We start from the raw sequence: 56489 nt of genomic DNA, 5'->3' as shown, positions 1-56489 counted from the left end.
CGCGGGTGCGTTCCCGATCAGCATCGACACCGCGCACATCAGCGATCTCGCCGCGCGCGCGGTCGGCAAGGCCAGCGTCAAGCGCCTGACCGCGAGTCTGTCCGGACGCGCGCTCGCCATCGGCGTGGACCGGCTGGATTATTCGAAGGGACTACCCGAACGGTTCCGCGCGTTCGAGCGCTACCTGCAGCTCTATCCCGAGCAGCGCGGGCGCATGACCTACCTGCAGATCGCCCCGGTTTCCCGCGGTGAAGTGCCCGAGTACCGCACGCTGCGGCAACAACTGGAAGGACTCGCCGGCCACATCAACGGCAAGCACGCCGACGCCGACTGGACGCCGGTGCGCTACGTCAACCGCAACTACCCGCACGCCTCGCTCACCGGCTTCTTCCGGCTGGCGCGCGTCGCGCTGGTGACGCCCTTGCGCGACGGCATGAACCTGGTGGCGAAGGAATTCGTTGCCGCGCAGGACGGCGAGGATCCGGGCGTGCTGGTGCTGTCGAGTTTCGCAGGCGCCGCGCGCGAACTGCAGCAGGCGCTGCTGGTGAATCCCTACGACCTCGACGGCGTCGCCGACGCCATCGCCACCGCCGCCGCGATGCCGCTGGAGGAACGGCGCGAGCGCTGGCAGGCGATGATGCAACGGCTGCGCCACCACGACATCACCGCATGGCGGCAGCACTTCCTGGCGACGTTGCGCGCGGCGTGAGCGGGTAACTCCGGAGAATCCGTGAAACAGCGGATCGCCAGTCGGACTCGGAAGCAGATGATCAGACGAGGAACCGCTCCTCGTGGCCCGGCTGCACCAGCACGCAGGCCTCGTGCCGTCCGAACCAGCGATAGCGGTTGCGCGCCAGCCGGCGGTACGCGCGGTCGCGCCACGGCCGCGGGATGAGCGTTAGCAGGCGGACCAGGCGCCAGGGCCCTCCGAGCCCCGCCACGACGCGGAAAATCGCATCCGTATCGCTCCAGGCACGGCCTTCATCGACGAGCAGGAACGACACCGGATCGTCCGGATCCAGACCGTGGAGCAGGAGCAGGTCGCGACCACGCCCGGTCTGCATCGCCGCGAAGCGATAGCGTGCGTCGCGGTCACGGCGCAGCAGGAACCGCACCCAGCCGCTGCACAGCACGCACACACCGTCGAAGACCACGATCGCACGCGAATCGGCATCAATCGACATGCAGCCATCCCCGGTAACGGACCAGCAGCCCCGCCCATGGCAACGCGGCGGCGACGTCGAAACAGTAGCGATCCTCCTGCCCGAACTCGCGTGCGCTCACGCCCGCGAACCACGCTGCCGGCAGCGGCACGCCAAGCGCGCTGACCTGCACCACACGCCACACGATCGCGTCGTTCTCGACCTTCAGGCGGAAGCCGAACGTGACCAGCCCGAGGCGCTCGCGCAGCAGGCCACCGTCCGCCCACAACCGCGAGCGCATCGCATGGCCGGCGATGCGGCGAGTCCAGCGTTCACCCGCTGCATTCGCGACGATTTCCACCTCGATCGGACCGCGCCCGGCGGGCGGCAACCGCGTCGCCCGGGCGCACAGGCGCGACAGCCAACCCGGGCCGCGCACGACTTCGACCTCGCCATGCAGGTGCTGCGTGCCAACGCGCCGATGCAATGCCTGCACCTGCGCCGGCAAGGCATGGAATCGCTCGCCGAGCAGCGTCGGAAACAGGTGCGTGATCGCGGCGTCGTTCAACGCGCCGGATCCATCCACACCAGCGAGGCCATGCGGCCGGTGCGCTGGTCGCGACGGTGCGAAAAGAACGATTGCGGATCGCCGATCGTGCACAGCGCGCCACCGTGGATGTCGGCGCTGCGCAGGCCGGCCTTTTCAAGGCGGCGTCGCGCCAGTGCGTAGAGATCGACGTTCCAGTGCTGTGGGCGCGTGCTGGTGAAGGCGCGCGCGGCGCCCCAGTCCTGTGCGACGAAGGCGTCGTACACCTCGGGGCCGATTTCGTAGTGCTGCGGTCCCGCTGCGGGTCCGAGCCACGCCATGAGGTGATCGGGCGACGTGTGCAGCGCGCCGACGGTCTTTTCCAGGATGCCAGCGGACAGGCCGCGCCAGCCCGCATGCGCGGCGCCGACTTCGCTGCCGTCCTTCGCGGCGAACAGCACCGGCAGGCAATCGGCCGTGAGGATCGCCAGGACGATGCCGGGGGTCGACGTCACCGCGGCATCCGCTTCCGGTTCGTCCATGGCCAGGGCACCGTCGATGCGCACGACATCGGCGCCATGCACCTGACGCAGCCACCGCGGCGCGGACGGCAATCCGGCGAGTTCGGCGAGCTGGCGCCGGTTGCCGAGCACGACCGCCTCCTCGTCGCCCGAACGCAGGCCCAGGTTGAAACTGTCGAACGGCGCGCGCGAGGTGCCCGCGCCGTGGCGCAACGTGGTGAAGCCGTGCACCCGGCGACCATCGGCGCGCTTGGGTGCGGGCCAGGCGGCCGGCAGGAATGCGGCGTGCATGCGCTCAGCGACCGTCGCGCTTCGCCGCCAGCGCGTCGTCGTGCAAGGCCCGCACCAGCGCGCGCATGTCGTCGGGCACCGGGGCGCTGCAACGCACCGGGTCGCCGGTGACCGGATGCGCGAATTCCAGCACTTCGGCATGCAGCGCCTGACGCTTGAAGCCGCGCAGCGCCTCGACGAGTTCCGGCGTCGCGCCCTTGGGCAATTTCAGTGAACCGCCATACAGCGGGTCGCCCACGATCGGATGCTTGAGATGCGCCATGTGCACGCGGATCTGGTGCGTGCGGCCGGTTTCCAGGCGGCATTCCAGCAAGGTGTGGGCGCGGAAGCGTTCGCGCAGGCGGAAATGCGTCACCGCGTCCTTGCCGTCCTCGCGCACGGCCATGCGGATGCGGTCGCGCGGGTGGCGTTCGATCGGCGCGTTGGCGGTGCCGCCCGACACCAGCGCGCCGACGACGACGGCCAGGTACTGGCGATGCACCTCGCGCGAGGACAGCTGCTCGATCAGCGCCGTGTGCGCGGGCAGCGTTCGCGCCACGACCATCACGCCCGAGGTGTCCTTGTCGAGGCGGTGGACGATGCCCGCACGCGGCAGGGCATTGAGCGCCGGGTCGCGGTGCAGCAGCGCGTTGACCAGCGTGCCGGCGGGGTTGCCCGCACCGGGATGCACCACCAGGCCGGCGGGCTTGTTGATGACGAAGACGTGCTCGTCCTCGTGCAGTACGTCCAGCGCGATGTCCTCGGGCTCGGAGTGCGTCTGCACCTCCAGCACGACCGACAGCGTCACCGTCTCGCCGCCGCGCACCGGATCGCGCGGACGCACCTCCCGGCCGTCGAGACGGGCATCGCCCGACTTGATCCAGGCGGCCAGGCGCGAGCGCGAGTAGTCCGGGAAAAGTTCCGCGAGCACGGCGTCGAAGCGACGCCCGGCGCTGCTGTCGGGAACGATGGCGGAGTGTGTGGAAGCGGAGCCGCTCATGCAGGGCTTCTGGTTCAGGGGGCGGATCGCCGGGCTGCTATTATCCGGGTTTCGTGCCTCCGGCGTCCCGTCCAAGCCTTGCCCCATGAGCCCCATGCCGTCGTACAGCCGCCGTAACCGCATCGCCCCGAGTGCCCTGCTCGTCCTGCTGCTGATCGCCGTCCTGGCCGGCTCGGGCTGCGCCCGGGTCAAGGGCATGTTCAAGGACGAAAACGCCAACGAAGGACAGCCGGTCGAAGAGCTCTACGCCAAGGCGCACAAGCTGATGACGCACGGCAACTGGGCCGGCGCCGAAGTGGTGTTCCGTCGCCTGATCGCGCAGTACCCCTATGGGCCGTACACCGAGCAGGCGCTGGTCGAGACCGCGTACGCGCAGTACAAGGCCGGCAAGCAGGACGATGCGGTCAACAGCATCGACCGCTTCATCCGCACCTACCCGACCCATCGCAACACCTCGTACATGTATTACCTGCGCGGCCTGGCCGATTCCAGCCGCGATACCGTCTTCCTGCAGAAGGTGTGGCGCCTGGATCCGAGCCGCCGCGACCTGGCGACACCGCAGCAGGCCTACAACGATTTCCAGATCGTCACCGAGCGCTATCCGAACAGCCGCTACGCCGAGGACGCGCGCAAGCGCATGGCCGAGCTGCGCAACGTGTTCGCCCGCCACGACCTCGACGTCGCCCTGTACTACCTGCGCCGCACCGCCTACGTGGCCGCGGCCGATCGCGCCAAGCGCGTGCTCGAAACCTACCCGCAGAGCAAGTACCAGAACGATGCGGTGGCGACGCTGGCCGCGGCCTACACCGGCCTGGGCAACAAGACCCTCGCGGACGATGCGAAGCGCGTGCTGCAGCAGAACGACCCCAATCATCCCTACCTGCGCGGCGAGTGGCCGGATTACCCGAGCAACCTGCGCAAGCTCAATCCCTTCGCGGGCGAGAAGTCGGCGCTGGACAACGAGAAGCACTGAGCGCGCGCCTCGCGCCCGCGCAAACGCCGCCTCCGGGCGGCGTTTTGCTTTTGGGCGCCGGGAATCCGGGCCTGCGCGCGCAACACTGTGTGCATGCGGCGTTCGCCCGCGCACGGGCTGGCAGGCCACACTGGCACGCCCTTCCTTCGAACCCAGGGCCATGAGCGATCTCCACATCCTCCGCTATGCCGCGTTCACCGACAGGCCGGACGGCGGCAATCCCGCCGGGGTCGTGCTGGATGCGCGTGGACTCGACGCCGCGCGCATGCTGGCGATCGCGGCCGAGGTCGGCTACTCCGAAACGGCGTTCCTGTTCCCGCGCGCGGACGGCATCTATGACGTGCGCTATTACTCGCCGGAGCGGGAAATCAGTTTCTGCGGCCACGCCACCATCGCGGCGGCAGTCGCACTCGCCGAACGCGGCGCACCGGCGGCCCTGACGCTGCATGCGCCCGTGGGCGAAGTCGACGTACGCACGCATCGCGATGGCGCCCGCATCACCGCCACGCTGACCAGTGTCGAGCCGCATGTCGAGGTCGCGCCGGACGCGCTGCTGCAGGGCACGCTCGCGGCCCTGCGCTGGCAGGAGGACGAACTCGATCCGGCATTGCCGGTGCGGATCGGCTTCGCCGGCGCGCGTCATCTCATCCTTGCGGCGCAGACGCGTACGCGCCTGCGCGCGCTCGCGTACGACTACGATGCGCTGCGACAGCTGATGCTGGCGCATGACCTCACTACGGTCGCGCTGGTGTGGCGCGAGTCACCGGGCCTGTTCCACGCGCGCAATCCGTTTCCGCCCGGCGGCGTGGTCGAGGATCCCGCCACGGGCGCGGCCGCCGCGGCGTTCGGCGCCTATCTGCGCGCGTTGGGCGTCGTCACCGCACCGGCTACGGTGGTGATCCGCCAGGGCGACGACATGGGACGACCGAGCCTGCTGACGGTCGATATTCCCGAACAGGGTGGCATTCGTGTCATCGGGCAGGCGGTGGCAATTTCCGCGTGAGCCTGCCCTGAGCGGGCAACCGATGACGTTGCTTCGCTTCGCTCTTCATCCCCGGCTTCTTCGCCCGTCATCCCCGCGAACGCGCGGATCCAGCGACTTTGCCTCCCGAAGCGTGGCCGCGGGCTAGCGTCCGTTCGAATACCCGTTGGTGATCGGATACCGCCGCTCGCGCCCGAAGGCACGACGCGACACCTTCGGCCCCGGCGCCGCCTGGTGCCGCTTCCACTCGCTGATGCGCACGAGCCGCAGGACCCGCTGCACCGTCGCCGCATCGAAACCGGCGGCGGCGATCTCCGCGCCCGACTGCTCCAGGTCCACGTGGCGATACAGGATCGCGTCGAGCACGTCGTACGGCGGCAACGAATCCTGGTCCTTCTGGTTCTCGCGCAGCTCCGCCGACGGCGGACGGTCGATCACGCCCTGCGGGATCACGATGTCGCCCACCGTGTTGCGCCAGCGCGCGAGCGCGAACACTTCGGTCTTGTACAGGTCCTTCAGCGGCGCGTAGCCGCCGCACATGTCGCCGTAGATCGTGGCGTAGCCCACCGCGTACTCGCTCTTGTTGCCGGTGGTCAGCAGCAGGCCGCCGAACTTGTTGCTCAGCGCCATCATGATCGCGCCGCGGCTGCGCGACTGCAGGTTCTCCTCGGTGACGTCGACGGGCTTGCCTTCGAACTGTTCCGACAGCGCATCGAGGAACCCCTGGAACGGCTTCTCGATCGGCACGGTGATCATGCGCACGCCCTGCGTGCGGCACTGTTCCTCGGCCAGGTCGTTGGACAGTCCGGCGGTGTAGCGCGAAGGCATGCGCACGGCGGTGACGTGGTCCGCGCCGAGCGCGTCCACCGCGATCGCCAGCACCAGCGACGAGTCGATGCCGCCGGACAGGCCGATCCACGCATGGGTGAAGCCGTTCTTGCTGAAGTAGTCGCGCGTGCCGCGCACCACCGCGCGCCAGGCCAGTGCATCGCGGCTCTCGTCGCCGTCATCCATCCACTGCACCGGCGTGAAGCGGCGCGACTGCTCGTCGAGCTCGACCACCAGCCACTGGTCGGTGAACGCCGCAGCCGCCGGATGCACGGTGCCATCGCCGTCGGCGACCACCGAGGCGCCGTCGAACACCAGCGCGTCCTGGCCGCCGACGACGTTGAGATAGGCGATGGCCGCGCCCGTCTCGCGCGCACGCTGTTCCAGCAACTGGTCGCGCTGCACGTGCTTGTCGCGTTCGAACGGCGAGGCGTTCGGCACCAGCACCACCTGCGCGCCGGCGTCCACGGTCTGCGCGATCGGTTCGGGGAACCACAGGTCTTCGCAGATGATCAGCCCGACCTGCGTGCCGTTTACCTCGAACACGCAGTTGTCGCGGTCGGGATCGACGTCGAAATAGCGGCGTTCGTCGAATACCGCGTAGTTGGGCAGTTCGCGCTTGCGGTAGGTCTGGGCGATGGCGCCGTCACGCAGCACGCTGGCGGCGTTGTAGACGATCGCGCCGGCCGCCTGCGGCCAGCCGACCACGGCGACGATGCCGGTGGTGGCCTGCGCGATCCGGGCGATCGCCGCCTCGCAGTCGGCGAGGAAGGAAGGCCGCAGCAGCAGGTCTTCCGGCGGGTAGCCGCAGAGGACCAGTTCGGGGAAGAGCACGACATCCGCGCCGTGTTCCTCACGCGCGACTTCGATCATCTCGATGATGCGGTCGGCGTTCTTCGCCACCGCACCCACCGGGAAATCGAACTGCGCCATCGCGATCCGCAACGTCATGCCCTGCTCCAGCCTGCGTGTGCGCGCATTCTACTGCGGCGTGGCGGGTCCCCTGCCCTGGGCGTGGGCCGGGTAAGGCCGCAGGCCGCACCCGGATTTGCGTGACGTGCCGAAGCTCCCGGGTGCGCTGCGCTTACCCGGGCTACGGATGCGTTACGTCGTTACGTCGTTGCGGCCGGCGACGGCACCGCGGCCGGCCGCCCGTTGGCATCCAGCGCAATCATCACGAAGCGGCCGCGCGTGCACAGGTGGCGTGTGCCCGCGTGCGCGTCCTCGGTATGCAGTTCGACCTCGACCTGCATCGAGCTGCGTCCGACATCGACCACGCGCGCCACCAGTTCCACCAATTGTCCCTGGCGCACCGGCACGTGGAAATCGACCTGCTCCGAACGTGCCGTCACCACCGTATGCCGCGCGTAGCGGGTGGCGGCGATGAAGGCCGCCTTGTCCATCCACGCCAGCGCGCGGCCGCCGAACAGCGTGCCAAGGTGGTTGGCGTCGTCGGGAAACACGATTTCCCACAACCGCGCTTCCCGCGGCGGTGCGTCGTGCATGTTCAGAACGCCTCCTCGAACGCCACCGCGCCGCTGATCCCCACCTGGTAGGCGGACACGCGCCGCTCGAAGAAGTTGGTCAGCTCCTGCACGTCCTGCAGGTCCATGAACGGGAACGGATTCTTCGCGCCGAATTCCGGCGCGAGACCGAGCGCCGACAGGCGCAGATCGGCGACGTATTCGAGGTACTGGCGCATCTCGCGCGGCGACAGGCCATTGACACCGCCAGAGAGGACGTCGGCGGCGAAGCCGGCTTCCACCTCGATCGCTTCGCGCAGCATCGCGCGCACATCGCGCTCCATACCGGCGTCGAACAGGTCCGGATCCTCGCTGCGCACGGTATGGATGACTTCGAACGCGAACGCCATGTGGCCCGATTCGTCGCGGAATACCCAGTTCGTCCCCGCCGCCAATCCCGGCAGCAGCCCGCGCGAACGCAGGAACCACACGTAGGCGAACGCGGCGAAGAAGAACAGCCCTTCGATGCAGCAGGCGAAGCAGATGAGATTCAGCAGGAAGGCGCGGCGCTGTTCGCGCGTCTCCAGCCGGTGCAGCGACTGGATCGAATCCATCCACTTGAAGCAGAACTCGGCCTTGGCCTTGATCGAGGGAATGTTCTCGATCGCGTCGAAGGCTTCGGCGCGGCGCGCCGGATCGGGAATGTAGGCGTCGAGCAGCGTGAGGTAGAACTGCACATGCAACGCTTCCTCGTACAGCTGGCGCGACAGGTACATGCGCGCTTCGGGTGCATTGATGTGCTGGTAGAGATTCAGAACCAGATTGTTCGCGACGATGGAATCGCCGGTGGCGAAGAACGCGACCAGGCGTTCGATCAGGTGACGATCGGCCGGCGTCAGCTTGTGGCGCAGATCGTTGAGGTCGATGCCGAAGTCGATTTCCTCGACGGTCCAGGTGTTCTTGATCGCGTCCTTGTACATCTCGTAGAACGCGGGGTAACGCATCGGTCGCAGGGTGAGCGCGAAGCCGGGGTCGAGGAGGCGAGGAGTGAGTGACGAGGAGTGAGAAACGAGAGATGCTTCGGGCTGGGACATGGAGGCCTCGGGATGCATTATCGGAAGACTGTGCTTTGGCATAGGGCGATGGAAGTCGCCCAGGGGGTTTACGGATTGGTTCAACGCCTTCCGCGCGAGGAGGCGTTTGGCGTGAGGTCCCAGATCACGCGTGCTTCGGTTTCTGTTGCATGCAACGTCGCCGAAGGGTGGACGCGGGAGTCCCGGAAGGAGAAGGCGCAGTTCCTGGCCATAGCACAGGGATCCGCCGCCGAACTCGAAACCCTGATCACCCTGTGCGAGCGCCTGGGCTGGTTTCCGGAGTCCGCAACCCAGGAAGTCAGATCCAGGCTGGACGAGGTCAGCCGCATGCTGACCTCGCTGCGCAGAGCTACCAGAAAGGCGTGAATCCCTCTCTTTTCTCACTCCTCTCCCCTGACTCCTGCCCTATTGGCAGGCCTCGCAGGCCTCCGGGTTCTCCAGCGAACAGGCGAGCGCCTGCTGCGTCGTGTACGCCGGCGCGGCGACGGTCGCCTTGGCTATGCGCGTCGCCGGACGCGAGCGCAGGTAATAGGTCGTCTTCAGCTTCGACTTCCAGGCGTACATGTACATGGACGAGAGCCGGCCGATGCTCGGGCTCTCCATGAACAGATTCAGCGACTGCGACTGGTCGATGTACGCGCCGCGCGCGGCGGCCAGGTCGATCAGCGCCTTCTGCGGCAGTTCCCACGCGGTGCGGTACACGGCCTTGAGTGCGTCGGGGATGCCCGGCACGTTCTGGATCGAACCTTCGGCGAGCTTGATCGCATCGCGGGTCGCCTCCGTCCACAGGCCCAGCTTCTTCAGCTCGTCGACCAGGTAGCGGTTGATCTGCAGGAAGTCGCCCGACAGCGTCTCGCGCTTGAACAGGTTGGACACCTGCGGCTCGATGCACTCGTAGCAACCGGCGATCGAGGCGATCGTTGCGGTCGGCGCAATGGCAATCAGCAGCGAGTTGCGCAGCCCGTGCCGGGCGATGCGCTGCTTCAAGGCCTCCCACGCAGCAGTTTCGGTAGGCGTCACGCCCCACAGGTCGAACTGCAGAGCGCCCGACACGGCGCGCGTCTCCGCGAACGAGGGATGCGTGCCGTACTTCTCCGCCAGCTCGCAGGAGGCCTCCAGCGCATGCAGGTAGATGCGCTCGGCGATCCGCGTCGACAGCTGCAGCGCCTCCGCCGAATCGAACGGCAGCCGCAGCTTGAAGAACACGTCCTGCAGGCCCATCACCCCCAGCCCGACCGGACGCCAGCGCAGGTTGGAACGGCGCGCCGATTCGATCGGATAGAAGTTGAGGTCGATCACCCGGTCGAGCTGGCGCACGGCGACGCGCACGGTTTCGGCGAGTTTGTCGAAGTCGAACGCCGCCCTGCCCTCCTCGTTGTACGCCACGTGCTGCGCGAGGTTGACCGATCCCAGGTTGCACACCGCGGTCTCGTCGGCGGAGGTGACTTCGAGGATCTCCGTGCACAGGTTGGACAGGTGCACGGTGCGGCCGGGGCCGACCTGGTTGCAGGTGCGGTTGGACGCGTCCTTGAACGTCATCCAGCCGTTACCGGTTTCGCCCAGCACCTTCATCATCCGCGCGTACAGCTCGCGCGCCTTGATCGTTCGCACCGCCAGGCCCTGCTGCTCGGCCTGCACGTAGGCGCGCTCGAAGGCCTCGCCCCACAGGTCGACGAGTTCGGGCACCGCGTATGGATCGAACAGCGACCAGTCGCCGTCGGCTTCCACGCGCTGCATGAACAGGTCCGGGACCCAGTTGGCGAGGTTGAGGTTGTGGGTGCGGCGCGCCTCGTCGCCAGTGTTGTCGCGCAGCTCGAGGAATTCCTCGATGTCGGCATGCCAGGTCTCGAGGTAGATGCACGCGGCGCCCTTGCGCTTGCCGCCCTGGTTCACCGCCGCGACCGACGCGTCCAGCGTCTTCAGCCACGGCACGATGCCGTTGCTGCGGCCGTTGGTGGAACGGATCAGCGAGCCGCGCGAACGGATCCGCGAATACGCCTGGCCGATGCCGCCGCTGAACTTCGACAGCTGCGCGACGTCGCCGTAGCGCGCGTAGATGTCGGTGAGCGAATCCTGCGGCGAATCCAGCAGGAAGCAGGACGACAGCTGCTCGTGGCGCGTGCCGGAATTGAACAGCGTCGGCGAGCTGGGGATGTAATCGAGCGACGACATCAACCGGTACAGCTCCAGCGCGGAGCCGGGCGATTCGGTCAGCGCGACCGCGATGCGCATGAAGAACTGCTGCGGCGTCTCGATCACGCTGCGGCGCTGCGGATGCCGCAGCAGGTAGCGGTCGTACAGCGTGCGCAGGCCGAAGTACTCGAAGCGCTGGGTCTGCGCCGCGTCGATCGCGTCGTTGAACTTGCGCGCGTGGGCTTCGACGGTGTCGCGCACGCGGTCGTTGATCAGGCCCAGTTCGTGGCCGAGCACGATCGACTGCGAGAACGAATGCACGCCCAGCCCCGCGACTTCCTTGTCGATGTAGCCCGCGAGCAGGCGCGCGGCGAGGCGGGCGTACTGCGGCTCCTCGGCGGTGAACGCGGCGGCGGTGCGGATCGACAGTTCGTCCAGCTCGCGCGTGGTCGCGCCGTCGTAGATGCCGGCGATGGTCTTGAGCGCGACACGCATGGGATCTATTTCCGCCAATTCGTCGCAGCAGCGCATCACCGCGCGCACGATCTTGTTGACGTCGACCGGTTCGCGGCGGCCGTCGCGCTTGGTGATGCTCATCGTCGCCGGCGCGTGCGGCGGGGTCAGGGCGAAGCTGCCCTGCGATTGCGCGGTGGAAGACGGCGAAGCGGCTTCGCGCGCCGGTGCGGCGGGCTCGGCTTCGGCAAGGGTTTCGGTATGCATGGCTGTCCTCTCCGTTGAAGGTGGAGAAGAAGCGAAAGCGGTCGCACGCGTTGCGATCGGCAGAACCGGTCGCGACGACGCACGGACAGCCCCCGCCCCCTCGGGCGGGCCGGCTTCGACGCGGGATGGATCGCGGACGGTGCGACGGTGCGGGCGCGCACGCCCGGCATGGTCGACCGTCGCTCCCCGCGGAGACGCCTGGCCAGGCGGAAGGCGAGGAGTGAGTGGAGAGGAGTGAGTGGTTAGAGAAAGCCGGATCGCGGCCTCTCATTTCTCACTCCTGTCCAGTCACTCCTGGCTCTTCCGGTCGCGGCAGGTTTTCGGGCTTCCGGTCGTGCGGCGGATCGGGTCCGCCGTGTTCCTACTGCGCGTCGCTTCCCAGCCTCACCCTTGCGGGATCGCACCAGTGCCATTGACGCGGGTCGTTACCGGTTACCGCTGCGGGGCAGCTCCGGAATCGGTCGTTGCGACGACCTCACCGGATTCCCTTTAAGCCTTCCCCCGGCGGGGTCGGCACCATCGACGGACCACAAGATAGTGTGGCCGCCGGGATCGGTCAACACGAAATGTTGAGGCGCTGCGCAAACCAGCCTGGGCAGCTGCTGTCGGGCCTGCCGGCACACCGGCGCCGATCAACGCATCCGCGCAGGCATCTCCCGCATGCGACGTGCGTTTCATCGGGAACTGCCGGAATGCGCTTCGCTTGTCCGGGCCACGGTCCTACCACCCCGTTCGTCCTGAGCGTAGCGCCGCAGGCGCGGAGTCGAAGGACGCCCGGGATGATGCCGGCGCCGCGCGCCTGCGCCTCCTTCGTTACCGACGACCGCTGCCCCGTCGCTCGCGGCGCAGGAACCGCAGCAGGGTCTGCTCCCACTGCCGCGCGCCGCGCACGTCGCGGGTGAACGCGTGCAGGCGTCCGGCCTCCCACGCGTCCGGCACCACCGGATCGATGTACGACCTGCGGCAGACCGCGGGCGTGTTGCGCAGCTGCCTGGCGACTTCGGCGATCACCGCGTTGCGCGTGGCGGCGATCGCGCGCGGCGATGGCGGTTCGTCCGCATCGACCGGCGAAGGCTGGGCCGCGAACAGGCGCATTGCCGCCAGCGTGCCGCCCCAGGTGCGGAAGTCCTTGGCGGTGAAGTCGGCGCCCATCGCATCGCGCAGGTAGTCGTTGACGAGTCCGGAATCCACCGGGCACGCCACACCGTCGTCGTCTTCGTACTGGAACAACTGCTGCCCGGGCAATTGCTGGCAGCGCTGCACGAGTTTCGCCAGGCGTTTGTCGTCGAGCACCACGTCGTGCTCCAGCCCGCCCTTGCCGCGGAAGCGCAACCGCGCGCGGCCGCCGCGCAGGAATTCGACGTGGCGATTGCGCAGCGTCGTCAAACCGAAGGCCTTGTTGCCCCGCGCGTATTCCTCGTTGCCGATGCGCACCAGGGTGTCGGCCATGATCGCGACGACGACGGCGAGCACCTTGTCGCGCGGCAGGCCCGGTTGCGCAAGGTCGCGCCGCAGCCGGCGGCGCAGGTGCGGCAATGCGGCGCCGAAGGCGACGATGCGGTCGAATTTCTCCGCGTCGCGTACCTGCCGCCAGCGCGGGTGGTAGCGGTACTGCTTGCGTCCGCGTGCGTCGCGGCCGGTGGCCTGCAGGTGGCCGTTCGGCTTCGCGCAGATCCACACGTCGCGATACGCGGGCGGGATGGCGAGCGCGCGGATGCGGTCGAGGGTGGCGCGATCGCGTACGGCCCGGCCTCGCGCATCCAGGATGCGGAAGCCTTTTCCCGCGCGGCGGCGACGCAGGCCGGGCTCCGCATCGCGGACGTAGACGAGGCCGCCCTGTGCGGCGGATTCGGCCGCGGCTTCGATGGCGCCGTTGTTCGCGGCGGGCTTGCGGGAAGACATCGACGCAGCATCCGTGCCCGGGCGTCAACGCGACGAAATTAGCCGGGCGCGAAGACCGCGCCGGCTTCGCCGGCGCCCCTCATCCGCCCTTCGGGCACCTTCTCCCCGCTGTTGCGGGGAGAAGGATTCCTTTCTCCCCCGCCCCGCTGTTGCGGGGAGAAGGATTCCTTTCTCCCCCGCCCCGCTGTTGCGGGGAGAAGGATTCCTTTCTCCCTCGCCCCGCTGTTGCGGGAAAGGATTCCTTTCTCCCTCGCCCCGCTGTTGCGGGAAAGGATTCCTTTCTCCCTCGCCCCGCTTGCGGGGAGAGGGACCGCGTTGCGAAGCAACGCAGGGTGAGGGGACGTGCTGGCTTCCACAAACAGGAAAGCCGCCCGAAGGCGGCTTCCATTTGCACTCGCGAACCCCGCTTACCTGCCCAGGCGCTTGGCGATCGCCGCACCCAGGTCGCCCGGCGACTTCACCGTGGTGACGCCGGCGGCTTCCATCGCCGCGAACTTGCCTTCCGCCGTGCCCGAGCCGCCCGAAGCGATCGCACCGGCGTGGCCCATGCGCTTGCCCTTCGGCGCGGAGGCACCGGCGATGAAGCCGACCACCGGCTTGGTCACGTACTTGCTGATGAACTCGGCCGCTTCTTCCTCGGCCGAACCGCCGATCTCGCCGACCATGATGATGCCTTCGGTCTGCGGGTCGTCCTGGAACCACTTCAGCGCGTCGATGAAGTTGGTGCCGTTGATCGGATCGCCGCCGATGCCGATGCAGGTCGACTGGCCGAGGCCGACGTCGGTGGTCTGCTTCACGGCTTCGTAGGTCAGCGTGCCCGAGCGCGACACGATGCCGACCACGCCCGGCTTGTGGATGTGGCCCGGCATGATGCCGATCTTGCATTCGCCTGGGGTGATCACGCCGGGGCAGTTCGGACCGACCAGCACGACGTCGTCGTAGCCGTTGAGCGTGTTCTTCACGCGCAGCATGTCGAGGACCGGGATGCCCTCGGTGATGCACACGATGACCTTGATGCCGGCATCGGCGGCTTCCAGGATCGCGTCAGCCGCGAACGGCGGCGGGACGTAGATGACGGAGGCATCGGCGCCGGTTTCGGCGACGGCTTCGGCCACGGTGTTGAAGACCGGCAGGCCCAGATGCTGGGTGCCGCCCTTGCCCGGGGTCACGCCGCCGACGACCTTGGTGCCGTAGTCGAGCATCTGCTCGGCGTGGAAGGTGCCCTGCGAGCCGGTGAAGCCCTGCACGATCACCTTGGTGTTCTTGTTGATCAAAACGGACATGGTGTCGTTGTTCCTTACTTGCCGGCGACGGCCGCAACCGCCTTCTTCGCGCCGTCGTTGATGTCGTCGGCCGGGGTGATGGCCAGGCCGGAGTTCTTCAGCAGCTCCTTGCCGGCTTCCACGTTGGTGCCTTCGAGGCGGACGATCACGGGGACCTTGACGTCGACTTCCTTCACCGCGGCGATGATGCCCTCGGCGATCATGTCGCAGCGGACGATGCCGCCGAAGATGTTGACGAAGATCGCCTTCACCTTGTCGCTCGACAGGATCAGCTTGAAGGCTTCGGTCACGCGTTCCTTGGTGGCGCCGCCGCCGACGTCGAGGAAGTTCGCCGGCGAACCGCCGTTGAGCGAGATCACGTCCATCGTCGCCATCGCGAGGCCGGCGCCGTTGACCATGCAGCCGATGTTGCCGTCCATGGTGACGTAGTTGAGGTCGTGCTGGCTGGCCTTGACCTCGGTCTCGTCTTCCTGGCGGATGTCGCGCATCGCGGCCAGTTCCGGATGACGGAAGGTCGCGTTGTCGTCGGAGTTGATCTTGCCGTCGAGCACGGCGAGGTCGCCGCTGGTCATGATCGCGAGCGGGTTGAGCTCGACCAGGGCCAGGTCCTTCTCGTGGAACAGCTTGAACAGGCCCAGCATGATCTTGGTCAGCTGGTTGACCTGCTTCGCGTTGAGGCCCATGGCGAAGCCGAGGTCGCGGCACTGGTAGGGCTGCAGGCCCTGCACGTAGTTCACGTGCAGCGTGCGGATGGCTTCCGGCTTCTCGTGCGCGACCTGCTCGATGTCCATGCCGCCTTCGGCGGAGGCGATGAAGGTGACCGACTTGCTCGAACGGTCGACAAGCACCGACAGGTACAGCTCCTTGGCGATGTCCGTGGCCTGGGTGACCAGCACGCTGTCGACGGGCAGTTCCACGCCGGCGGTCTGGTAGGTGGCCATCTTCGTGCCGAGCATGCCCTTGGCGTACTCGCGGACCTCATCGAGGGTCTTGGCGAGCTTCACGCCGCCGGCCTTGCCGCGACCGCCCGCGTGGATCTGGGCCTTGACCACCCAGAAGTCGCCACCGATGGCCTTGGCTGCGTCCACAGCCTCTTCCGGCGTGCGCGCAACGCGCCCGGCCGGCACCGCAATGCCGTAATCGGCAAAGAGCTGCTTTGCCTGGTATTCGTGGAAATTCATGCGTCACCGAGGGGAATTGGAGAACCCGCGCCTGGAAAACCGCGGCCGTGGGCCGCCGCGCGAGGGGGCGCATTGTCGCCGATCGGGGCGGTCGGGGCAAAAAGCCAGGACCGCCGGTCCCGCCCGGGCGCGCAACCGCCAGCTTGCGCACTGCCTATACTCGGTCCGCGCACACTCCCGGGATTCCTGCTTGGCCACTCGCCCCGCCGTCGCCGCCGAAGCCGATAGCGCGCTCCGTCGCGAGTTGCATTTCTTCACCCTGTACCGGCTGCTGGAAGCGGCGCTGCTGACCTTCCTGTTGTTCAGCCCGATCCGCGAGTACATCTCCGAGCCGCGCGACGAAGGCGTGGCCAAGGCGACGGCGGTCAGTTCGCTGTTCGTCGCCCTGGTCCTGTTCGTGATCCGGCGGCGTGGCGAACTGCAGTTGCAGGCGCTGGTCGGGGTCGCCTTCGACCTGTTCTTCGGCATCCTCGCCGTGTATGCGATGCCCGGTACGCGCGCGGGCATCGTGCTGATGCTGATGTTCAACGTCGGCGCCGCGGCTCTGCTGCTGCCCACGCGGCTGGGGGTGGGCATCGCCGGGATCGCGGCGTGCGGCCTGCTGGTCGAATACTTCCTGAGCATCGACGGCAATCCCGACGTCCATGGCATCGGCGAACCGCTGATGTTCGCCACCGGCTATCTCGCGGTGGCCACGCTGACCAACATCCTGGGCCGGCAGATGCGCGAGAGCGTCGACCTGGCCGAGCAACGCGGGGCGGATGCGGCCTCGCTGGCCGAAGTCAACGAACTGATCATCCGCCGGCTGCGCACCGGCGTGCTGCTGGTCGACGGCCGCAACCACCTGCGCCTGGCCAACGAAGCGGCGATGCTGCTGCTGAGCGACACCGGCAGCCACCCCGGCGAGGGTCGCGACCTGCTGCTGGCGGCGCCCGCGCTGGCCAGACGCCTGGCCGCTTGGCGCGAAACCGGTCGCGCCGACGACAGCCCGCTGCAGCTGGCCATGGATCTGCCCGAAGTCGTGCCGCGCTTCACCCGGCTGCGTGCGGGCAGCGAGCAGGTGCTGATCTTCCTCGACGACACCAGCATCGTCTCGCGCCAGGCCGAATCCATGACCCTGGCGACGCTGGGCCGCTTCTCCGCGAGCCTGGCGCACGAGATTCGCAATCCGCTCGCGGCGATCAACTACGCCGTGCAACTGCTGGAGGAATCCAAGGATCTGCCGACGGCCGACCAGCGCCTGCTCGAGATCGTCCGGGAACAGGGCAAGCGCATGAACGGCATCGTCGACAACGTGCTGGGGCTGGCGCGCCGGGATTCGGCCAAGCCCGAGCACGTCGAGCTGATGTCGTTCACCCGGCGCTTCGTCGAGGAATACGCCGCCAGCCATCCGCTCGAACAGGACACGGTGCGGGTGGCGGGCACGCCGACGGCGGTCAACACGCTGATCGATCCGCGGCAGCTGCATCAGGTCCTGACCGCGCTGGTCTACAACGCGCTCACCTACGGGCGCATGCCCGGGCAGCCCGCCCAGGTCACCGTGCGGGTCTCGGTGGACGACAGCGGCGCGCCGATCATCGACGTGCGCGACCGCGGCCCCGGCGTCCCCGAGTCCGTGGTCAGCCAGTTGTTCCGCCCCTTCTTCACCACCTCCGGGCACGGCACCGGGCTGGGGCTCTACATCGCGCGCGAGCTGTGCCGCGCCAACCAGGCCAGCCTGGAGTACGTCGCGATGCCCGGCGGCGGCGCCTGTTTCCGCATCGGCCTGCCCACGCCGAGCCCGCTGATGGGCGGACACGCGTGAGCCGGGCCACAACCATTCAGCAAAACCGCGACGCGCGCCGCTTGGCCCCCGCGGCCTCGTTCCGCTATCGTGTCGGCGCGCGGAGGGGCGGATGACCGATACACGCAGTGCATTGATAGTCGACGACGAGCGCGATATCCGCGAACTGCTCGTCATGACGCTGGGCCGCATGGGCCTGCGATGCGACACCGCCGCCACCCTGGGCGATGCGCGCGCGCAGCTCGCGCGCAACGTCTACGACCTGTGCCTCACCGACATGCGCCTGCCCGACGGCTCGGGCATGGATCTGGTCGCCGAGATCAGCCAGAAGCACGCCAACACGCCGGTGGCCATGATCACCGCCTTCGGCAACGTCGAAGCCGCGGTGGAAGCGCTGAAGGCCGGCGCCTTCGATTTCGTCGCCAAGCCGGTGGACCTCCCCGTGCTGCGCGACCTGGTCCGCCATGCGCTGGACCTGCGCGAGAAGCGCCGCACCCCCGCCGCCAACGATCTGGTGGCCACCCGCTTCTACGGCGACTCGCCCGCCATCGCCACCCTGCGCCAGACCATCGCCAAGGTCGCGCGCAGCCAGGCGCCGGTTTACATCGCAGGCGAATCCGGCGTCGGCAAGGAACTCACCGCCCGCACCATCCACGAGCAGGGCCCGCGCGCCAGCGGTCCGTTCGTGCCGGTCAACTGCGGCGCGATCCCGGCCGAACTGATGGAAAGCGAGTTCTTCGGCCACAAGAAGGGCAGCTTCACCGGCGCGCACGCCGACAAGCCGGGCCTGTTCCAGGCGGCCGACGGCGGCACGCTGTTCCTCGACGAGGTCGCCGAGCTCCCGCTCGCCATGCAGGTCAAGCTGCTGCGCGCGATCCAGGAAAAGTCGATCCGCCCGGTCGGCGCCAACAGCGAAGTCAACGTGGACGTCCGGATCCTCTCGGCGACCCACAAGAACCTCGCCGCGCTGACCGAGGACGGCCGCTTCCGCCACGACCTCTACTACCGCATCAACGTCATCGAGCTGCGCGTGCCGCCGCTGCGCGAGCGCCTCGAGGACTTGCCCGGCCTGGCCGAGCGCGTGCTGACCCGCCTGGCCGGCGCCCAGGGCCGGCCCATCCCGACCCTGTCGCCCGCCGCCCTGGACGCCCTGCGCGGACATCCGTTCCCGGGCAACGTGCGCGAACTGGAAAACATCCTCGAACGCGCCCTCGCCCTCGCCGACGGCGACGTGATCGAGGCCGAAGACCTGCGCCTGCCCCAGCCGCAACCGGCCACCGCTGCCGCCATCGCGGCCGGACACTCGGCCGTGTTCGGCGCACCGCCCAGCGGTCTCGTCTCCCATGCCGCAGCGGCCGCGAACCACGGCACCGCCGGCACCCCGGCGATCGATCCCCGCGCCCTCAACCCCCGCGACACCGCCAGCAGCCGCCTGCCCGAATACATCGAGGCCATGGAGCGCCAGGCAATCGAGCAGGCGCTGCAGGAAAACCGCTTCAACAAGACCCGCACCGCCGCGGCCCTGGGTATCACCTTCCGGGCGCTGCGGTACAAGTTGAAGAAGCTCGGGATCGATTGATTCCCGGGCGCGGCGCCGCCTGAAAAAAAGGACGCGATTCCATCGCGTCCTTTTTTGTTTATTTTTTAGCACCCCCACTCCGGCCGCTGCTGCGGCAACTTTCCCAACCCAACTTTCTCAACCTGTTTACCGCCATGAACCGTTGGAAAGCCTCCGCCATCCACCTCACCCTGAGCGTTCTCGTCCTTACCGTCATCGCCACCGTGCTCGTCTGGTGCTGGTACCCGCCGGGTCTGTTCCAGATGGCAAATGCCGACAAGCTCCTGCTGATCATCGCCGGTGTCGACGTGACCATGGGGCCGCTGATGACCCTGATCATCTACAAACGAGGCAAGAAGGGCCTGAAATTCGACCTGACCGTCATCGCGCTCCTGCAGGTCGTTGCGATGGGTTACGGCCTGAGTACGGTCTGGCAGTCCCGGCCGGTCTACATGGTCGCCCTGGTCGACCGGTTCCGAATGGTGTTCGCCAATGAGCTCGAGCCGGCGGATCTGGCCAAAGGGCCGCGGCAATACCGCAGTCTGCCGTGGCTCAACGTGGAGACGATTGCGGCCGTGTTGCCCCGCGACCAAAAGAAGCGCGAGGACCTCCTGTTCCTGACCCTGGACACCGGCAAGGACCTGCACCTGATGCCCGAGTACTACGCTCCGTTCTCCGCCGGCGCGTCGGAATTGCTCTCCCACTCCGTACCGGCGGCCAGCTTCGCCCGCCACCTGCATGGCACGGATGCTGCGCAGTTCGCCTCGGCAATGCAGGACACCGCCCGCGTTCCCGGACGACTGCGCGTGGTACCCATCAGCTCCAATCGCGGCGAAGCGACGATGCTGGTCGACTCGAGAACGGCGGCGCCCCTCAAGCCCTTGGCAATCGACCCCTGGCCCGTCCTCCTGGAGCTACGGAAGAGCGACGGAAAGGCAAAAAGCCAGGAACAACCTCAATGATGTGACGATATTCGTCCGTTAATGACAAAAAACGGCACTGGCATTGCTGTCGCCGGGCGAAGCCGCCGCAAAGGACGTGACGGTCCACCCACTTTGATAAACGAACGTCGGGAAGGTGGTATTGGCACGCGCCGTGCGTATACATTTCCTGCACGTGCAGCACTGCACGGCTGCCCAACGGACCGATACGCCGGACCGTGCGGCACGTGAATCAACCACTCCTAGGGGAAACACCATGAAGAAGCAGCAGGGCTTTACGCTGATCGAACTGATGATCGTCGTCGCGATCATCGCCATCCTGGCCGCCATCGCGCTGCCGGCCTACCAGGACTACCTGGTCCGCTCGCGCGTTTCGGAAGTTCTGACCGCCGCCTCGGGCGCCCGTACCACGGTTGCCGAAGCCGCCGCCGCTGACCCGGCCGCTGGCATGCCGGCGACCGCCAACGTCGAAACGCAGGCTTCGAAGTACGTTGCTTCGGTGGCCTATGCGAACGGCGTGATCACCGCCACCGGCACCAACAACCTCGGCGGCACCGCCAACGGCGGCACGATCACCCTGACCGGCACCAAGGCTGCCAATGGCCAGGTTGACTGGGTCTGCGCCGGCACCATCCCGGCCAAGTACCGTCCGAGCACCTGCCAGGGCGCTGCTGCGGCTGCTGCTGCCGCTGCTGGTGGTTAATACGTAGATACGATCGGAGTCTGATTATCCGGTCTGCCTGAGGGAGGGAGCCTTTGTGCTCCCTCTTTCTTTTTGATATCCGATATGGGCGACACCAGCTTGAACGGCAAACCAGAAACCGCTGTGCCGGGGAGAGTGAGCCTGGCCGGCGCAACCGGCGCACTCGCTGCCTGGCTGATGATCCTGGTCTTCAGGCCATCGCCCATACTGGGCACCGTGTTATTCCTGATGGCTTGCGCTCTCCCCATGTGGTGGATGGAGTTGCGCCGGTTCCCGCGCCCCGCGCGAAGGGCGAATACCCTGCGGAGCGCGCTGACTCCAGGCACGCACAATTGGCGGTTTCGCCTGCGCTTGTTGGGGTTGATGGGATTTCTGTTCGCGCTATCGCTGACCTTCCACGCGTTCCGACAATTCTCCGCCGATTACATCTCCGGCCTCATGCAGCTGTTGCCGGTCGCCGCGCCTCTGGCTGCAGGCTGGGCCTTGTGGATATTGCTGCGGGCTCCTCGCGGGCTTGGTCGAGACTCACTTGAATCGCTGGGGCTGGCTCTCACGCACGCAACCCGTCGCAGGTTCTCGACCAATGACCGCCAAGCTGTCCTGGGCTGGATGGTCAAGGCCTTCTACCTGCCCATCATGATCAGCAGCGTGTATGCATTCCTGCATAACGCATTCGATCCGGACCCGGGAAAACACGGATGGTGGAAAGTCTACGCAATGGTCTATCAGTCGCTCTTCGCTGTGGACACGGCGTTTGCAACGATCGGCTACTGCTCCACTTCGCGCAGAATAGGCGCACACATCCGTTCCACTGAACCTACCGTGTTGGGCTGGGCAGCAGCCCTGGTCTGCTATCCACCTCTCAATGTGTTGATCCTGCATCGTTGGCTTTCCTACGATGACGGGTACGACTGGATCTCCTGGCTGCACGGGTATCCGGTACTGACAGCCTTGTGGGCCGTCGCGATCCTGTCGGCGACCGGACTCTATGCGTGGGCGACCGTTGCTTTCGGGCCTCGATTCTCGAATCTGACCAATCGAGGCATCATTACCTCCGGGCCCTATAGCTGGTTCAAGCACCCGTCCTACCTCGGGAAGAACCTGGCTTGGTGGCTAATTTCGATCCCCTTTATCTCGACGTCCGGCCCAGTTGCTGCGCTCGCCAATTGTGCGGCACTGCTCGCCCTTGGAATCATTTACGTGGTGCGCGCAAAGACCGAGGAGCGGCACCTGATGAGCGACCCGACGTACCAAAGCTATTGCAATTGGATTGAGCAACACGGATTTCTGCCGCGTATCAAAAGAAAGTTCTTGCCCGCCCCACTGCGTGAAGCATGATGCGCCTGTCTCCAAAGATCGAGCTTCTGATCCGCCTACTGCCGGCAATCGGTCTCGCGTATTTCGTCCACCGCGTCGCCTTGGCGTTCACCGCGCACCCGTCGCTGAACCTCGCGTTGCTGGCCGCAGCCGAAACGCTGACGGTCGCCATCTACCTGTTCGCGCGCCCCAGCAAGAGCACTTCGTTCGATGGCTTGTCCCTTCTCAGCACCTTCCTGGCCACCTATTACTTCGCCTTCATTTACCTAGATGAAGGCCCGCACCTTGTACCTGTCCACGTGGCAGCCGTGGTCCAAGCCTCAGGAATCCTTCTGCAGCTGTATTCCAAGATCCACCTCGGCCGGTCGTTCGGTTTACTTCCCGCAAACCACGGCATTGTGACCAGCGGACCCTACCGGTGGATTCGGCATCCCATCTACCTCGGATACTTCATCGGTCACATGGGCTTCTTGCTGGGCAACTGGTCCCTTCGCAATGCCCTGCTTTTCGCCACCCTCTATTTCTTCCAGGCGATAAGGATCGCGAGGGAGGAACGATTGCTTTCCGCGGACCCGGAGTACGCCGCCTATCTCCTGACGACCAGGTACCGGGTCATCCCCGGGATCCTCTAGACAGACGGAATCTTCTTCGGGTTGCCTGTGAGCGCCGGCGCTGGCGCCGTTTGTCAATTTAGTCACAAACTGCTAAATGCAAGGCTCCCGAGCGCCTCCCATTCGTCAAGAGGCGGCTAACGGCGGTTGTATCCGGCCCATTTTTGCGCCACTTTACGTTGAGTTGTGCGAGCGCGCCTTGGGGAAGGCAAAAATGAGCGTCGTTACCAGTTCGGCCAACTTGGTTGGAATTACGGGTATCGCCCGGCGACTGGTGCTGGACGGCGCTCTGGAGGAACAGCCCGCCCGCGAGGCCATGGCTGCAGCAACGGCCGAGCGCAAGCCGCTCGCGACCTATCTCAGCGAAAAGCGCCTGGTATCGATGGCCCAGCTGGCCGCGGCGAACTCGCACGAGTTCGGCGTGCCGCTGTTCGATGTGCTCGCGCTGGATCCCAACCAGTCGGCCATCAAGCTCGTCGACGAGGAACTGGTCCGCCGGCACAGCGTGCTGCCGCTGTTCAAGCGCGGCAACAAGCTGTACATCGGCATCTCCGACCCGACCAACACCCAGGCCCTGGACGAGATCAAGTTCCAGAGCAACATGGCGGTCGAGGCCATCCTCGTCGATGCCGACAAGATCCATCGGACCATCGAGCAATGGCTGGCCACCGCCGACGCCCTCAACGAGGCGATGGGCGAGTCCGAAGACTTCGAGAAGCTCGAGGTCAGCGGCGGCGAGGAGGACCTGGGCGAAAGCGGCGTCGACGCCAAGGGCGACGACACCCCGGTCGTCAAGTTCGTCAACAAGGTCCTGGTGGATGCGATCCGCCGCGGCGCGTCGGACATCCACTTCGAGCCCTACGAAACCGAATACCGCGTGCGCCTGCGCATCGACGGCCTGCTCAAGCAGGTGGCGAAGGTGCCGGTCAAGCTGTCGCAGCGCATCGCCGCGCGCCTGAAGGTCATGGCGCAGCTGGATATCGCCGAGAAGCGCGTGCCGCAGGACGGCCGCATCAAGCTCAACCTGAGCAAGACCAAGCAGATCGACTTCCGCGTCAGCACGCTGCCCACGCTGTTCGGCGAGAAGATCGTGCTGCGTATCCTCGATGCCGGCGCGGCCAAGCTGGGCATCGACAAGCTCGGTTACGAGGATGACCAGAAGCGCCTGTTTCTCGATGCCATCCAGAAGCCGTACGGGATGGTGCTGGTCACCGGCCCGACCGGCTCCGGCAAGACCGTCTCGCTGTATACCGCGCTGAACATCCTCAACGACGAGCAGCGCAACATCTCCACGGTCGAGGATCCGGTCGAAATTCGTGTACCGGGCATCAACCAGGTGCAGATGAACGTCAAGCGCGGCATGACCTTCGCCGCGGCGCTGCGCAGCTTCCTGCGCCAGGACCCGGACGTGATCATGGTCGGCGAAATCCGCGACCTCGAGACCGCCGAGATTGCCGTCAAGGCGGCGCAGACCGGCCACATGGTGCTGTCGACGCTGCACACCAACGACGCGCCGCAGACCATCGCCCGCCTCATGAACATGGGCGTGGCGCCCTTCAACATCACCTCGTCGGTGACGCTGGTGATCGCGCAGCGCCTCGCCCGGCGCCTGCACGACTGCAAGCGCGAAGTGCACGTTCCCGAGCATGCGCTGCTCGCAGAAGGCTTCACCCACGAGGAAATTGCCGCCGGCCTCAAGGTTTACGAGGCCGTTGGGTGCCCCGACTGTACCGAGGGCTTCAAGGGCCGCACCGGCATCTACCAGGTGATGCCGATGAGCGAGGAGATCCAGGCCATCGTCCTGGAAGGCGGCAACGCGATGAAAATCGGCGAAGCGGCCCAGAAGGCAGGCATCCGCGACCTGCGCCAGTCCGCCCTCCTCAAGGTCAAGAACGGCATCACCAGCCTCGCCGAAATCAACCGAGTCACCAAGGACTAAACCATGTCCGCATCCCGTACCGCTGCCAAGGCCACCGTCCGCCTCGACTCCCTTCAGACTTTCGTCTGGGAGGGCACCGACAAACGCGGCATCAAGATGAAGGGCGAGCAGTCCGCCAAGACGGCGAACATGGTTCGTGCCGAATTGCGTCGCCAAGGCATCACCCCTCAGGTGGTCAAGGTCAAGGGCAAACCGCTATTCGGGGGCGCCGGCAAGACGATTACTCCTGGCGACATTGCTGTTTTCAGTCGTCAGATCGCGACCATGATCAAGTCCGGCGTGCCCATCGTGCAGGCCCTGGAGATCATCGCTGGGGGTCAGAAGAACCCAAGGATGAAGAACCTCGTGAACGCCATCCGCGAGGACATCCAGGGCGGCTCTTCGCTCTACGAGGCACTGGGGAGGCATCCGGTGCAGTTCGACCAACTCTTCCGCAACCTCGTCAAGGCGGGCGAAGCAGCGGGCGTGCTGGAGACCGTGCTGGACACGGTCGCGACTTACAAGGAAAACATCGAAGCGCTGAAAGGCAAGATCAAGAAGGCGCTGTTCTATCCCGCCATGGTGGTTGCGGTCGCGATCATCGTCAGCGCGATCCTCCTGATCTTCGTGGTCCCGACCTTCGAGGACGTGTTCAAGAACTTCGGCGCCGACCTGCCGGCCCTGACTCAAGTGGTCGTCAGCATGAGCCGGTTCATGGTCAGCTGGTGGTGGCTGATGCTGATCGTCGCCGTGGGTACCGGCGTCGGCCTGATCATGCTCAAGAAGCGGTCGCAGGCATTCGCCGACTTCCTCGACCGGGCGGTGCTCAAGATCCCGGTCATCGGCCAGATCCTGCACAATTCCGCCATCGCCCGCTTCGCGCGCACGCTGGCGGTGACCTTCAAGGCCGGCGTGCCGCTGGTGGAAGCGCTCGACTCCGTCGCCGGCGCTACCGGCAGCAAGATCTACGAAAAGGCCATCTATCGGATTCGCGACGACGTGTCGGTCGGGTATCAGCTCAACATGGCGATGAAGCAGGTCAACCTCTTCCCGCACATGGTCATCCAGATGGCGGCCATCGGCGAAGAAGCAGGTGCGCTGGACACCATGCTGTTCAAGGTCGCCGAGTTCTACGAGCAGGAAGTCAACAACGCGGTCGACGCACTCTCGAGCCTCATCGAGCCCATGATCATGGTGTTCCTGGGCACGGTCGTGGGCGGCATGGTCATCGCCATGTACCTGCCGATCTTCAAGCTCGGCGCGGTCGTGGGCTGATAACGGGGACTCTCCTACAAAATGGCATTCCTCGACCAGAACCCCGCCATCGGCTATCCGCTGGTGGCGGGCTTCGGGCTGCTGGTGGGCAGCTTCCTGAACGTGGTGATCCTGCGCCTGCCCAAGCGGCTGGAGTGGGAGTGGAAGCGCGACGCGCGCGACGTGCTGGAACAGCCGGAGGTCTACGATCCGCCGCCGCCCGGGATCGTCGTCGAGCGCTCGCACTGCCCGCACTGCAAGCACCAGCTGAGCTGGTACGAAAACATTCCGGTGTTCAGCTGGTTGGCGCTGCGCGGCAAGTGCCGCAACTGCAAGGCCCCGATTTCCATCCAGTACCCGCTGGTGGAACTGCTCACGATGCTGCTGTTCGTGGCGGCCGTGTGGCGCTTCGGATTCGGCTGGCAGGGGTTCGGCGCGATCGTCTTCAGCGGATTCCTGATCTCGATGTCCGGCATCGACCTGCGCACGCAGTTGTTGCCGGACAGCCTGACGCTCCCGCTCATGTGGCTGGGCCTGATCGCGGCGTCCGACAATCTGTACATGCCGGTGAAGCCGGCCCTGCTAGGCGCCGTCGCGGGCTACGTGAGCCTCTGGTCGGTGTGGTGGGTGTTCAAGCAGCTCACCGGCAAGGAAGGCATGGGCCACGGCGACTTCAAGTTGCTGGCGGCGATCGGCGCCTGGACGGGGCTCAAGGGCGTGCTGCCGACCATCCTGCTGTCGTCCCTGGTGGGCGCCATCGTCGGGTCGATCTGGCTGGCGGCGAAGGGGCGCGATCGCTCGGTGCCGATTCCGTTCGGGCCTTATCTCGCTGTCGCCGGCTGGGTCGTGTTCTTCTGGGGCCAGGACCTGGTCGACGCGTACCTGCGCTTCTCGGGCATCCGGTAGGAGCGCCCCCACGGGCGCGACCCGCGTTGTCGCCTCGTTCGCAGCGTGTGCGGCTCCTGCACCGAAGGGGCGATGCGATGCACGTGCTGCGCTACTCCGATTTCCGAAGGAACGACGTGGGCGCGACCGCCTCGCCGCGACGCATTCGCGGCCAAGGGCCGCTCCTACGATAATCGCGGCATGAGCGACTACATCATCGGCGTGACTGGCGGCGTCGCTTCGGGCAAGAGCGAGGTGACGCGGCGCTTCGAGGCGCTGGGCATCGTCGTGGCCGATGCCGATCTGGCGGCCCGTGCGGCCGTGGCCCCGGGTTCCGAAGGACTCGCGGCCGTCGTGGAAGTCTTCGGGGCATCGGTGCTGGGCCCCGACGGCAGCCTGGACCGCGCGGCGATGCGGCAACGCGTGTTCGGCGACGAGGCCGCGCGACGGCAGCTGGAAGCGATCGTGCATCCGCTCGTGCGCGCGCAACTCCATCGCGAATGCGAGCAGGCGCGCGGTCCTTACGCGATCGCCGCCATCCCCTTGCTGGCCGAAGGTGGTGGTCGTGCGGCCTACCCCTGGCTGCAGCGCATCCTGGTGGTGGACGTCGCGGCCGATGTGCAGCGCGCCCGGCTCGTGCAGCGCGACGGCATCGACCCGGCGCTCGCCGGGCGGATGATTGCGGCACAGGCGACGCGGGCGCAACGGCTCGCGATCGCGGACGACGTGCTCGTCAACGACGGCACGCTGGAGTCATTGGACGCGCACGTGCGCGCCCTGGATCGACGCTATCGCGAGCTGGCGACGTCGCAGTCCGGGGCTTGACGCTTAAGCGGCCGGCCACAGGCCGCGGATGGCGGCGACGCCCTGCGCGCCATGGCGGCGCGCTTCGGCGATATCGTCCGGCGTCAGGCCGCCGATGGCGTAGATCGGCAACGCAACCGACTCGCGCATTGCCGCGAATGTCGCCCACCCCAGCGGCATCGCGTCCGGGTGGCTGGCCGTCGGTTTGATGGCACCGACGACTGCCCAGCCACAGCCCAGCGCCTGCGCGAGGCGAAGTTCTTCCAGCGTGTGACACGACGCGGCGACCGGCAGGTCGCGCGGGAGCGGACGCTCCGCCAGCGTGCGCAGCTGCGAAGCCCGCAGGTGCAGGCCGGTTCCGAGCGCCTGCGCCAGCTCCGCATCCGCATTGACCAGCACCTGGGCCCCCGCTTCCCGGCAGACCGCGACCGCCTGGCCCGCCAGCGTCCGCCAGCGTCCGCGCTCGCAGGCCGGTGCCCGCAAATGCACGCGGCGGATACCCGCGGCGAGCGCCCGCTCCAGCGAGGCCAGCCAGGTAGCGTCTTCTTCGCCCCCGGGTTCGGGCGTAACGAGATAGCAATCGGGCTGGGTCAATGCCGCCACGACCGGAACATCCGCGGGCGGCATCGGGTAGTCGGCCAGCTTGTGCGGCGGGACCCAGGCGAGCGCCTGGCCTTCCAGGCCGCGAACGGTCCCGGTCCAGGCGCGGATGTCGTAGACGTCCAGGCACAGGCGCTTGTGCGGGTAGGCCTGCGGGACGCGGATGACGCGGTCGCCGGGCTCCACGGCGATGCCGAGTTCCTCGCGCAGCTCCCGCTTCAACGCGGCTTCCGCGGTTTCGCCGGCCTCGTGCTTGCCGCCGGGGAATTCCCACAGGCCGGCCAGGTCGCGGCCTTCGGTGCGGCGGGCCAGGAGGATGCGGCCGCGTCGGTCGCGGATGACGCCGGCGACGACTTCGATCACGCGGGGCGCGCCGGCGGGAGCCGTCGCGGCCGGAATCGTCTCTTGCTTGGCGGTTGGCATGGACAGGGTGTGGGCGCCTCGCCCCTCATCCGCCCCTTCGGGGCACCTTCTCCCGCGTGCGGGGAGAAGGAGATCGGTTAATGGCCGGTTAGCTCGGGAATCGCCGGGCTCAGGCGAGCTGGCCGTGGCAATGCTTGTACTTCTTGCCGCTGCCGCAGGGGCACGGATCGTTGCGGCCGATGTTGGCGAATGCGGCGTTGGCGGTCTCGGACTGCACGCGCGCGGCTTCCTCGTCGGCACCGAGGCCGCCCATGTCCGGATGCTGGAACTGCATCTGGCGCGCCTGTGCCTCGGCGGCGGCGCGCTCCTGCGCTTCCATCGCCGCAATCTCTTCCTCGCTGCGGATGCGCACGCGCGCCAGCAGCGTGACGACTTCGCGCTTGACCTTTTCCAGCATGTCGCTGAACAGCTCGAAGGCTTCCTTCTTGTACTCCTGCTTCGGCTGCTTCTGTGCGTAGCCGCGCAGGTGGATGCCCTGGCGCAGGTAGTCCATGCGCGCGAGGTGCTCCTTCCAGTTCTGGTCGAGCACGTTGAGCATGATGTGCTTCTCGAGCAGGCGCATGGTCTCCGGACCCAGCTGCTGCTCGCGATCGCTGAAATGCTTCGCCACCACGTCCTGCACGCGGCGGGCAATGGTCTCGGCGTCGATTTCCTTCGCCGCGTTCACTTCATCCACCAGCGCGATGGAGACGCCGAACTCCTGCTCGATCGCCGCCTGCAGGCCGGGGATGTCCCACTGCTCGTCGATCGATTCGGCCGGGACGAAGCGCGTGACGATGTCGTTGACCACGTCCTCGCGGATGCCGTCGATGTTCTCCTGCACGCTCTCGGCTTCGAGCAGCTCGTCGCGCTGACCGTAGATCACCTTGCGCTGGTCGTTGTTGACGTCGTCGAAGTCGAGCAGGTTCTTGCGGATGTCGAAGTTGTGGGCCTCGACCTTGCGCTGCGCGCCGGCGATCTGCTTGGTGACCAGGCCCGACTCGATGACGTCGTCCTCCTTCAGGCCCATGCGCGCCATCGCCTTCTGCACCCAGTCGGCGGCGAAGATGCGCATCAGGTTGTCTTCGAGCGACAGATAGAAGCGCGAGGAACCCGGGTCGCCCTGGCGACCGGAGCGGCCGCGCAGCTGGTTGTCGATGCGGCGGCTTTCGTGGCGTTCGGTGCCGATGATGTGCAGGCCGCCGGCAGCCTTGACCGCGTCGTGGCGGGCCTGCCATTCGGACTTGAGACGCTGCTTCGTCACCTCATCGATCTCGCCGCCGTTGGCGGCTTCGTGCGTGGCGATCTCGGCTTCGAGCGAACCGCCCAGCACGATGTCGGTACCGCGGCCGGCCATGTTGGTGGCAATGGTGACCGCGCCCGGGCGACCGGCCTGGGCGACGATGTGCGCCTCGCGTTCGTGCTGCTTGGCGTTGAGCACTTCGTGCGGAATGCCGGCAGCGCGCAGCTGCTCGCTCAGCATTTCCGACACTTCGATCGAGGTCGTGCCGACCAGCACCGGCTGCTGGCGCTTGTTGGCCTCGCGGATCTCGTTGATCACCGCGCGGAACTTGCCGTTGCGGTTGAGGAACACGGCATCCGGATGGTCCTTGCGGATCATCGGGCGGTGGGTCGGGATCACGATCACTTCCAGGCCGTAGATGCTCTGGAATTCGTAGGCTTCCGTGTCCGCCGTACCGGTCATGCCGGACAGCTTCCTGTACATGCGGAACAGGTTCTGGAAGGTGATCGAGGCGAGCGTCTGGTTCTCGCGCTGGACCGGCACGCCTTCCTTCGCTTCGACAGCCTGGTGCAGGCCGTCGGACCAGCGACGGCCGGCGAGCGTGCGGCCGGTGAATTCGTCGACGATGATCACTTCGCCGTCGCGCACGATGTAGTCGACGTCGCGCTGGTAGATCGCATGCGCGCGCAGTGCGGCGTTGAGGTGGTGGACGACGCTGAGGTTCTGCGCGGCGTACAGGCTGTCTTCTTCGGCGAGGATGCCGGCCTTGCGCAGCAGTTCCTCGGCGTGTTCCTGGCCGGCTTCGGACAGGTGGACCTGCTTGCCCTTCTCGTCGACCCAGTAATCGCCCTCGCCTTCCTCGGTCGCCTGCCGGGTGAGCGAGGGGACGATGCGGTTGACCTTGATGTACAGCTCCGGCGATTCGTCGGCCGGGCCGGAAATGATCAGCGGCGTGCGCGCCTCGTCGATCAGGATCGAGTCGACTTCGTCGACGATCGCGTAGTGCAGGCCGCGCTGGAAGCGGTCTTCCTTCGACAGCGCCATGTTGTCGCGCAGGTAGTCGAAGCCGAATTCGTTGTTGGTGCCGTAGGTGATGTCGGCCGCGTAGGCGGCGTGCTTGTCCTGATGCGGCATGCCCGGGTAGACGACGCCGACGCTCAGGCCGAGCCAGTTGTACAGCTTGCCCATCCACGCCGAGTCGCGGCGGGCCAGGTAGTCGTTGACGGTGACGACGTGGACGCCCTTGCCTTCCAGCGCGTTGAGGTAGGTCGGCAGGGTCGCGACCAGGGTCTTGCCTTCGCCGGTGCGCATTTCGGCGATCTTGCCCAGGTGCAGGACCATGCCGCCGATCAGCTGGACGTCGTAATGGCGCATGCCGAGCACGCGCCTGGCGGCTTCGCGGCAGACGGCGAAGGCTTCGGGCAGGAGCTTGTCGGTGGTTTCGCCGTTGGCGATGCGCTGCTGGAACTCGGGCGTCTTGGCCTGCAGTTCGGCGTCGGACAGCTTCTGCATCTCCGCCTCGAGGGCGTTGATCCTGTTGACCGATCGTTGCAGCTGGCGGAGCAGGCGTTCGTTGCGGCTACCGAAGACGCGGGTAAGCAGGCTGTTGAGCATGATTGGGGCCGAAATGTTTTTCTTGGGTCGGGTTCGATGCGGCGTCGCGCCGTTCGTTCCCGCAAAAAGGAAAAAGGGCGCCGGGCGCCCTTTCTGGCACGTCGATTGTAGCTGGTGGCGCCCCCCCGCGGTTGCAAGGGTGCCGCCATCACCAATTTGAACGGGCGGCCTGAGCAAACAAAAACGGCGCGATCCGGGGATCGCGCCGTTTTCGAGTGTCCTGCGGCCCTCAGCCGTTGACCAGCGGCGAATGCTGGCTGAGGAACTTGCGCGGATTCACCGCCTGCCCGTTCTTCCACACTTCCAGGTGCACGTGGGCACCGGTGGAACGGCCAGTGGAGCCCGCCTTGGCGACTTCCTGCCCGGCGCGGACCAGTTCGCCGACGCGGCGTTCCAGACGCGAGTTGTGGGCATAGCGCGTGACATAGCCGTTGCCGTGGTCGATCTCGATCACGTTGCCGTAGCCCGAACGCACGCCGGAATAGCTGACCACCCCGTCGGCCACCGCGAGCACGGGATCGCCCACGTCGGCTTCGAAATCGATGCCCTTGTGGAACTGGCTGCCGCCGACGATCGGGTCGACGCGGCGGCCGAAGCCGGAGGTGATGTAGCTGTCGGCGATCGGCTCGCGCGACGGCACGGAGTTCATGTCGAGCTGGCGGTTGAAGAGCATGGATTCCAGGACCGACAGCTGCTCACCGCTGTAAGCGAACTGCCGGTTGAGTGTGTCCAGGCCTTCGCGCAGCTCCGGCTCGGAGATGTCGCGGATCGGGCCGGTACCGCCGACGCCGACCGGCTTGTCGAAGTTGAATTCGCCGTCCTGCAGCTGGCCGATGCGGGTCAGGCGCTCGCCCAGCGCATTGAGGCGGTTGGCTTCGGCCTGCAGTTCGCCCAGGCGCGCGGCCAGGGCATTGATTTCGCGCTGCGATTCGCGGTGGGCAGCGGCGAGTTGCGCCTGCTGGTTGCCCAGCTGCATGCGCAGGCTGGCGGTACCGGCGAACCCGGCGGCCCCGCCCGCCAGGAAGCCCACGCCCAGCAGCATGCCGATGACCAGTGCGGGCCGGCGAGCGCCGAGTCCGCTGATCGAATCGATGAAACGCGCCAGGGGCTTCTTGCGGAATTTGTTTACGATGAGTGGATGGGTCATTTCTACGATGTCGGTTCTTGACGTGTCCAAGCCTTCCGTACCGCGTCGTCCATCGGGTCCGCAGGCGGCGCTCGAAGCGCTGCTTGCCGATCCGTCCGGCGACCCGATCCGAAGAGCACTCTGGCTCGACGGGCTGGACCGTCAGTTGCGTCCCCTCCTGCCACCGGCGCTGGCCCCGCATGCGCGGCTGGCCAACTTCGAACGCGGCAGGCTCGTTTTCGTCGTCGATGCGCCGGTCTGGCGGGCCAAACTTCGGCTCGCCGCTCCCGGGCTACTCGACGCAGCCCAATCCATCGGACTTGAAGCAACCGAACTCGTGGTCAAATCGACCGTGAGTCCGCCGGCGGGAGCGGCTTCGCCACCCCTGGCGAATGTCCGTTCCCGACCGATGTCGAAGGCGGCGCACGAAGCCCTGCAGGCCGCGCTCGCATCGCTCCACAAACCCGACCCTTCGGATTCCGGCGACGCCTCTTGACCGCTTCCCGACCCGTTCTCCGTTTTACTGTCGAACCGGCCAAAACTTCGGACCGGCGCATGCTAACGGCCTAATCCCCTGATTTTGTTAAGAATTGGGAAGCCAGTTGGCAGAATTGCGTTAGCAATTCGTTAAAGGTCAACGAACTGTTCACGTCTGTGACCGGGGTCGCGCTGGGGGATTTCCCCTATGCCTCCCCTTCGCCGCCCCGCGCCCGTCGAAACCGGCCAAGCCCGCTGACGGGCGCGCACGATGCTGCATCGCGCCACGCGTGGGCGCGAAGCCAGTGTTGGATCGAGTGCCCCCGAACGGGGCAGCTCTCAGACCGTGAGCGGCGATCCGTAGGCGACGGGAGCCGGATGGGCTTCGTCCACGAACGTCACTTCCTCCCAGGCCGAGCGTTCGGCCAGGAGTGCGCGGACGAGCTTGTTGTTGAGCGCATGCCCGGACTTGTAGCCCTCGTAGGCGCCGATGATCGGGTGGCCGGCCAGGTACAGGTCGCCCACGGCATCGAGGATCTTGTGGCGCACGAATTCGTCGGCGTAACGCAGGCCGTCGTCGTTGAGGACGCGGAATTCGTCCAGCACGATCGCGTTGTCCATCGAGCCCCCCAGGCCCAGGTTGCGTTCGCGCATGTATTCGAGGTCGCGCATGAAGCCGAAGGTGCGGGCGCGGCTGACTTCCTTGACGTAGGACGCCGTCGAGAACTCCACCTCGGCCCGCGACTGCGACGCCGGGATCGCCGGATGGTCGAAGACCACGGTGAAGCCGATGCGGAAACCGTCATGCGGCTCGAAACGGGCGACCTTGTCGCCGTCGCGGACTTCGACCGGGTGCTTGATGCGGATGAAGCGCTTGGGCGCTTCCTGTTCCTTGATCCCCGCCGACTGCAGCAGGAACACGAACGGACCGGCGGACCCGTCCATGATCGGCACTTCCGGCGCGGACAGGTCGATATAGCAGTTGTCGATGCCCAGGCCCGCCAGCGCGGACAGCAGGTGTTCGACGGTCAGGACCTTGCCGGCACCGCAGCTCAGGCCGGTGCACAGCACGGTTTCGGTCACGAGCTCCGCGCGCGCGGGGACTTCGACCACGGGGTCGAGGTCGATCCGGCGGAACACGATGCCGGCATCGACGGGAGCCGGACGCAGCGTGAGAAAGACCTTCTCGCCGCTGTGCAGGCCCACGCCGGTGGCGCGGATCACGTTCTTGAGTGTTCGCTGGCGGAGCATGGATTCGGTGTCAGCCCTTGGATCGGAGGATCGGGACTTTTCTTGTCGGAAGCACGGGCGCAGGGGCGCTCGGGCGGGCCGCAAGGTTAACACGCAGGTCGCTGAACCTTAACGGAAATGACATTCCCACGGAATGAGTTTCCCGGCGACTGTCACGCTTTCCGGGTGACCCGATCGGGGGGCCGGACGGAAAAAGCCGGTCGACCAGGTCGACCGGCGCAAGATCCCCGGGCGCAGGCGCCCGGAGCCTAGGGTTCATCGGCCGGGGACGAGTCCGGCCGGTGAGGCGACGCGGGTCCGTAGGGCGGGTCTTGACCCGCCTTGCGGATGTCGGCGGGTCGAGGACCCGCCTACGACAGCATCAATCCGCCTGGCGGCGCAGGAACGCCGGGATGTCCAGGTAGCTGTCGCTGCCGCCGAAATCGGCAACCGCCGGGCTCGACTCGCTCACCCGGCTGCCGCCGCGCAGGCTGCCCGCGAAGGACGGCGGCCCCTGGTACCCGTCGGACACCGCGTCGACCGGCAGGCCGGTCGTGCCATCGCGCTTGACCTGGGTACGAACCAGCTCGACCTGGGGACGACGCGAGGGCAGCTCGTCGAAGCTCGCCCGGTCCATGCCGGTGCGGATCGGCTGGCGTGCGACCGCGCGGTTGAGGCCGGTGGCGACCACGGTGACCTTGACCTCGTCCTGCATGTCCGGATCGAGCACGGTGCCGATGACGACGGTGGCGTCTTCGGAAGCGAAGTTCTCGATGGTGCGGCCGACCTCGTCGAACTCGGCCATGGTGAAGTCCGGACCGGCGGTGATGTTGACCAGGATGCCGTTGGCGCCAGACAGGTTGACGTCGTCGAGCAGCGGGTTCTGGATCGCGGATTCCGCCGCGGCCTGCGCGCGGTCGTCGCCGCGGGCGGAACCGGTGCCCATCATCGCCAGGCCCATCTCGCTCATCACGGTGCGCACGTCGGCGAAGTCGACGTTGATCAGGCCCGGGCGCACGATCAGGTCGGCGATGCCCTGCACCGCGCCGAGCAGTACGTCGTTGGCGGCGCGGAACGCCTGGATCATGGTCGCGTTGCGGCCGAGCACGGTGATCAGCTTCTCGTTCGGGATCGTGATCAGCGAGTCGCAATGGTGCGACAGCTCCTCGATGCCCTTCAGCGCGACCTGCATGCGGCGGCGACCTTCGAACGGGAACGGCTTGGTGACGACGGCGACGGTCAGGATGCCCATCTCCTTCGCCAGCTGCGCCACGACAGGCGCCGCGCCGGTGCCGGTACCGCCGCCCATGCCCGCGGTGATGAACACCATGTCGGCGCCCTGCAGCGCATCCATGATGCGTTCGCGGTCTTCCAGCGCGGCCTGGCGGCCGACTTCCGGATTCGCGCCCGCGCCCAGGCCCTTGGTGACATTGCTGCCGAGCTGCAGCTGCAGCTTCGCGCCGCAGTTCTTGATCGCCTGCGCGTCGGTGTTGGCGGTGATGAATTCCACGCCATCGACGCTGCCGTTGACCATGTGCGCCACGGCGTTGCCGCCGCCACCGCCCACGCCGACGACCTTGATCACCGCGTTGGGGGCCATCTTTTCCATCAATTCGAAATGTGCCATGTCCTCGTCCTCTTCTTATGTGTTGCTGTGATTGATCGGGGATGCCAGTTGTTGCCCGTTCGCCCTTCCGCCTGCCACCATGCGCCGCGCCGTCGCGGCGTCACGCAAATCAGAATTCGCCGCGATACCAGCTCTTGAGCCGATTGAAGAAGCTGCCCGCGCGGCCCGTTGAAATCGTCGGCCGGCGCGGGTTCTCGATCTGGCTGCCCATGAGCAGCAGGCCGACGCCGGTGGCGTGCACCGGGTTGCCGACCACTTCGCCCAGGCCGGTGACGTGCTGTGGAATGCCCACGCGCACCGGCATCTGCAGCATCTCTTCGGCCAGTTCGACCACGCCTTCCATCTTCGCGGCGCCGCCGGTAAGCACCATGCCGGCGCGCACGTGCTGCTCGAAGCCGCTGCGGCGCAGCTCGGCCTGGATCATTTCGAAGATCTCCTCGTAGCGCGCCTGCACCGCCTGCGCGAGCGACGCGCGCGGCATGCGGCGCGGCGGGCGATCGCCGACGCTGGGGACCTGGATCGACTCCTCCGCCGTCGCCATCTGCGCCAGCGCGCAGGCGTAGCGCACCTTGATCTGCTCGGCTTCCGGCGTCGGCGTGCGCAGCATGTGCGCGATGTCCTCGGTGACCTTGTCGCCGGCGATCGGCAGGCTCGCGCTGTGCGCGATCGCGCCCTGCACGAACACCGCGATGTCGGTGGTGCCGGCGCCGATGTCGACCAGCACCACGCCGAGTTCGCGCTCGTCGCTGGTCAGCACCGCGGTGCTCGACGCGAGCACGCTCAGCACCAGGTCGTCCACCTGCAGACCGCAGCGCTGCACGCACTTGCTGATGTTCGCGGCCGCCGACTGCGCGCACACCACGAGGTGCGCGTGCACTTCCAGGCGCACGCCGGTCATGCCGACCGGATTGCGGATGCCTTCCTGCGAGTCATCGAGCACGTAGTCGCGCGGGATCGCGTGCAGGATCTTCTGGTCGGCGGGGATCGCGACGGCCTTGGCCGCCTCGAGCACGCGATCGAGGTCGGCGTAGGTCACCTCGCCGTCGCGGATCGGCGCGATGCCCTGCGAGTTGCGGCACTGGATATGGCTGCCGGAAATCGACGCGTATACCGAGCGGATCTCGCAGCCCGCCATCAGCTCGGCCTCCTCGATCGCGCGCTGGATCGACTGCACCGTCGACTCGATGTCGACGACCACGCCGCGCTTGAGGCCGCGCGATTCGTGCGAGCCGATGCCGATCACCTCGATGGGTGCGCCGGGCGAATACTCGCCCACCAGCGCCACCACCTTGGAGGTGCCGATGTCGAGGCCCACGATCAGCGATTTGTCGCCCTTGCGATTCATGTATTTCCCTGCACTTGCGGCGCATCGATGGAAGCAGCGGGCGGAGCCGGCTTCCACGTCAGCGCGAAACCATTGGTGTAACGAAGATCGGCGCGCGCCAGCTGCTGCGTGTTCTGGGTCAGCAACTGCGGCAGCAGGCGCACGAAACGGTCGAGTCGCGCCCGTGCCTCGGTGCGGCCGACCACGACCACGGCGTCGTTGGCGAGACCCAGCGACCAGCTGCCGCGCGGATCCAGCGTGACTTCGCGTACGCCGACGCCCACCTTGGCGAACAGCTCGCGCGACGTGTTGTAAAGCTCGACCACGTCGCGCGTGCGCGCATCGGGGCCGTCGAACTGCGGCAACCCCTTCGGTATCTCGATGCCCTTGGCCGGGAACAGGCGGCCGTGCTCGGACAGCACGCGATCCGCGCCCCAGCGCGCGAACGGCTTGTGTTCGACGACGCGCACTTCCAGCACGTCCGGCCAGCGCTTGCGCACTTCCGCGCTCTCGACCCACGGCAGTTTCGCGACGGCTTCCTGCGCGGCCTTCAGGTCGACCGCGAAGAACCCGCGCTGTGCATACGGCAGCAGGGTCTGGCGCAGCAACGCACCGTCGACGCGGTGGAATTCACCGGTCGCCTGCAGGCGGGTCAGCGGCCAGTGGTTCGCGCCGACCCAGCCGTTGAGCACGGCGGCGACCGGCAGCACGACCAGTGCGACCGCGAGGACCCAACCGACGATGCGCAGCAGCGCGTTCATTCCGGCGCCACCTCCACGGTCTGCTCGAGAATGCGCCAGCACAGTTCCTCGAAGCCGATACCGACCTGGCGCGCGGCCTTGGGCACCAGCGAATGGCTGGTCATGCCCGGCGCGGTGTTCACCTCGAGCAGGTAGAAGGCACCGGTGGCGCGGTCGCGCATGACATCGACGCGACCCCAGCCGGTGCAACCGGCGGCGAGGAACGCGGCCAGCGCGATCCGGCGGATTTCCGCCTCAGCGTCGCCTTCCAGGCCGGGACACAGGTACTGCGTGTCCTCGGCAATGTACTTTGCGTTGTAGTCGTACCACTCGCCCTTGGGCACGATGCGGACCGATGGCAGAGCCTGGTGCGTGACGCCGTCGCCGAGCACGGCCACGGTGAGTTCGTCGCCGACCACCATCTGTTCCATCAGCAGCTCGCCCGGGTAGCGCGCGGCGAGTTCCACGGCCGATTCCAGATCGGCATCGTTGAACACGCGCGACACGCCGACGCTGGAACCTTCCGACGACGGCTTCACGATCACCGGCAAGCCGATGGCGCGCGCCGCGGCGTGCACGTCCGCCCCCTTGGGCAGGCGCGCGTAGCGCGGAGTGGGCAGGCCGAGCGACAGCCACACCTGCTTGGTGCGGATCTTGTCCATCGCCAGCGCCGAGCCCAGCACGTTCGAGCCGGTGTACGGCACGCCCAGCGCTTCGAGTAGCCCCTGCAGCGTGCCGTCTTCGCCGCCGCCCTTGTTGCCGTGCAGGATGTTGAACACGCGATCGACCGCGCCGCGCCGGATCTCCTCGATCAGCGCCGGAATGCCGTCCACCGCGAACGCATCGACGCCGCGCGCGCGCAGCGCTTCGAGCACGTTGCGGCCGGAGTCGAGCGACACCTCGCGCTCCGCGCTGGTGCCGCCCATCAGCACGGCGACGCGACCGAACACGGCCGGGTCGCCGATCCGCGGTGCGGCGAAGTTCTGGGAAGCCGGCACGTTCACTTCGCTTCTCCGAAACCGTGGGCCGCGATCTGCTGCGCGGCGTGGCCAATATCGCCCGCGCCCATCATCAGCAGCAGGTCGCCGTCGTTGAGTACGTCGGGGAGCACCGCGGCGAGATCGGCCGCGGCGTTCACCACGATCGGATCGACGCGGCCGCGCGTGCGGATCGCGCGCGCGAGCGACTTGGCGTCGGCGCCGGCGATGGGCGCTTCGCCTGCCGGGTACACCTCGGTCAGCACGAGCGTGTCGACCGTCGACAGCACGGCGGCGAATTCGTCGAACAGATCGCGCGTGCGGCTGTAGCGGTGCGGCTGGAAGGCAACGACCAGCCGGCGGTCCGGCCAGCCGCCGCGCGCGGCGGCGAAGACCGCTTCGAGTTCCTTCGGATGGTGGCCGTAGTCGTCGACCAGCTGCACCGTCGCACCCTTCGCGGTGGTGGGCTGCGCGAGCAGGTTGAAGCGGCGGCCGATGCCGGCGAACTTCTGCAGCGCGCGGCCGATAGCATCGCTCTCCACGCCGAGCTGCCAGCCGACGGCCGCGGCGGCCAGCGAGTTCTGCACGTTGTGGCGACCCGGCAGCGCCAGTTCCACCGGCGTGCGCGAACCGTCCGGCAGGCACAGCGTGAAGCGCATGGCTCCGCCGTGCTGGGAGACGTCTTCGGCGCGCACGTCGGCGTTGTCGGCGAAGCCGTACGTCATGACGTGACGCGTGGTGTTGGCGGCGAGTGCGGCGACTTCGGGATCGTCGATGCACAGCACCGCCAGACCATAGAACGGCAGGTGGTGCAGGAATTCGTCGAACGCCTGCTTCACCTTGGCGAAGTCGCCGCCGTAGTTCTCCAGGTGATCGGCATCGATGTTGGTGACGATGGCGATCTGCGGATTCAGGCGCAGGAAGCTGCCGTCGCTTTCGTCGGCCTCGGCCACCAGCCAGTCGCCCTTGCCCAGGCGCGCGTTGGCGCCGGCCGCGAGCAGCTGGCCGCCGATCACGAAGGTGGGATCGTTGCCGCCTTCGGCCAGCACGCTGGCGGTGAGCGAGGTCGTCGTGGTCTTGCCGTGGGTGCCGGCGATGGCGATGCCGCGCTTGAAGCGCATCAGCTCGGCCAGCATTTCCGCGCGCGGCACGATCGGAATGCGCTGCGCCCGGGCCTCCATCAATTCGGGGTTGTCGCGCCGGATCGCGGACGACACGACGATGCAGTCGGCGCCGAGCACGTTCGGCGCCGCGTGACCGCGCATCACGTTGATGCCGAGCGAGGACAGGCGCCGCGTCACTGCGTTGTCGGCCATGTCCGAACCCGACACCTTGTAGCCCAGCGTGCACAGCACTTCGGCGATGCCGCTCATGCCGACGCCGCCGATGCCGACGAAATGCACGCGCGCGCCGGCGCCGCCACTGGCGATCAGGTCGCCGGCGTGCTGCTTGCGATGGCGTGGCTGCGGGCTCATGAATGTTCCTTGTTCGATTGTTCGGGCACTGCTTCGCTCAATACGACGGCGGCGACGCGCTCGGCGGCATCCGGTTTGGCCAGCGCGCGCGCCGCCTTCGCCATCGGCAGCAGTAGGTCGCGCTCGCCGAGGATTTCCAGCGTCGCGGACAGACGCTGCGCCAGCTCGTTGACATCGCTGCCCTGCGGCAGCAGTTGCGCTGCATTGCGATCGACCAGGAACTGCGCGTTCTTGGTCTGGTGGTCGTCCACTGCCTGCGGGAACGGCACCAGCACGCTGCCGACACCGACCGCGCACAGTTCGGCGAGCGTGAGCGCGCCGGCGCGGCAGATCACGATGTCCGCCCAGGCGTACGCGGCGCCCATGTCGGCGATGAAGGGCTCGATCGACGCCGCGACGCCGGCCTGGCCGTACGCCTGCTCGGCGTCGGCGCGCAGCTTCTCGCCACACTGGTGGCGGATCTCGAAACGGAGCGCGGCCGGCAGTGCAGCGATGGCCTTCGGCACCGCGGCGTTCAGCGCACGCGCGCCCTGGCTGCCGCCGAGCACGAGCAGGCGCAGCGGGCCTTCGCGACCGGCAAAACGCTGCTCCGGCGGCGGCAGCGCGGCGATTTCCGCGCGCACGGGATTACCGACGACTTCTTCCGTTGCAAAGGTCTGCGGGAAACCGGTCAGCACGCGGCGCGCGAATTTCGCCAGCACGCGATTGGTCATGCCCGGCGCGCGGTTCTGCTCGTGCACGATCAGCGGAATGCCGGCGAGCTTCGCCGCCAGCCCACCCGGACCCGCGGCGAAACCGCCGAAGCTGACGACCGCGCGCGGCTGACGCTGGCGCAGCGTCCGACGTGCGGCATTGACCGCAGCCAGCAGCTTGAACGGCGCAGCGAACAGCGTCGCGACGCCCTTGCCGCGCACGCCGCGCACCGCGATGGTGTCGATGGCGATGTCGTGCTGCGGCACCAGCCGCGTTTCCATGCCGCCTTCGCTCCCGAGCCACAGCACCGGCACGTCGTGCGCGCGCAATGCCTTGGCCACGGCCAGGCCGGGAAAGATGTGACCGCCGGTGCCGCCGGCGAGAATCATGACGGGGCGCGAACCGGCGGCTGGCATCGTCGTGCTCATGCCGTCCTCCCGAACGCCTTGTCGAACACCGGTTCGACCCGTTGGCGCAGGCGGCTGGTGCCGCGGGCCTCGGCAGTCACGACCGGCAACGGTTGCGTGGTGGCGGGCATGGCGGCCGCGGGCATCGCCGCTTCACCGCGCAGGCGCGCCACCTGGCGCTGCGCGCGGTCGAGTTCGAACGAGACGCGCAACAGCACGCCCAGCGCGGCGCAGGTCAGCAACACGCTGGAGCCGCCGGAGGAGATCAGCGGCAGCGTCAGGCCCTTGGTCGGCAGCAGGCCGAGGTTCACGCCGATCGAAACGAAGCTCTGCAGCGACATCCACAACGCGATGCCGAAGGCGACATAGCCGGCGAAGTGACGGCGCATCTCCACGCACTTCAGCCCGATCCAGAACGCGCGGCCGGCCAGCGCCGCGTACAGCGCGATGATCGCGAACACGCCGACGAAGCCGAGCTCTTCGGCGATCACCGCGAGGATGAAGTCGGTGTGCGCTTCGGGCAGGTACGACAGTTTCTGCACCGAAGCCCCGAGGCCAACGCCGAACCATTCCCCTCGCCCGACGGCCATCAACGCGTTGGTCAGCTGGTAACCGCTGCCGAACGGATCCGCCCACGGATCGCGGTACGACACCAGGCGCTGCACGCGGTACGGCTCCATCAGGATCATGCCGGCCAGCAGCGGCAGCACGCACAGCACCGGCAGCAGCATGCGCGGCAGGTTGACGCCGCCCAGTACCAGCATGCCGGCGGTGATCGCGAGGATCAGCGCCGACGAGCCGAAATCCTTGTGGATCACCAGCAGGATGCCGACCAGCGCACCGGCGACGCCCAGTGCCTTGATCATCGCGCGCCAGGTCGCGCTCACTTCGTCGCGGAAGCGCGCTAGGAAGCTGGACAGCCACACGATCAGCATCAGCTTCACCGCTTCGACCGGCTGGAAGGTCAGCAGGCCGAGGTTCAACCAGCGGCGCGCGCCTTTCGCCGTCACGCCGATGCCCGGCACCACCACGAGCACCAGCAGGAGCAGGCACACCAGCGGGAACCACTGCGCGTACTGTTCGATCGTCTTCATCTCGGTACGCATGGCCGCATAGGCCAGGGCGACGCCGAAACCGAGGAACACCAGGTGACGCACCAGATAGTGGAAGGGACCCGCATCGCGGCCTTCCGCGATGGCGATCGACGCCGAGCCGACCATCACCACGCCCAGGCAGGCAAGCACGCACGCGACGCCGATCAGCCACGCGTCGTAGCGGCCGCCGATCTCGTCGAGTCGCGTTGCCTGTCGCTGGCTGGTGGCGGTCGTGAAGTCGTTCATCAACGTACCTTCAGCGTGGCCAGGCCGATCAGGACCAGGATCACCGAGATGATCCAGAAGCGCACGATGACCCGCGGTTCGGGCCAGCCCTTCAGCTCGAAGTGGTGGTGGATCGGCGCCATGCGGAACACGCGCTTGCCGGTGAGCTTGAACGACGCGACCTGGATCATCACCGAGAGCGTCTCGATGACGAAGATGCCGCCCATGATCACCAGCACCAGTTCCTGGCGCACGATCACCGCGACCGTGCCCAGCACCGCGCCGAGCGCGAGCGCGCCGATGTCGCCCATGAACACCATCGCCGGATAGGTGTTGAACCACAGGAAGCCCAGGCCCGCGCCGGCGATCGCCGCGCAGATGATCACCAGCTCGCCCGCGCCTGGGACCTGCGGGATCTGCAGGTAGTTGGAGAACACCGCATTGCCCGAGGCGTAGGCGAACACGCCCAGCGCGCAGGCGACCAGCACGGTCGGCATGATCGCCAGGCCATCGAGACCGTCGGTCAGGTTCACCGCATTGGAGAAGCCCACGATCCACAGGTAGGCGATCGCGATGAAGAACACCACGCCGCCAATGCCGACCAGCGGCAGGGCGACGTTCTTGAAGAAGGGAATGTAGAGCGTGGTCGCCGACTGCACGTCCGCCGTGTAGTACAGGAACAGGCCGGCGCCGAGGCCGATGATGGACTGCAGGAAATACTTGGTGCGCGAGCGCATGCCGTTGGGATCGCGCTTGACGATCTTGATCCAGTCGTCCCACCAGCCGATCGCGCCGCACGCGGCCATCACCGCGAGCACCAGCCACACGTAGCGGTTGCGCAGGTCACCCCACAGCAGGACCGAGGCGAGGATGGTGATGAGGATCAGCGCACCGCCCATGGTCGGCGTGCCGGCCTTGGAAAAGTGCGACTGCGGGCCTTCCTTGCGGATCGGCTGGCCGCCCTTGAGCTGCGCCAGGCGACGGATCACCGCCGGGCCCCACCACAGCGACAGGAACAGCGCCGTCAGCGCGGCGAGGATGCCGCGGAAGGTGAGGTAGCCGAACAGGCCGAAGAGGCTTTGCAGCTGTTCGAGCCAACGGAAGAGTTCAAGCAGCATGCGTCAGTTCCCCTGCCCTGCCGCGTCGGCGACGAGCGCCTTCACGATCCTGTCCATCGCGCTGCCGCGCGATCCTTTCACCAGCACGCGCACGCCGTCGCGCAGTTCGCTGCGCAATGCGGCGATCAACGCGTCGTGGCCGTCGTATGCACTGGCGCCTTCGCCGAACGCCTTGCCGGCTTCCGCGCTCAGTTCGCCGAGCGTGTACAGGCGCCGGATGCCGGCGGCCCTGGCGCGACGGCCCATCTCCGCATGCATCTGCGCCGCGTCGGCGCCGAGTTCGCGCATGTCGCCGAGCACCAGCCAGCCTTCACCACCGCGACTCGACTCGGCGAGCGTGTCGATGGCGGCGGCGAGCGAACCCGGATTGGCGTTGTAGCTGTCGTCGATCACCACGGCGCCATTGGCCAGCCGGTTGGCGATGAGGCGGCCGGCGACGGGCTCGGCGGCGTTGAGGCCGGCGGTGATGACGTCGAGCGGCACGCCCAGGCCCAGTGCGATGGAGGCCGCGGCCAATGCATTGCGCACGTTGTGGCGGCCCGGCATCGCCAGGTCCACGGCGGCCTCGCCCTGCGGCGAGACGAGCACGAAGCGCGAGCCGCCGTCGGTCGGCACGATGTCGCGTGCGGTGACGTCCGCCGTCGCGTCCAGGCCGAAGCGGATCAGGCGATGGCCGTGCGAGCGCTCGGCGAAGAACGGCGCGAACGCCTCGTCGGCGTTGATCACGGCCACGCCGTCCTCGGGCAGCGCGTCGTAGATGGCGCCCTTGGTGTCGGCCACGCCGAGCAGGCTGCCCATGCGCTCCAGGTGCGCCGGGGCGATGTTGTTGACGAGCGCGACGTCCGGTCGCACCACGTCGGTGAGATAGGCGATGTCGCCCGGCTTGCCGGCGCCCATTTCGTAGATGGCGAACTGCGCGTCCTCGGGCGCATCGAGCACCGCCAGCGGCAGGCCGATCTCGTTGTTGCGGTTGCCGGGATTGGCGTAGGCGCGACCGGCGCGCGACAGGATCGCGAGGATCAGTGCCTTGACGCTGGTCTTGCCGTTGCTGCCGGTGATGCCGACGACCTTCACCGCGCCGCGTTCGCGTTGCACGGCGGCGGCGAGGTCGGCCAGCGCGCGTTCGGTGTCGGCGACGATCACCTGCGGCAACGGACCGCGCGCGGTCGATGCGTCGATCAGCCGCGACACCAGGGCGGCGCTGACGCCGGCTTCGGCGGCGGCGCCGACGTGATCGTGGCCATCGAAGCGTTCGCCCTTGAGCGCGACGAACAATGCGTTGCCGCCGACCAGCAGCGCGCGGGTGTCGGTGGCGATGGCGTCGATGACCGCGTCGTCGCCATGGAGGCGGCCACCGGTCATGCGGGCGACGTCGGAGAGACGCAACGGCTTCATGCGCGCGCCTCCAGTGCCGCCCGGGCAACCTCGGTGTCGTCGAAGGGATGCCGCACGCCGTCGATTTCCTGGTATGGCTCGTGGCCCTTGCCGGCGATGAGCACGATGTCGTTCGGGCCTGCTTCGCCCAGCGCACGGGCGATCGCGGCGGCGCGGTCGCGCTGCACGATCACTGCGTCGGCAGCGGCGAAGCCGGCGAGGATGTCGGCGACGATCTGGTCGCCGTCCTCGCCGCGGGGGTTGTCGTCGGTCACGATGACGACGTCGGCGTTGGCTTCCGCGATCGCCGCCATCTGCGGGCGCTTGCCGCGGTCGCGCTCGCCGCCGCAGCCGAACACGCAGATCAGGCGCGCCTGCGCATGTCCGCGCAGCGACTTCAGCGCCTGTTCCAGCGCGTCGGGCGTGTGCGCGTAATCGATGACCACCAGCGGCTTCACGCCGTCGCCGCCGAGGCGGTTCATGCGGCCGTGAATGGGCTGCAGCTGCGACAGCGTCGCGGCGATCTGCGCGGGCGTATCGCCCAGCGCGTACAACGCGCCGGCGACGGCCAGCAGGTTGTCGACATTGAAGCGGCCCAGCAGCGGGGAACGCACCGCGTGGGTTTCGCCGGGCGTGACGAGTTCGAAACCGATGCCCGCGCTGTCCAGGCGCAGCGCATCGGCACGCAGCGTCGCACCTTCCGTGCCGCGCGAACTGAATCCGATCGCCTGCAGCGATGGCGGCAATCCGGCCAGCAACCGGCATCCGAACGCATCGTCGAGATTGATCGCCGCTGCCTTCAGTCCGGGCCACGCGAACAGGCGCGCCTTGGCGGCGCCGTAGGTGTCCATGTCGCCGTGGTAATCGAGGTGGTCGCGGGTCAGATTGGTGAACACGGCGACGTCGAAATGCACGCCATCGACGCGCCCCTGGTCGAGCGCATGCGAGCTCACTTCCATAGCGATCGCCTGCGCGCCCGCGTCATGCAGCTGCGCGAGCAGGTCATGCAGCCTGAGCACGAGCGGCGTGGTGAAACCGGTCGGCCTGACCTGGCCATGCAGGCCCGCGCCGAGCGTGCCGATCGTGCCGCCACGGATGCCGCGCAGGCTCCAGGCCTGCGCGAGCAACTGCACGGTCGACGTCTTTCCGTTCGTGCCGGTGACGCCGACCATCGTCATCGCGTCCGTCACGCGATCATGGAAACGATCGGCCATTTCGCCCAGGCGTGCGCGCAGGCGCGGCACCGCGATCGCGTCGGAAGGAGCCGGAAGATCGACCGGTGCCGGCGGCTCGAACAGGATCGCGCTCGCACCGGCAGCGCGCGCCTGCTCGACGAATTTCAGACCATGCGCACCGAAGCCGGCGATGGCGACGAACACATTGCCCGGCTGCACCTCGCGGCTGTCCATCACCAGACCGGTGATGCGCAGATCGCCGGGGATGCCGGCGACGTCGGGGAGCAGTTCGCGCAGGAGCATGGTACGCCTCATCGCGCTCCTCCCAGTGTGGGCATTTCCACCGGATCGGGCAGCGTCGCGTCGGACAAGGCCGCTGCAGACGCATCCGGCAGTACCGGACCGTCCTCTCCTCGCAGTTCGTTCGTGTGCTGCGCCTTGTTCTGCGCCGCGATCCACGTGTCGATGTCGTCCGGCGGCACGTCCATCAGGCGCAGCGCGCCATCCATGACGCTGCGGAACACCGGCGCGGAGACGAAACCGCCGAAGTAGCCGCGTTCCGGATCCGGATCGTTGATCACCACCACCATCGAGAAGCGCGGGTTCTGCACGGGCACGATGCCGGCGAAATAGGACAGGTAGCGGCGCGTGTACCCACCGGTTTCGCTGAACTTGCGCGCAGTGCCGGTCTTGCCGGCGACGTGGTAGCCGAGGATGGCCGCCTGCGTCGCGGTGCCGCCCTCTTCCGTCACCGTCTGCATCATGCGCATGACTTCGCGCGCGACCTGGGGGTCGAGCGCCTGCACCGGCTCATGGCGCTCGCCCTTGACGAAGGTCGGGCGGACCAGCTTGCCGCCGTTGCCGAGCGCGGCGTAGACCATGGCGATCTGCAACGGCGTGGCGGACAGGCCGTAGCCATACGACATCGTGGCCTTGGTGGTGCCGTACCAGCGCGACGGCGGCGGCAGCACACCGGCCGATTCGCCGGGGAAACCGCTGCCCGGCTTCTCGCCGTAACCGAACCGGTGGACGAACTCGTAGAAGTACTGATCGTCCAGGCGCGCCGCGAGCTTGGCGGCGCCGATGTTCGAACTCTTGGTGATGATGCCGGTGACCGTCTGCACGCCGTAGTTGCGGTGGTCGCGGATCGTGTACTTGCGATCCAGCGCCATCCAGCCCGGATTGAGGTCGATGCGCGTGTTCGGCGTGACGATGCCCTTGGTGAGCGCCGCGGCCACGGTGATCGGCTTCATCGTCGAACCGGGCTCGAACACGTCGGTGACGGCGCGGTTGCGGTGCGCGTCCAGCGGGCCCATGGCCGCGGCGTTCGGGTTGAAGCTGGGCAGGTTCACCATCGCCAGCACTTCGCCGGTGGCGACGTCGAGGATCACCGCCGATCCGCTGGTCGCGCCGGTCTTCGCCAGCTGGTTGCGCAGCTCGCGGTAGGCGAGGAACTGGATGCGGCGATCGATGGTGAGCGTGAGATCGTGACCAGGCTCCGCGGCCCGGATCAGGTCCACGCTCTCGACGATGCGCCCCTGCCCGTCGCGGATCACGCGCTTGGAGCCGGGCTTGCCGCTGAGGATGTGGTCGAACGACAGCTCGAGCCCTTCCTGGCCGCGATCGTCGACGTTGGTGAACCCCAGCACATGCGCCATCGCTTCGCCCTGCGGGTAGAAGCGGCGGAATTCGCGCTGCGAGAACACGCCCGGAATGTTGTGGGCGAGGATGCGCCGCGCCTGCTCCGGCCCGATCCGGCGCTTGAGGTAGAGGAACTCCTTGTTCGAACGCTGCGTCAGCTTGCGCGTCAGCACGTCGACGGGTACGCCCAGCGCGGCGGCCAGTTCGGGAATGCGTTGTGGGTTTTCCAGCACCTGCTTCGGGTTGGCCCACACCGATTCGACCGGCGTCGACACGGCCAGCGGCTCGCCGTTGCGGTCGGTGATCATGCCGCGCGATGTCGGGATCGGGATCTCGCGCAGCGAGCGCGCCTGTCCCTGCTGCAGGTAGAAGTCGTTGTTCACGACCTGCACGTCGAACGCGCGGACCACCAGCGCCAGCGAGCCCAGGCCGAGCACGCCAACGACGATCAGCAGGCGCTTGCGCAGGTCGAGGCCGCCGCGCTGGCCGCGCGCGCGTGCCCCCGAACCCGCTGCCGGTTGTGCAGCGATGCGGGCACGCAGCGCGTCGGCGACCCTGCCGACCAGGTGCTGGCGACGTTCGTTGCGGGCGCTCATGGCCGGATCACCACGGTTTCTGCGCCTTCGGGAAATTTCATGCCAAGCCGGTCGCGCGCGACCTGGTCGATGCGGTTGCTCTCGGCCCAGGTCGCCTGCTCCAGCTGCAGCCGACCGAATTCGATATTGAGCTCGTCGCGGGCCTTTTCCAGCCGCGTGGCCTGCACGAACAGCTGGCGATGCTGGTGACGCGCCAGGACCACGGCGAGCGCGGAGGCGACGTTCGCGACGACCAGGACGGTGAGGAGGAGGCGCCAGGTCATGCCGCCTCCGGAAGCTTTTCGGCCACGCGCAACATGGCGCTGCGCGCGCGCGGGTTGGCCGCGGTTTCGGCCTCGTCGGCCTTCTGCGCATCGCCGATGGGCTTCAGGGTTGGCGTGAAGGAGATTTCCACCGGCATGCGCCGGTTGGCGGGCGGCGCCTTGGCGTGGCGCGCGATGAACTGCTTGACGATGCGGTCTTCCAGCGAGTGGAAGCTGATCACGGCGAGACGACCGCCGGGCTTCAGGCGCGCGAGCGCGGCGTCGAGGCCGGCTTCGAGATCGGCCAGCTCGCGGTTGATGAAGATGCGGATGGCCTGGAAGCTGCGCGTCGCAGGATGGATCTTCTGGTCGCCGCGCGGCACCACCGAGGCGATCAGGTCGGCCAGTTGCGCGGTGCGGGTCAACGGCTGGTCGGCGCGGCGCGCGACGATTGCACGCGCGATGCGGCGGCTCTGGCGCTCCTCGCCGTAGGTCCACAGCACGTCGGCAATGTCCTTCTCGTTCGCGGTCGCCAGCCATTGCGCGGCGCTCTCGCCGGACTCGGGGTCCATGCGCATGTCGAGCGGACCGTCCTTGCCGAAACTGAAGCCGCGTTCGGCGACGTCCAGCTGTGGCGAGGAGACACCGAGGTCTAGCAGCACGCCATCGAGCCCGTCCGACGTCTCGGCCCAGTCCGCCATCTGCGCGAAGCTGCCGCGGAAGATCGCCACGCGCGCATCCGCGCCGAACTCGCGTTCGGCGACGGCGATCGCTTCGGGATCCTTGTCCATGACCAGCAGCCGGCCTCCGGGGCCCAGTTGTTGCAGCACGCCGCGCGCGTGCCCGCCGCGCCCGAACGTGCCGTCCAGATACGTCCCTTCCGCCTTGATGCGCAGCGCTTCCAGGCACTGCCGGTACATCACGGGAAGGTGGCCGGACGTCGCTTCGCGTCCGCTGCCACCTGCCGTCATAGCTGCAGCTCGAGCAGCTCGTCGCTCAGATCGTCGTCGGACACCGTCTGACGGATCTGCGCGTGATGCGCCTGCTCGCTCCACAACTCGAACTTCTCGCCCATGCCCAGCAACACGGCCTTCTTCTCGATGCCGACCGCCGAGCGGTGGCTGGCGGGAATGCTGATGCGGCCGTTGCCGTCGAGCTCGACGAACTCGGCGGCACCGACCAGCTTGAGCTGCATCGAACGATTGACCTTCTTGGCCTTGGGCAGTGCGTTGACCTGGTCGCGCACGCGCTCCCAGACCGCCCGCGGGTACAGCCAGAGGGAACCGGATTCGAAGGGGTTGTAGGTGATGACCAGCTGGTTGCCGCATTCACGCGCGACGAGCTCGCGGTAGGCGGTGGGCACCGCCAGCCGGCCCTTGTCGTCGATCGTGATGGCGGTTTCGCCTTGGAACATGCACCTGCCTGCCGCGTTTTCCGCCTCTGCCGGGCGGCTTTGGGGTCACCTTCGCGTGGAAAAACCACAAAAAACCCGGTTTTCCCTCTGCTGCCCACCTTAGCACCGGCCGATGGCTTGTCAACGCTTTTTTGGAGGCAATTTCGCTTTGTGGATCAAAGGCTTGCGACGAACTTCAGAGTCTTGATCAACAGTTGTTCCCTAAGCCTTGTTTCGTCTCAAATTTTGAGACGGGAAGGCCGTTGCCGGCAGCTCCTTCGACCAGGCAGCTCGCCGCTCACGAATCCTGCTGCGGCGCAATAAAACCTGAATCTGCCGTGGCGCCGGTGAACGCGGACTGCGCCTGCTTGTTCCAGCCGCCGTCCGCCACGTGGCCCCCCTCTTCCCGTGCCCGCCGGTGAAGGGACACGGCTCAGAGGACGAAATTCGGAAGGCCGGCGCGAGGGTCAGGCCCGGGCCCCAGATGCGATGCGTCGATCACCGAACGGAGGTAGCCGCGGGCCAGTACGCGCGCCCGCAGACACAGGAACACGCACACCAGAGTGCTTCCCGAAGAAGAGCCCCCTTGGTAAGGGGCGCGGCGACAGCCGCGGGGATTGGGGGCGCAAAGCGGGACCCGCGGTTTTCCGTTTGTGGCTTCACCGCAAACGGAAAACCGTGGGCCGCCTTTTTCATCGCGGAGCGATGAAAAAGGCGGAGCCGGCCTATAAGCCGGGTTCTGTCGAGGACAGTCATTCCTCTAGGCGCCGCGTCACCGCGACGCTCAAGCAACCTACCCGGAGACACCGCGGGCCGCGGCATTGCCTCCCTATTTGGTCTTGCTCCCGGTGGGGTTTGCCGTGCCGGCCTGTTGCCAGGCTCGCGGTGCGCTCTTACCGCACCATTTCACCCTTGCCTGATCCCTGCCCCCGCCTTCCGGCGGTGTGCAGAGCCATCGGCGGTATCTTTCTGTTGCACTTTCCGTCGGCTCGCGCCGCCCAGGCGTTACCTGGCACCGTGCCCTGTGGAGCCCGGACTTTCCTCGGCACCCGCTCCCATCGAAATGGGGCGAATGACGCGACTGCCCGGCCGACTCCGCCGTCTGCATTCTACCGCTTCGCAGTCGGATCCCCCGGAAATTTGCCGCGCAAAGTTCCTGCGCGCGACCGGTTCCGCGCTGTCGCCGCAGTCCTTGCCGGGCCTGTGCGTCGATTGACGGGTTCAACAGCGCAAACACGCGCCCGCAGGAACGCGTGCGTCACTCGCCCCCGTACAAGGCCTTGCGCGGCGCGCCGCTCAGTTCCGCGGCGAGCTTTGCCGCCTGCGACGGCTTCAGGTATTCGCTCAGTTTCGCGTACAGGCGCTGGCCTTCGGCGATGCGCGCGTCGGCGTCCTCGCCCGCACCTTCGACGATGACGACGAACTCGCCCTTGCGCTGATCCGGATCCGCGGCGACCCGCGCCTGCAATTCCCCCAGCGGACCGTCGAGCACGGTCTCGAACAGCTTCGTCAGTTCGCGCGCGACCACGGCGCGACGATCGGCGCCGAATACCGTGGCCATGTCGGCCAGCGCTTCCTCGATGCGGTGCGCGGATTCGTAGAACAGCAGTGTCCGCGTCTCGGCCGCCAGGCGCGACAGACGTTCGCGCCGCGCCGAGGCCTTCGCCTGCAAAAATCCTTCGAACACGAACCGGTCGCTCGGCAGGCCGGCCACGCTCAGCGCCGCGATCGCCGCGCAGGCGCCCGGCACCGGCGACACGCGCACGCCGGCGGCGCGCGCGGCCCGGACCAGGCGGAAACCGGGATCGCTGACCAGGGGCGTGCCCGCGTCGGAGACCAGCGCCAGCGATTCGCCGGCCAGCAGGCGGGCGACGAGTTGCGCCGCCTGCGCGTCCTCGTTGTGCTGATGCAGCGCCAGCAGCGGGCGCTCCAGGCCGAAGTGCGAGAGCAACTGCCGCGTGTGCCGGGTGTCCTCCGCGCAGATGGCCGCGACGCCGCGCAGCGTGTCGAGGGCGCGTGGGGAAAGGTCGCCGAGATTGCCGATCGGGGTGGCGACGACGTGCAGGGTGCCGGATGCGTGCATCGTGGGGACGAAGATGGGACGGTTAGAATCCTACCCGGTCCCCCAGGAATACCGTGCCGATGAGCCCGACGTTCTCGCCCGCCCGCCCGCGCCCGCTGGCCTGGATGCTCGCCGCGCTGCTGCTTGCGCTGCTGGCCGGCTGCGCCACGGTAGAGACCAGCAGCGGGCCGGTCAGCCGGATGACGCTGAGTGCGACGATGGTGCAGGCCGAGACGCTCGCAAACCAGGCCGCAACCCAGAAGGGCGCGCAACGGCGGCAGACCGTGGACCAGATCGAGGCGCTGCTCTCCGGACTCGACAACGCCACCCTGCAACGCGACGCCGCCGCATTGCCGGCGGGCAATCCTCTCTACAACTACGCGGGCCGTGCGTTGCTGCGGCGCGGCCTGCCGCTGCCGCGTCCGTTCGATCGCAGCGCGTGGCAGTTCGACGCCGGCAATCGTCCACCCGCCGACAGCGACGGCTACCGACCGCCGGTCAAGCTCGCCGTGCTGCTGCCGCTGTCGGGCAACCTGGCCACGGCCGCGGCGCCGGTGCGCGACGGCTTCCTCACCGGCTACTACGGCGAAACGCGCCGTCGTCCGGAAGTCACTTTCTACGACACTTCCACCGGCGCCATCGCCGCGTACGACCGCGCGGTGGCCGAAGGCAACGATTTCGTCGTCGGCCCGCTCGGTCGCGACGAAGTCGGTGCGCTGTTCAACCGCGGCACGCTGCCGGTGCCGATGCTCGCGCTCAACCGCGCGCAGGTGCCGCCGCCGGCCGGCAACGCCAGCTTCTCGCTGTCCCCGGAAGACGAAGGCATCGCCGCGGCGGAATTCCTCCTGGATCGCGGCGCGCATAGCGTGCTGGTCATCGGCGCCGAAGACGACACCCAGCGCCGCGCGGTGGCGTCGTTGCGCGAGCGGCTCGCCGAGCGCGGCGGCGTGGTCACCGACGTCGTTGGCGAAGGCACCGCCGATTTCGCGCCATTCGCAGCGAAGCCGGGTGGCATCGATGCGATCTTCCTCGCCACTCGGGGCAGCGCCGCGCGCCAGCTGATCCCGCGCCTGGCCCTGGCCGGTCTCGCCGGCAAGCCGCGCGTCGCAACCTCGCAACTGCTGTCGGGCACCGGCAAGGCCGAGGAGGACCGCGTGCTCGACGGCATCGCGTTCCCGAGCGAGAGCTGGACCACGCACGGCATCCGCAATCTGCCTCCGGCGGTGAGCGCGGCGGCCATCCTGCCCAACGCCAAGGGTCCGGCCGCGCGCCTGTTCGGCTTCGGTTACGACGCGTGGCTGATCACGGCCTACCTCGAGCGCCTGGCCACGTCCGCCACGGGCATCGAAGGCGCCACGGGCGTGCTGCGCATCGACGGCTTCGGCAACGTGCAGCGCACGCCCGCGTGGTCGACCTTCAGCAACGGAATCGCGGTGCCACTGGCCAGCGCCACGCAGCGCTAGCCCCACCACGCACCGGACGCACGGCTTATGGATAAGCCCGTCACGCGCCGCGCGCTGGGTGCGCGGATCGAAACCGCGGCCTGCGCGCACCTGATGCGCGCCGGATTGCGCGCGGTCACCGCCAACGCGAACTACCGCTTCGGCGAACTCGACCTGGTGATGCTGGACGGCAGCGGCCCCGATGCCATGCTGGTGTTCATCGAGGTGCGCTACCGCCGCAATTCGCGATTCGGTGGCGGCGCGGCATCGATCGACGCCGGCAAGCGTCACCGCATCGTGCGCGCCGCGCAGGCATTCCTGATGGCGCATCCGCGGCTGGCGCATCTGGCCTGCCGCTTCGACGTGGTCGAGGCCGAAGGCGAGCCGGACGCTCCCGTGCTGACGTGGCTGCGCGACGCTTTCCGCGCCGACGACGCCTGATTCGCCGCGCACACGAGGTCGGCGTCGACGCGCACGTCCGCGCACGACGCCTCGCGCATAATCCGGCGCATGTCCCTGCCCTCCGATCTGCACCGCGAGCTCGCCGCCCTGCTCGGCGACGGTGCGGGCTGGCTGACCGATCCCGGCGAGCGCCTCGCCTACGCCTACGACAATTCGCGTCGCGAAGCCCTGCCCGATGCCGTCGCCCTGCCGGTCGCACGCGAGCAGGTGCAGGCGCTCGTGCGCGCCTGTTGTGCGCGGCGCGTGCCGGTGATCGCCCGCGGTCGCGGCACCAACACCACCGGTGCATCGGTGCCCGTGCAGGGCGGCGTAGTGGTGTCGTTCGAGCGCATGGCACGCATCCTGGAGGTGCGGCCCGGTGATCGCTGCGCGGTGGTCGAACCGGGCGTGCTCAACGGCGATCTGCAGGCCGTCCTGCGTCCGCACGGTCTGTTCTGGCCACCCGACCCCACCAGCGCCGCGTTCAGCACGATCGGCGGCAACCTCGCCTGCAACGCAGGCGGCCCGCGCGCGGTGAAGTACGGCGCCAGCCGCGACAACGTGCTGGCGCTCACCGCCGTCACCGGCACCGGCGACCTCATCCACTGCGGCAGCGCTACGACCAAGGGCGCGACCGGCTACGACCTGCAGCGCCTGCTGGTCGGCAGCGAAGGCACGCTGGCCCTCATCGTCGAAGCCACGCTGCGATTGACGCCGTTGCCGCCGCAGCGACGGGCGTTGCGGGCGCTCTATCGCGACGTGGCTGCGGCAGCGCAGGCGGTGGCGCGGCTGATGGCGCAGCCGGTGACGCCGTCGATGCTCGAATTTATGGACGGCGATTGCGTGCGGCTCGCGCGCGACGTCGGCGGCGCCGACCTGCCGCCCGACGCCGGCGCCCTGCTGATGATCGAAGCCGACGGTGATGCGGACACGCTGCCGCACGCGATCGAGGCGCTGATGCGCGCGGCCGGTGGCGAAGGCCTGGTATCGCTCGACGAAGCCGCCGACGAAGCGGCCGGCGAACGCCTGTGGGCCGCGCGCAAGGCGCTGTCGCCCGCGTTGCGCACGCTGGCGCCGGGCAAGATCAACGAAGACGTGGTGGTACCGGTATCGCGCATTCCGCACCTGGTCGACGGCGTGCGCGCGCTGGCCGCGGAATTCGCGCTGCCGATCGTCGCCTTCGGCCATGCCGGCAACGGCAACCTGCACGTCAATATCCTGTTCGATCCGGCACAGGCGGCGCAGCAGGCGCGCGCACAGGCGGCGCTCGCCCGCGTATTCGCGCTGACGCTGTCCCTGGGCGGCACGCTCTCGGGCGAACACGGCATCGGCCTGGCCAAGCGCGAGTTCATGCCGCAGGCCGTCGATCCGGCGACGCTCGCGCTGATGCGGCAGGTGAAGTCCGCCTTCGACCCGGCGGGGATTCTCAATCCGGGCAAGCTGCTGCCCGGCGACGGTCGGGCCTGAGCGCGCGTCGGGCTGCGGTTGCCGCCCGATCGCGAGTCACGCAGCGCGCCTCCGTCATCGCCGAAGTCGGTATACGCACACCGTATCGGCACCGCCTGCGCTATCGTGGAAACCTGCAGGCAGGGGAAGGAAATGCGCCAGGTCGTATGCATGAAGTGGGGCGACAAGTTCGCCGCCGACGACGTCAATCGTCTGTATCGCATGGTGCGCGGCCACGTCGACGGCGCCCTGCGGATGGCGTGCTTCACCGACGATGCGCGCGGGATCGTCCCGGAAGTGGAATGCCATCCGCTGCCGGCCGTGCCCGTGGTCGGCGAGCGCGTCGATCGCGGCTGGCGCAAGCTCGGCCTGTTCGGACAGGAAGTCGCGAACGTGTTCGAAGGCGAGGTGCTCTACCTCGACCTCGACATCGCGATCGTCCAGCGGCTGGACCCGTTCTTCGACTGGCCGGGCGAGTTCCTCATAATCAAGGACTTCAAGCCGCTGCGTTAC

48 protein-coding genes, 1 other RNA gene, 1 pseudogene and 1 riboswitch (2 of these 51 cut by a window edge) are annotated in these 56489 nt (G+C 67.7%); of the genes and pseudogenes, 19 read left to right on the top strand and 31 right to left on the bottom strand.

Annotated elements, in window-relative coordinates:
- On the top strand, positions 1-709 hold the 3' portion of the coding sequence (gene otsA, locus ACFPN1_RS10820; protein WP_386754981.1) for an alpha,alpha-trehalose-phosphate synthase (UDP-forming). Its footprint begins 656 nt before the window's first position; only the last 709 of its 1365 coding nucleotides appear in the window; its start codon lies beyond the left edge, outside the window; its stop codon occupies positions 707-709.
- Positions 710-770: 61 nt separating this feature from the next.
- Here otsA and ACFPN1_RS10815 read toward each other — a convergent pair whose 3' ends face one another.
- The 4 genes from ACFPN1_RS10815 to rluD are packed head-to-tail and all read right to left on the bottom strand — an operon-like array spanning position 771 to position 3459.
- Positions 771-1184 carry a thiol-disulfide oxidoreductase DCC family protein gene (locus tag ACFPN1_RS10815; RefSeq protein ID WP_386754979.1) on the bottom strand — a complete coding sequence of 138 codons (414 nt, stop codon included), beginning with the start codon at positions 1182-1184 and terminating at the stop codon, positions 771-773.
- Positions 1174-1710: a DUF4166 domain-containing protein gene (locus ACFPN1_RS10810; RefSeq protein WP_386754978.1), complete on the bottom strand. Its 537-nt coding sequence runs from the start codon at positions 1708-1710 to the stop codon at positions 1174-1176. The genes ACFPN1_RS10815 and ACFPN1_RS10810 overlap by 11 nt, the downstream gene beginning before the upstream one ends.
- A complete protein-coding gene (pgeF, locus tag ACFPN1_RS10805) occupies positions 1707-2480 on the bottom strand; it encodes a peptidoglycan editing factor PgeF (protein WP_386754977.1) in 774 nt (257 codons plus the stop codon). The genes ACFPN1_RS10810 and pgeF overlap by 4 nt, the downstream gene beginning before the upstream one ends.
- Before the next feature lie 4 nt (positions 2481-2484).
- Positions 2485-3459 (bottom strand): 23S rRNA pseudouridine(1911/1915/1917) synthase RluD, encoded by a 975-nt coding sequence (gene rluD, locus ACFPN1_RS10800; protein WP_386754976.1) that lies wholly within the window; start codon positions 3457-3459, stop codon positions 2485-2487.
- Between the two features lie 94 nt (positions 3460-3553).
- On the opposite strand from rluD, the gene ACFPN1_RS10795 reads away from it, so the two are divergent.
- Both ACFPN1_RS10795 and ACFPN1_RS10790 read left to right on the top strand, forming a co-directional pair.
- Positions 3554-4432 carry an outer membrane protein assembly factor BamD gene (locus ACFPN1_RS10795; RefSeq protein ID WP_386755252.1) on the top strand — a complete coding sequence of 293 codons (879 nt, stop codon included), beginning with the start codon at positions 3554-3556 and terminating at the stop codon, positions 4430-4432.
- A gap of 160 nt (positions 4433-4592) precedes the next feature.
- A complete protein-coding gene (locus ACFPN1_RS10790) occupies positions 4593-5435 on the top strand; it encodes a PhzF family phenazine biosynthesis protein (protein WP_386754974.1) in 843 nt (280 codons plus the stop codon).
- Positions 5436-5558: 123 nt separating this feature from the next.
- Here ACFPN1_RS10790 and ACFPN1_RS10785 read toward each other — a convergent pair whose 3' ends face one another.
- The 3 genes from ACFPN1_RS10785 to ACFPN1_RS10775 form a co-directional block, all read right to left on the bottom strand.
- Positions 5559-7193, bottom strand: a complete 1635-nt coding sequence (locus tag ACFPN1_RS10785; RefSeq protein WP_386754973.1) for an NAD+ synthase — start codon at positions 7191-7193, stop codon at positions 5559-5561.
- A 161-nt stretch (positions 7194-7354) separates the two neighbouring features.
- Complete coding sequence (locus tag ACFPN1_RS10780; RefSeq protein ID WP_386754972.1) at positions 7355-7747, bottom strand: acyl-CoA thioesterase; 393 nt, start codon at positions 7745-7747, stop codon at positions 7355-7357.
- A 2-nt stretch (positions 7748-7749) separates the two neighbouring features.
- The gene (locus ACFPN1_RS10775) at positions 7750-8799 is read right to left on the bottom strand and encodes a ribonucleotide-diphosphate reductase subunit beta (protein ID WP_386754970.1); all 1050 of its coding nucleotides are present in this window, start codon (positions 8797-8799) and stop codon (positions 7750-7752) included.
- 12 nt (positions 8800-8811) lie between these two features.
- On the opposite strand from ACFPN1_RS10775, the gene ACFPN1_RS10770 reads away from it, so the two are divergent.
- On the top strand, positions 8812-9165 hold the full coding sequence (locus tag ACFPN1_RS10770) for a four helix bundle protein (protein WP_386754969.1): 354 nt from the start codon (positions 8812-8814) through the stop codon (positions 9163-9165).
- A gap of 39 nt (positions 9166-9204) precedes the next feature.
- On the opposite strand, the gene ACFPN1_RS10765 is transcribed toward ACFPN1_RS10770, so the two are convergent.
- From ACFPN1_RS10765 to sucC, 4 genes are all read right to left on the bottom strand, one after another.
- Positions 9205-11529, bottom strand: coding sequence for a ribonucleoside-diphosphate reductase subunit alpha (locus ACFPN1_RS10765; RefSeq protein ID WP_386755250.1), 2325 nt, complete (start codon positions 11527-11529; stop codon positions 9205-9207).
- A 417-nt stretch (positions 11530-11946) separates the two neighbouring features.
- Positions 11947-12189: riboswitch (cobalamin riboswitch) on the bottom strand.
- A 276-nt stretch (positions 12190-12465) separates the two neighbouring features.
- Complete coding sequence (locus tag ACFPN1_RS10760; RefSeq protein ID WP_386754968.1) at positions 12466-13554, bottom strand: DNA topoisomerase IB; 1089 nt, start codon at positions 13552-13554, stop codon at positions 12466-12468.
- Positions 13555-13961: 407 nt separating this feature from the next.
- A complete protein-coding gene (gene sucD, locus ACFPN1_RS10755; RefSeq protein ID WP_386754966.1) occupies positions 13962-14837 on the bottom strand; it encodes a succinate--CoA ligase subunit alpha in 876 nt (291 codons plus the stop codon).
- A gap of 14 nt (positions 14838-14851) precedes the next feature.
- Complete coding sequence (gene sucC, locus ACFPN1_RS10750; RefSeq protein WP_386754965.1) at positions 14852-16018, bottom strand: ADP-forming succinate--CoA ligase subunit beta; 1167 nt, start codon at positions 16016-16018, stop codon at positions 14852-14854.
- 190 nt (positions 16019-16208) lie between these two features.
- On the opposite strand from sucC, the gene ACFPN1_RS10745 reads away from it, so the two are divergent.
- The 10 genes from ACFPN1_RS10745 (at position 16209) to coaE (ending at position 27813) form a co-directional block, all read left to right on the top strand.
- Complete coding sequence (locus ACFPN1_RS10745) at positions 16209-17822, top strand: sensor histidine kinase (RefSeq protein ID WP_386754964.1); 1614 nt, start codon at positions 16209-16211, stop codon at positions 17820-17822.
- A 91-nt stretch (positions 17823-17913) separates the two neighbouring features.
- Positions 17914-19380: a sigma-54-dependent transcriptional regulator gene (locus tag ACFPN1_RS10740; RefSeq protein ID WP_386754962.1), complete on the top strand. Its 1467-nt coding sequence runs from the start codon at positions 17914-17916 to the stop codon at positions 19378-19380.
- A 134-nt stretch (positions 19381-19514) separates the two neighbouring features.
- Positions 19515-20321 (top strand): TfpX/TfpZ family type IV pilin accessory protein, encoded by an 807-nt coding sequence (tfpZ, locus tag ACFPN1_RS10735; protein WP_386754961.1) that lies wholly within the window; start codon positions 19515-19517, stop codon positions 20319-20321.
- A gap of 235 nt (positions 20322-20556) precedes the next feature.
- Positions 20557-21003, top strand: coding sequence for a pilin (locus ACFPN1_RS10730; RefSeq protein WP_386754960.1), 447 nt, complete (start codon positions 20557-20559; stop codon positions 21001-21003).
- Between the two features lie 84 nt (positions 21004-21087).
- A complete protein-coding gene (locus ACFPN1_RS10725) occupies positions 21088-22341 on the top strand; it encodes an isoprenylcysteine carboxylmethyltransferase family protein (RefSeq protein ID WP_386754958.1) in 1254 nt (417 codons plus the stop codon).
- Positions 22338-22952 carry a methyltransferase family protein gene (locus ACFPN1_RS10720; RefSeq protein WP_386754957.1) on the top strand — a complete coding sequence of 205 codons (615 nt, stop codon included), beginning with the start codon at positions 22338-22340 and terminating at the stop codon, positions 22950-22952. The genes ACFPN1_RS10725 and ACFPN1_RS10720 overlap by 4 nt, the downstream gene beginning before the upstream one ends.
- Before the next feature lie 193 nt (positions 22953-23145).
- A complete protein-coding gene (pilB, locus tag ACFPN1_RS10715) occupies positions 23146-24870 on the top strand; it encodes a type IV-A pilus assembly ATPase PilB (RefSeq protein ID WP_386754956.1) in 1725 nt (574 codons plus the stop codon).
- Positions 24871-24873: 3 nt separating this feature from the next.
- Positions 24874-26124: a type II secretion system F family protein gene (locus tag ACFPN1_RS10710; protein ID WP_386754954.1), complete on the top strand. Its 1251-nt coding sequence runs from the start codon at positions 24874-24876 to the stop codon at positions 26122-26124.
- 21 nt (positions 26125-26145) lie between these two features.
- Positions 26146-27009 carry a prepilin peptidase gene (locus ACFPN1_RS10705; RefSeq protein ID WP_386754953.1) on the top strand — a complete coding sequence of 288 codons (864 nt, stop codon included), beginning with the start codon at positions 26146-26148 and terminating at the stop codon, positions 27007-27009.
- 180 nt (positions 27010-27189) lie between these two features.
- Positions 27190-27813, top strand: coding sequence for a dephospho-CoA kinase (coaE, locus tag ACFPN1_RS10700; protein ID WP_386754952.1), 624 nt, complete (start codon positions 27190-27192; stop codon positions 27811-27813).
- A 3-nt stretch (positions 27814-27816) separates the two neighbouring features.
- Here coaE and ACFPN1_RS10695 read toward each other — a convergent pair whose 3' ends face one another.
- The 3 genes from ACFPN1_RS10695 to ACFPN1_RS10685 all read right to left on the bottom strand — a co-directional run bounded on the left by ACFPN1_RS10695 (position 27817) and on the right by ACFPN1_RS10685 (position 32798).
- Positions 27817-28815, bottom strand: a complete 999-nt coding sequence (locus ACFPN1_RS10695) for a Nudix family hydrolase (RefSeq protein ID WP_386754951.1) — start codon at positions 28813-28815, stop codon at positions 27817-27819.
- 109 nt (positions 28816-28924) lie between these two features.
- Entirely contained in the window at positions 28925-31651 is a 2727-nt protein-coding gene (secA, locus tag ACFPN1_RS10690) for a preprotein translocase subunit SecA (RefSeq protein ID WP_386754950.1), read from the bottom strand.
- A 229-nt stretch (positions 31652-31880) separates the two neighbouring features.
- A complete protein-coding gene (locus tag ACFPN1_RS10685; protein WP_386754949.1) occupies positions 31881-32798 on the bottom strand; it encodes a M23 family metallopeptidase in 918 nt (305 codons plus the stop codon).
- A 7-nt stretch (positions 32799-32805) separates the two neighbouring features.
- Between ACFPN1_RS10685 and ACFPN1_RS10680 the strand changes: the two genes are divergently transcribed.
- On the top strand, positions 32806-33273 hold the full coding sequence (locus ACFPN1_RS10680; protein ID WP_386755249.1) for a DciA family protein: 468 nt from the start codon (positions 32806-32808) through the stop codon (positions 33271-33273).
- Positions 33274-33593: 320 nt separating this feature from the next.
- On the opposite strand, the gene lpxC is transcribed toward ACFPN1_RS10680, so the two are convergent.
- The 17 genes and pseudogenes from lpxC to rsmI all read right to left on the bottom strand — a co-directional run bounded on the left by lpxC (position 33594) and on the right by rsmI (position 52668).
- A complete protein-coding gene (lpxC, locus tag ACFPN1_RS10675) occupies positions 33594-34505 on the bottom strand; it encodes a UDP-3-O-acyl-N-acetylglucosamine deacetylase (RefSeq protein ID WP_386754948.1) in 912 nt (303 codons plus the stop codon).
- Between the two features lie 361 nt (positions 34506-34866).
- Positions 34867-36111, bottom strand: coding sequence for a cell division protein FtsZ (gene ftsZ, locus ACFPN1_RS10670; RefSeq protein WP_386754947.1), 1245 nt, complete (start codon positions 36109-36111; stop codon positions 34867-34869).
- A 109-nt stretch (positions 36112-36220) separates the two neighbouring features.
- Positions 36221-37456, bottom strand: coding sequence for a cell division protein FtsA (gene ftsA / locus ACFPN1_RS10665; RefSeq protein ID WP_386754946.1), 1236 nt, complete (start codon positions 37454-37456; stop codon positions 36221-36223).
- Positions 37453-38196 (bottom strand): cell division protein FtsQ/DivIB, encoded by a 744-nt coding sequence (locus tag ACFPN1_RS10660; protein ID WP_386754945.1) that lies wholly within the window; start codon positions 38194-38196, stop codon positions 37453-37455. The genes ftsA and ACFPN1_RS10660 overlap by 4 nt, the downstream gene beginning before the upstream one ends.
- Positions 38193-39173: a D-alanine--D-alanine ligase gene (locus tag ACFPN1_RS10655; protein ID WP_386755248.1), complete on the bottom strand. Its 981-nt coding sequence runs from the start codon at positions 39171-39173 to the stop codon at positions 38193-38195. The genes ACFPN1_RS10660 and ACFPN1_RS10655 overlap by 4 nt, the downstream gene beginning before the upstream one ends.
- 2 nt (positions 39174-39175) lie before the next feature.
- A complete protein-coding gene (murC, locus tag ACFPN1_RS10650) occupies positions 39176-40627 on the bottom strand; it encodes a UDP-N-acetylmuramate--L-alanine ligase (protein WP_386754944.1) in 1452 nt (483 codons plus the stop codon).
- Between the two features lie 29 nt (positions 40628-40656).
- Positions 40657-41748: pseudogene (gene murG, locus ACFPN1_RS10645) on the bottom strand (undecaprenyldiphospho-muramoylpentapeptide beta-N-acetylglucosaminyltransferase); the annotation flags it as partial.
- Complete coding sequence (ftsW, locus tag ACFPN1_RS10640) at positions 41745-43067, bottom strand: putative lipid II flippase FtsW (protein ID WP_386754943.1); 1323 nt, start codon at positions 43065-43067, stop codon at positions 41745-41747. The gene ftsW and the pseudogene murG, both read right to left, overlap by 4 nt.
- Complete coding sequence (gene mraY / locus ACFPN1_RS10635) at positions 43067-44164, bottom strand: phospho-N-acetylmuramoyl-pentapeptide-transferase (protein ID WP_386754941.1); 1098 nt, start codon at positions 44162-44164, stop codon at positions 43067-43069. Before mraY ends, ftsW begins: the two co-directional genes overlap by 1 nt.
- Positions 44165-44167: 3 nt before the next feature.
- On the bottom strand, positions 44168-45559 hold the full coding sequence (locus ACFPN1_RS10630; protein ID WP_386754940.1) for a UDP-N-acetylmuramoyl-tripeptide--D-alanyl-D-alanine ligase: 1392 nt from the start codon (positions 45557-45559) through the stop codon (positions 44168-44170).
- Entirely contained in the window at positions 45556-47028 is a 1473-nt protein-coding gene (locus ACFPN1_RS10625; RefSeq protein WP_386754939.1) for a UDP-N-acetylmuramoyl-L-alanyl-D-glutamate--2,6-diaminopimelate ligase, read from the bottom strand. Before ACFPN1_RS10625 ends, ACFPN1_RS10630 begins: the two co-directional genes overlap by 4 nt.
- The gene (locus tag ACFPN1_RS10620; protein WP_386754937.1) at positions 47025-48950 is read right to left on the bottom strand and encodes a peptidoglycan D,D-transpeptidase FtsI family protein; all 1926 of its coding nucleotides are present in this window, start codon (positions 48948-48950) and stop codon (positions 47025-47027) included. Before ACFPN1_RS10620 ends, ACFPN1_RS10625 begins: the two co-directional genes overlap by 4 nt.
- A complete protein-coding gene (gene ftsL / locus ACFPN1_RS10615; RefSeq protein ID WP_386754936.1) occupies positions 48947-49213 on the bottom strand; it encodes a cell division protein FtsL in 267 nt (88 codons plus the stop codon). Before ftsL ends, ACFPN1_RS10620 begins: the two co-directional genes overlap by 4 nt.
- On the bottom strand, positions 49210-50163 hold the full coding sequence (rsmH, locus tag ACFPN1_RS10610; protein WP_386754935.1) for a 16S rRNA (cytosine(1402)-N(4))-methyltransferase RsmH: 954 nt from the start codon (positions 50161-50163) through the stop codon (positions 49210-49212). The genes ftsL and rsmH overlap by 4 nt, the downstream gene beginning before the upstream one ends.
- On the bottom strand, positions 50160-50606 hold the full coding sequence (gene mraZ / locus ACFPN1_RS10605) for a division/cell wall cluster transcriptional repressor MraZ (protein ID WP_386754934.1): 447 nt from the start codon (positions 50604-50606) through the stop codon (positions 50160-50162). Before mraZ ends, rsmH begins: the two co-directional genes overlap by 4 nt.
- 691 nt (positions 50607-51297) lie before the next feature.
- Positions 51298-51682: RNase P RNA component class A (gene rnpB, locus ACFPN1_RS10600), an RNA gene on the bottom strand.
- A gap of 161 nt (positions 51683-51843) precedes the next feature.
- Positions 51844-52668 (bottom strand): 16S rRNA (cytidine(1402)-2'-O)-methyltransferase, encoded by an 825-nt coding sequence (rsmI, locus tag ACFPN1_RS10595; RefSeq protein ID WP_386754933.1) that lies wholly within the window; start codon positions 52666-52668, stop codon positions 51844-51846.
- A gap of 59 nt (positions 52669-52727) precedes the next feature.
- On the opposite strand from rsmI, the gene ACFPN1_RS10590 reads away from it, so the two are divergent.
- The 4 genes from ACFPN1_RS10590 to ACFPN1_RS10575 all read left to right on the top strand — a co-directional run.
- Positions 52728-54110 carry a penicillin-binding protein activator gene (locus ACFPN1_RS10590; protein ID WP_386754932.1) on the top strand — a complete coding sequence of 461 codons (1383 nt, stop codon included), beginning with the start codon at positions 52728-52730 and terminating at the stop codon, positions 54108-54110.
- 27 nt (positions 54111-54137) lie between these two features.
- The gene (locus ACFPN1_RS10585) at positions 54138-54530 is read left to right on the top strand and encodes a YraN family protein (protein ID WP_386754931.1); all 393 of its coding nucleotides are present in this window, start codon (positions 54138-54140) and stop codon (positions 54528-54530) included.
- 69 nt (positions 54531-54599) lie between these two features.
- A complete protein-coding gene (locus tag ACFPN1_RS10580; protein WP_386754930.1) occupies positions 54600-55997 on the top strand; it encodes an FAD-binding oxidoreductase in 1398 nt (465 codons plus the stop codon).
- Positions 55998-56129: 132 nt separating this feature from the next.
- Positions 56130-56489, top strand: the beginning of a protein-coding gene (locus ACFPN1_RS10575; protein WP_386754929.1) for a glycosyltransferase. It continues 372 nt past the right edge of the window; only the first 360 of its 732 coding nucleotides appear in the window; it begins with the start codon at positions 56130-56132; its stop codon lies off the right edge, out of view.

Source organism: Lysobacter yangpyeongensis (assembly GCF_042655745.1).
Lineage (GTDB): Bacteria > Pseudomonadota > Gammaproteobacteria > Xanthomonadales > Xanthomonadaceae > Agrilutibacter > Agrilutibacter yangpyeongensis.
This window is presented reverse-complemented; position numbering and strand designations above follow the sequence as displayed.

What these genes read in the sequence shown, in the direction of transcription:
- ACFPN1_RS10765 (WP_386755250.1), bottom strand. Translation starts at nt 11,529, where the DNA reads ATGAGCATCACCAAGCGCGACGGCCGCCGCGAACCGGTCGACGTCAAC.
- lpxC (WP_386754948.1), bottom strand. Translation starts at nt 34,505, where the DNA reads ATGCTCCGCCAGCGAACACTCAAGAACGTGATCCGCGCCACCGGCGTG.
- ACFPN1_RS10725 (WP_386754958.1), top strand. Translation starts at nt 21,088, where the DNA reads ATGGGCGACACCAGCTTGAACGGCAAACCAGAAACCGCTGTGCCGGGG.
- ACFPN1_RS10630 (WP_386754940.1), bottom strand. Translation starts at nt 45,559, where the DNA reads ATGAAGCCGTTGCGTCTCTCCGACGTCGCCCGCATGACCGGTGGCCGC.
- ACFPN1_RS10580 (WP_386754930.1), top strand. Translation starts at nt 54,600, where the DNA reads ATGTCCCTGCCCTCCGATCTGCACCGCGAGCTCGCCGCCCTGCTCGGC.
- ACFPN1_RS10695 (WP_386754951.1), bottom strand. Translation starts at nt 28,815, where the DNA reads ATGCCAACCGCCAAGCAAGAGACGATTCCGGCCGCGACGGCTCCCGCC.
- secA (WP_386754950.1), bottom strand. Translation starts at nt 31,651, where the DNA reads ATGCTCAACAGCCTGCTTACCCGCGTCTTCGGTAGCCGCAACGAACGC.
- ACFPN1_RS10770 (WP_386754969.1), top strand. Translation starts at nt 8,812, where the DNA reads ATGCATTATCGGAAGACTGTGCTTTGGCATAGGGCGATGGAAGTCGCC.
- ACFPN1_RS10730 (WP_386754960.1), top strand. Translation starts at nt 20,557, where the DNA reads ATGAAGAAGCAGCAGGGCTTTACGCTGATCGAACTGATGATCGTCGTC.
- rluD (WP_386754976.1), bottom strand. Translation starts at nt 3,459, where the DNA reads ATGAGCGGCTCCGCTTCCACACACTCCGCCATCGTTCCCGACAGCAGC.
- ACFPN1_RS10625 (WP_386754939.1), bottom strand. Translation starts at nt 47,028, where the DNA reads ATGAGGCGTACCATGCTCCTGCGCGAACTGCTCCCCGACGTCGCCGGC.
- ACFPN1_RS10780 (WP_386754972.1), bottom strand. Translation starts at nt 7,747, where the DNA reads ATGCACGACGCACCGCCGCGGGAAGCGCGGTTGTGGGAAATCGTGTTT.
- ACFPN1_RS10790 (WP_386754974.1), top strand. Translation starts at nt 4,593, where the DNA reads ATGAGCGATCTCCACATCCTCCGCTATGCCGCGTTCACCGACAGGCCG.
- ACFPN1_RS10685 (WP_386754949.1), bottom strand. Translation starts at nt 32,798, where the DNA reads ATGACCCATCCACTCATCGTAAACAAATTCCGCAAGAAGCCCCTGGCG.
- ACFPN1_RS10620 (WP_386754937.1), bottom strand. Translation starts at nt 48,950, where the DNA reads ATGAGCGCCCGCAACGAACGTCGCCAGCACCTGGTCGGCAGGGTCGCC.
- ACFPN1_RS10710 (WP_386754954.1), top strand. Translation starts at nt 24,874, where the DNA reads ATGTCCGCATCCCGTACCGCTGCCAAGGCCACCGTCCGCCTCGACTCC.
- ftsZ (WP_386754947.1), bottom strand. Translation starts at nt 36,111, where the DNA reads ATGGCACATTTCGAATTGATGGAAAAGATGGCCCCCAACGCGGTGATC.
- rsmH (WP_386754935.1), bottom strand. Translation starts at nt 50,163, where the DNA reads ATGACGGCAGGTGGCAGCGGACGCGAAGCGACGTCCGGCCACCTTCCC.
- ACFPN1_RS10740 (WP_386754962.1), top strand. Translation starts at nt 17,914, where the DNA reads ATGACCGATACACGCAGTGCATTGATAGTCGACGACGAGCGCGATATC.
- sucD (WP_386754966.1), bottom strand. Translation starts at nt 14,837, where the DNA reads ATGTCCGTTTTGATCAACAAGAACACCAAGGTGATCGTGCAGGGCTTC.
- ACFPN1_RS10775 (WP_386754970.1), bottom strand. Translation starts at nt 8,799, where the DNA reads ATGTCCCAGCCCGAAGCATCTCTCGTTTCTCACTCCTCGTCACTCACT.
- mraZ (WP_386754934.1), bottom strand. Translation starts at nt 50,606, where the DNA reads ATGTTCCAAGGCGAAACCGCCATCACGATCGACGACAAGGGCCGGCTG.
- pgeF (WP_386754977.1), bottom strand. Translation starts at nt 2,480, where the DNA reads ATGCACGCCGCATTCCTGCCGGCCGCCTGGCCCGCACCCAAGCGCGCC.
- ACFPN1_RS10660 (WP_386754945.1), bottom strand. Translation starts at nt 38,196, where the DNA reads ATGAACGCGCTGCTGCGCATCGTCGGTTGGGTCCTCGCGGTCGCACTG.
- ACFPN1_RS10720 (WP_386754957.1), top strand. Translation starts at nt 22,338, where the DNA reads ATGATGCGCCTGTCTCCAAAGATCGAGCTTCTGATCCGCCTACTGCCG.
- rsmI (WP_386754933.1), bottom strand. Translation starts at nt 52,668, where the DNA reads ATGCACGCATCCGGCACCCTGCACGTCGTCGCCACCCCGATCGGCAAT.
- ftsW (WP_386754943.1), bottom strand. Translation starts at nt 43,067, where the DNA reads ATGAACGACTTCACGACCGCCACCAGCCAGCGACAGGCAACGCGACTC.
- murC (WP_386754944.1), bottom strand. Translation starts at nt 40,627, where the DNA reads ATGAGCCCGCAGCCACGCCATCGCAAGCAGCACGCCGGCGACCTGATC.
- coaE (WP_386754952.1), top strand. Translation starts at nt 27,190, where the DNA reads ATGAGCGACTACATCATCGGCGTGACTGGCGGCGTCGCTTCGGGCAAG.
- ftsA (WP_386754946.1), bottom strand. Translation starts at nt 37,456, where the DNA reads ATGAATCGCAAGGGCGACAAATCGCTGATCGTGGGCCTCGACATCGGC.
- ACFPN1_RS10795 (WP_386755252.1), top strand. Translation starts at nt 3,554, where the DNA reads ATGCCGTCGTACAGCCGCCGTAACCGCATCGCCCCGAGTGCCCTGCTC.
- ACFPN1_RS10785 (WP_386754973.1), bottom strand. Translation starts at nt 7,193, where the DNA reads ATGACGTTGCGGATCGCGATGGCGCAGTTCGATTTCCCGGTGGGTGCG.
- ACFPN1_RS10760 (WP_386754968.1), bottom strand. Translation starts at nt 13,554, where the DNA reads ATGTCTTCCCGCAAGCCCGCCGCGAACAACGGCGCCATCGAAGCCGCG.
- ACFPN1_RS10590 (WP_386754932.1), top strand. Translation starts at nt 52,728, where the DNA reads ATGAGCCCGACGTTCTCGCCCGCCCGCCCGCGCCCGCTGGCCTGGATG.
- sucC (WP_386754965.1), bottom strand. Translation starts at nt 16,018, where the DNA reads ATGAATTTCCACGAATACCAGGCAAAGCAGCTCTTTGCCGATTACGGC.
- tfpZ (WP_386754961.1), top strand. Translation starts at nt 19,515, where the DNA reads ATGAACCGTTGGAAAGCCTCCGCCATCCACCTCACCCTGAGCGTTCTC.
- mraY (WP_386754941.1), bottom strand. Translation starts at nt 44,164, where the DNA reads ATGCTGCTTGAACTCTTCCGTTGGCTCGAACAGCTGCAAAGCCTCTTC.
- ACFPN1_RS10705 (WP_386754953.1), top strand. Translation starts at nt 26,146, where the DNA reads ATGGCATTCCTCGACCAGAACCCCGCCATCGGCTATCCGCTGGTGGCG.
- ACFPN1_RS10585 (WP_386754931.1), top strand. Translation starts at nt 54,138, where the DNA reads ATGGATAAGCCCGTCACGCGCCGCGCGCTGGGTGCGCGGATCGAAACC.
- ftsL (WP_386754936.1), bottom strand. Translation starts at nt 49,213, where the DNA reads ATGACCTGGCGCCTCCTCCTCACCGTCCTGGTCGTCGCGAACGTCGCC.
- ACFPN1_RS10680 (WP_386755249.1), top strand. Translation starts at nt 32,806, where the DNA reads ATGTCGGTTCTTGACGTGTCCAAGCCTTCCGTACCGCGTCGTCCATCG.
- pilB (WP_386754956.1), top strand. Translation starts at nt 23,146, where the DNA reads ATGAGCGTCGTTACCAGTTCGGCCAACTTGGTTGGAATTACGGGTATC.
- ACFPN1_RS10815 (WP_386754979.1), bottom strand. Translation starts at nt 1,184, where the DNA reads ATGTCGATTGATGCCGATTCGCGTGCGATCGTGGTCTTCGACGGTGTG.